The sequence below is a fragment of the Pseudomonas sp. CFBP2511 genome, from assembly GCF_030209255.1.
Lineage (GTDB): Bacteria > Pseudomonadota > Gammaproteobacteria > Pseudomonadales > Pseudomonadaceae > Aquipseudomonas > Aquipseudomonas avellanae.
Genome location: NZ_JARVSI010000002.1, coordinates 1 through 57,671, shown reverse-complemented (window position 1 = coordinate 57,671; position 57,671 = coordinate 1). Strand labels below are relative to the sequence as shown.

42 protein-coding genes and 2 pseudogenes are annotated in these 57,671 nt (G+C 59.2%); 25 read left to right on the top strand and 19 right to left on the bottom strand.

Features of this window, described 5'->3' with window-relative positions; translation table 11 throughout:
• Positions 1-82: 82 nt before the first annotated feature.
• Complete coding sequence (locus QRN38_RS01650) at positions 83-541, top strand: GNAT family N-acetyltransferase (protein ID WP_005620970.1); 459 nt, start codon at positions 83-85, stop codon at positions 539-541.
• Between the two features lie 57 nt (positions 542-598).
• On the opposite strand, the gene QRN38_RS01645 is transcribed toward QRN38_RS01650, so the two are convergent.
• Genes QRN38_RS01645 through QRN38_RS01635 form a run of 3 tightly spaced genes read right to left on the bottom strand, consistent with a single transcriptional unit; the run spans position 599 to position 3,647 of the window.
• Complete coding sequence (locus tag QRN38_RS01645; protein WP_005762949.1) at positions 599-895, bottom strand: winged helix-turn-helix domain-containing protein; 297 nt, start codon at positions 893-895, stop codon at positions 599-601.
• A gap of 56 nt (positions 896-951) precedes the next feature.
• On the bottom strand, positions 952-1,476 hold the full coding sequence (locus tag QRN38_RS01640) for a M48 metallopeptidase family protein (protein ID WP_057415594.1): 525 nt from the start codon (positions 1,474-1,476) through the stop codon (positions 952-954).
• A 32-nt stretch (positions 1,477-1,508) separates the two neighbouring features.
• On the bottom strand, positions 1,509-3,647 hold the full coding sequence (locus QRN38_RS01635) for a two-component system response regulator (RefSeq protein ID WP_057419036.1): 2,139 nt from the start codon (positions 3,645-3,647) through the stop codon (positions 1,509-1,511).
• 314 nt (positions 3,648-3,961) lie between these two features.
• Here QRN38_RS01635 and QRN38_RS01630 point away from each other — a divergent pair, with 314 nt between their 5' ends.
• Positions 3,962-4,633, top strand: a complete 672-nt coding sequence (locus tag QRN38_RS01630; protein ID WP_024667264.1) for a polysaccharide lyase family 7 protein — start codon at positions 3,962-3,964, stop codon at positions 4,631-4,633.
• 96 nt (positions 4,634-4,729) lie between these two features.
• Here the strand turns inward: QRN38_RS01630 and putP are convergent, their stop codons facing one another.
• Positions 4,730-6,217 (bottom strand): sodium/proline symporter PutP, encoded by a 1,488-nt coding sequence (gene putP, locus QRN38_RS01625; protein WP_007244567.1) that lies wholly within the window; start codon positions 6,215-6,217, stop codon positions 4,730-4,732.
• A gap of 450 nt (positions 6,218-6,667) precedes the next feature.
• Here putP and putA point away from each other — a divergent pair, with 450 nt between their 5' ends.
• Both putA and QRN38_RS01615 read left to right on the top strand, forming a co-directional pair.
• Positions 6,668-10,621, top strand: a complete 3,954-nt coding sequence (gene putA, locus QRN38_RS01620) for a trifunctional transcriptional regulator/proline dehydrogenase/L-glutamate gamma-semialdehyde dehydrogenase (protein WP_057419035.1) — start codon at positions 6,668-6,670, stop codon at positions 10,619-10,621.
• A gap of 257 nt (positions 10,622-10,878) precedes the next feature.
• Complete coding sequence (locus tag QRN38_RS01615) at positions 10,879-12,681, top strand: acyl-CoA dehydrogenase (RefSeq protein ID WP_057419034.1); 1,803 nt, start codon at positions 10,879-10,881, stop codon at positions 12,679-12,681.
• Positions 12,682-12,703: 22 nt separating this feature from the next.
• On the opposite strand, the gene QRN38_RS01610 is transcribed toward QRN38_RS01615, so the two are convergent.
• Together QRN38_RS01610 and QRN38_RS01605 are read right to left on the bottom strand one after the other, a co-directional pair.
• The gene (locus QRN38_RS01610) at positions 12,704-15,325 is read right to left on the bottom strand and encodes a dermonecrotic toxin domain-containing protein (protein WP_057419044.1); all 2,622 of its coding nucleotides are present in this window, start codon (positions 15,323-15,325) and stop codon (positions 12,704-12,706) included.
• A gap of 136 nt (positions 15,326-15,461) precedes the next feature.
• Entirely contained in the window at positions 15,462-18,590 is a 3,129-nt protein-coding gene (locus QRN38_RS01605) for a dermonecrotic toxin domain-containing protein (protein ID WP_057419033.1), read from the bottom strand.
• A gap of 250 nt (positions 18,591-18,840) precedes the next feature.
• Between QRN38_RS01605 and QRN38_RS01600 the strand changes: the two genes are divergently transcribed.
• Positions 18,841-20,583 carry a potassium/proton antiporter gene (locus QRN38_RS01600; protein WP_005771787.1) on the top strand — a complete coding sequence of 581 codons (1,743 nt, stop codon included), beginning with the start codon at positions 18,841-18,843 and terminating at the stop codon, positions 20,581-20,583.
• A gap of 38 nt (positions 20,584-20,621) precedes the next feature.
• Positions 20,622-24,011: a mechanosensitive channel MscK gene (gene mscK / locus QRN38_RS01595; protein WP_057419032.1), complete on the top strand. Its 3,390-nt coding sequence runs from the start codon at positions 20,622-20,624 to the stop codon at positions 24,009-24,011.
• 66 nt (positions 24,012-24,077) lie between these two features.
• Here the strand turns inward: mscK and QRN38_RS01590 are convergent, their stop codons facing one another.
• Both QRN38_RS01590 and QRN38_RS01585 read right to left on the bottom strand, forming a co-directional pair.
• Positions 24,078-24,365: a hypothetical protein gene (locus QRN38_RS01590; protein WP_005771784.1), complete on the bottom strand. Its 288-nt coding sequence runs from the start codon at positions 24,363-24,365 to the stop codon at positions 24,078-24,080.
• A 203-nt stretch (positions 24,366-24,568) separates the two neighbouring features.
• The gene (locus QRN38_RS01585; RefSeq protein WP_057419031.1) at positions 24,569-24,874 is read right to left on the bottom strand and encodes a hypothetical protein; all 306 of its coding nucleotides are present in this window, start codon (positions 24,872-24,874) and stop codon (positions 24,569-24,571) included.
• Between the two features lie 162 nt (positions 24,875-25,036).
• Here QRN38_RS01585 and QRN38_RS01580 point away from each other — a divergent pair.
• The 3 genes and pseudogenes from QRN38_RS01580 to selO form a co-directional block, all read left to right on the top strand.
• Positions 25,037-25,162, top strand: a pseudogene (locus tag QRN38_RS01580) (Imm5 family immunity protein); the annotation flags it as partial.
• A gap of 159 nt (positions 25,163-25,321) precedes the next feature.
• Positions 25,322-25,996: pseudogene (locus tag QRN38_RS01575) on the top strand (GntR family transcriptional regulator).
• A 129-nt stretch (positions 25,997-26,125) separates the two neighbouring features.
• Positions 26,126-27,589, top strand: a complete 1,464-nt coding sequence (selO, locus tag QRN38_RS01570) for a protein adenylyltransferase SelO (RefSeq protein WP_011105279.1) — start codon at positions 26,126-26,128, stop codon at positions 27,587-27,589.
• Positions 27,590-27,860: 271 nt separating this feature from the next.
• Here the strand turns inward: selO and QRN38_RS01565 are convergent, their stop codons facing one another.
• Genes QRN38_RS01565 through pilG form a run of 6 tightly spaced genes read right to left on the bottom strand, consistent with a single transcriptional unit; the run spans position 27,861 to position 37,786 of the window.
• Positions 27,861-28,331, bottom strand: a complete 471-nt coding sequence (locus QRN38_RS01565) for a chemotaxis protein CheW (protein WP_057419030.1) — start codon at positions 28,329-28,331, stop codon at positions 27,861-27,863.
• Positions 28,324-34,287: an Hpt domain-containing protein gene (locus QRN38_RS01560; RefSeq protein ID WP_122222793.1), complete on the bottom strand. Its 5,964-nt coding sequence runs from the start codon at positions 34,285-34,287 to the stop codon at positions 28,324-28,326. Before QRN38_RS01560 ends, QRN38_RS01565 begins: the two co-directional genes overlap by 8 nt.
• Before the next feature lie 47 nt (positions 34,288-34,334).
• Positions 34,335-36,377 (bottom strand): methyl-accepting chemotaxis protein, encoded by a 2,043-nt coding sequence (locus QRN38_RS01555; RefSeq protein WP_005621029.1) that lies wholly within the window; start codon positions 36,375-36,377, stop codon positions 34,335-34,337.
• Positions 36,378-36,409: 32 nt separating this feature from the next.
• On the bottom strand, positions 36,410-36,949 hold the full coding sequence (locus tag QRN38_RS01550; protein ID WP_005769411.1) for a chemotaxis protein CheW: 540 nt from the start codon (positions 36,947-36,949) through the stop codon (positions 36,410-36,412).
• Positions 36,950-36,963: 14 nt separating this feature from the next.
• On the bottom strand, positions 36,964-37,329 hold the full coding sequence (pilH, locus tag QRN38_RS01545) for a twitching motility response regulator PilH (RefSeq protein WP_003377196.1): 366 nt from the start codon (positions 37,327-37,329) through the stop codon (positions 36,964-36,966).
• Positions 37,330-37,375: 46 nt separating this feature from the next.
• Positions 37,376-37,786, bottom strand: coding sequence for a twitching motility response regulator PilG (pilG, locus tag QRN38_RS01540; RefSeq protein WP_002551738.1), 411 nt, complete (start codon positions 37,784-37,786; stop codon positions 37,376-37,378).
• A 244-nt stretch (positions 37,787-38,030) separates the two neighbouring features.
• Between pilG and gshB the strand changes: the two genes are divergently transcribed.
• From gshB to QRN38_RS01505, 7 genes are all read left to right on the top strand, one after another.
• Positions 38,031-38,990: a glutathione synthase gene (gshB, locus tag QRN38_RS01535; RefSeq protein WP_017700133.1), complete on the top strand. Its 960-nt coding sequence runs from the start codon at positions 38,031-38,033 to the stop codon at positions 38,988-38,990.
• 249 nt (positions 38,991-39,239) lie between these two features.
• Positions 39,240-40,142, top strand: a complete 903-nt coding sequence (locus tag QRN38_RS01530) for an energy transducer TonB (protein WP_005736950.1) — start codon at positions 39,240-39,242, stop codon at positions 40,140-40,142.
• Positions 40,143-40,217: 75 nt separating this feature from the next.
• Positions 40,218-40,790 (top strand): YqgE/AlgH family protein, encoded by a 573-nt coding sequence (locus tag QRN38_RS01525; protein WP_005769417.1) that lies wholly within the window; start codon positions 40,218-40,220, stop codon positions 40,788-40,790.
• Positions 40,790-41,230 (top strand): Holliday junction resolvase RuvX, encoded by a 441-nt coding sequence (ruvX, locus tag QRN38_RS01520; RefSeq protein WP_003377205.1) that lies wholly within the window; start codon positions 40,790-40,792, stop codon positions 41,228-41,230. The genes QRN38_RS01525 and ruvX overlap by 1 nt, the downstream gene beginning before the upstream one ends.
• 242 nt (positions 41,231-41,472) lie before the next feature.
• Positions 41,473-41,985, top strand: coding sequence for a bifunctional pyr operon transcriptional regulator/uracil phosphoribosyltransferase PyrR (pyrR, locus tag QRN38_RS01515; protein ID WP_005769419.1), 513 nt, complete (start codon positions 41,473-41,475; stop codon positions 41,983-41,985).
• Between the two features lie 12 nt (positions 41,986-41,997).
• Complete coding sequence (locus QRN38_RS01510) at positions 41,998-43,002, top strand: aspartate carbamoyltransferase catalytic subunit (protein ID WP_007247058.1); 1,005 nt, start codon at positions 41,998-42,000, stop codon at positions 43,000-43,002.
• Complete coding sequence (locus QRN38_RS01505) at positions 42,999-44,270, top strand: dihydroorotase (RefSeq protein ID WP_007247057.1); 1,272 nt, start codon at positions 42,999-43,001, stop codon at positions 44,268-44,270. The genes QRN38_RS01510 and QRN38_RS01505 overlap by 4 nt, the downstream gene beginning before the upstream one ends.
• A 216-nt stretch (positions 44,271-44,486) precedes the next feature.
• Here the strand turns inward: QRN38_RS01505 and QRN38_RS01500 are convergent, their stop codons facing one another.
• Entirely contained in the window at positions 44,487-44,891 is a 405-nt protein-coding gene (locus QRN38_RS01500) for an NINE protein (protein ID WP_005769424.1), read from the bottom strand.
• Between the two features lie 292 nt (positions 44,892-45,183).
• Here QRN38_RS01500 and QRN38_RS01495 point away from each other — a divergent pair, with 292 nt between their 5' ends.
• Positions 45,184-45,822 (top strand): C40 family peptidase, encoded by a 639-nt coding sequence (locus tag QRN38_RS01495; protein WP_005769426.1) that lies wholly within the window; start codon positions 45,184-45,186, stop codon positions 45,820-45,822.
• A gap of 104 nt (positions 45,823-45,926) precedes the next feature.
• Here the strand turns inward: QRN38_RS01495 and QRN38_RS01490 are convergent, their stop codons facing one another.
• Positions 45,927-46,961: a type IV pilus twitching motility protein PilT gene (locus QRN38_RS01490; RefSeq protein WP_003377212.1), complete on the bottom strand. Its 1,035-nt coding sequence runs from the start codon at positions 46,959-46,961 to the stop codon at positions 45,927-45,929.
• A 55-nt stretch (positions 46,962-47,016) separates the two neighbouring features.
• On the opposite strand from QRN38_RS01490, the gene QRN38_RS01485 reads away from it, so the two are divergent.
• The 8 genes from QRN38_RS01485 (at position 47,017) to QRN38_RS01450 (ending at position 53,421) form a co-directional block, all read left to right on the top strand.
• Positions 47,017-47,703: a YggS family pyridoxal phosphate-dependent enzyme gene (locus QRN38_RS01485; RefSeq protein WP_057417976.1), complete on the top strand. Its 687-nt coding sequence runs from the start codon at positions 47,017-47,019 to the stop codon at positions 47,701-47,703.
• Positions 47,704-47,755: 52 nt separating this feature from the next.
• A complete protein-coding gene (proC, locus tag QRN38_RS01480; RefSeq protein ID WP_005769432.1) occupies positions 47,756-48,574 on the top strand; it encodes a pyrroline-5-carboxylate reductase in 819 nt (272 codons plus the stop codon).
• A gap of 25 nt (positions 48,575-48,599) precedes the next feature.
• A complete protein-coding gene (locus QRN38_RS01475) occupies positions 48,600-49,190 on the top strand; it encodes a YggT family protein (RefSeq protein WP_003377215.1) in 591 nt (196 codons plus the stop codon).
• 292 nt (positions 49,191-49,482) lie between these two features.
• Positions 49,483-50,622: a homoserine O-succinyltransferase MetX gene (metX, locus tag QRN38_RS01470; RefSeq protein ID WP_057416666.1), complete on the top strand. Its 1,140-nt coding sequence runs from the start codon at positions 49,483-49,485 to the stop codon at positions 50,620-50,622.
• 7 nt (positions 50,623-50,629) lie between these two features.
• The gene (gene metW, locus QRN38_RS01465; protein WP_003377217.1) at positions 50,630-51,250 is read left to right on the top strand and encodes a methionine biosynthesis protein MetW; all 621 of its coding nucleotides are present in this window, start codon (positions 50,630-50,632) and stop codon (positions 51,248-51,250) included.
• Between the two features lie 30 nt (positions 51,251-51,280).
• On the top strand, positions 51,281-51,877 hold the full coding sequence (gene rdgB, locus QRN38_RS01460) for an RdgB/HAM1 family non-canonical purine NTP pyrophosphatase (protein ID WP_010212532.1): 597 nt from the start codon (positions 51,281-51,283) through the stop codon (positions 51,875-51,877).
• Positions 51,874-53,088 (top strand): radical SAM family heme chaperone HemW, encoded by a 1,215-nt coding sequence (gene hemW, locus QRN38_RS01455; protein WP_122222817.1) that lies wholly within the window; start codon positions 51,874-51,876, stop codon positions 53,086-53,088. The genes rdgB and hemW overlap by 4 nt, the downstream gene beginning before the upstream one ends.
• A 9-nt stretch (positions 53,089-53,097) precedes the next feature.
• The gene (locus QRN38_RS01450) at positions 53,098-53,421 is read left to right on the top strand and encodes a DUF3392 domain-containing protein (protein WP_002551720.1); all 324 of its coding nucleotides are present in this window, start codon (positions 53,098-53,100) and stop codon (positions 53,419-53,421) included.
• Positions 53,422-53,608: 187 nt separating this feature from the next.
• Here the strand turns inward: QRN38_RS01450 and QRN38_RS01445 are convergent, their stop codons facing one another.
• The 3 genes from QRN38_RS01445 to QRN38_RS01435 all read right to left on the bottom strand — a co-directional run bounded on the left by QRN38_RS01445 (position 53,609) and on the right by QRN38_RS01435 (position 57,669).
• Positions 53,609-53,944, bottom strand: a complete 336-nt coding sequence (locus tag QRN38_RS01445; RefSeq protein ID WP_003345152.1) for a hypothetical protein — start codon at positions 53,942-53,944, stop codon at positions 53,609-53,611.
• 84 nt (positions 53,945-54,028) lie between these two features.
• Positions 54,029-55,693, bottom strand: a complete 1,665-nt coding sequence (locus QRN38_RS01440) for a type VI lipase adapter Tla3 domain-containing protein (protein WP_007247050.1) — start codon at positions 55,691-55,693, stop codon at positions 54,029-54,031.
• A complete protein-coding gene (locus tag QRN38_RS01435) occupies positions 55,690-57,669 on the bottom strand; it encodes a DUF3274 domain-containing protein (protein WP_050427574.1) in 1,980 nt (659 codons plus the stop codon). Before QRN38_RS01435 ends, QRN38_RS01440 begins: the two co-directional genes overlap by 4 nt.
• Positions 57,670-57,671: the final 2 nt, after the last annotated feature.

Genomic DNA, 57,671 nt, shown 5'->3' with positions numbered 1-57,671 from the left:
ACACACTTCGTTGACAGGGTTTATTGGGAATGTCGCTGGATACGTTTAGACTTCGCTTCTGGTTTCCCTGCGAGTCTGCGACATGTCTATCAATTGGATCTGCAAACATCACACCGAGCTGAGCATCCAGCAGCTCTACGCCGTACTGCAATTGCGTGCCGAGGTGTTTGTGGTTGAGCAGCAATGCGTATATCTGGACGTGGACGGACAGGACCTGACAGGCGATACCTGCCACCTGATGGCCTGGCAGGAAGACAAACTGGTTGCTTACCTGCGCTTGCTGGACCCGATTCAGCAGGGTGGTGATGTGACCATTGGCAGGGTTGTGACCGCGCCTTCGATACGCAGCAGAGGCATTGGCCACGAGCTGATGGTTCAGGCACTGGAAAACGCCGAGCGCAAATGGCCCGACCAACCGATCTATCTGTCGGCTCAGGCGCACTTGCAGGGCTACTACAGCCGTTATGGCTTCAACCCGGTGGGCGAAGTCTATCTGGAAGACGACATCCCGCACATCGGCATGCGCCGCGATCTGGAGTAGGGGCCGTTGCAAGCTTTCAGCTGCAAGCCTTGCTTTACGCCCTTTCACAGCGGCTCCTCAGGGATACCCGAGCACGTCTTTGATGCCGGTCAGGTTGCGGGCGATCCAGGTCTTGTCAATGGCGCCCCAGTCGCGAATGCGATAAGCGCCTGCGTGATTGCGGGCACCTTCCTGCTGTTCGAATTCACACTCAATGTTCAGGTCGGCGAGCGCACTGATGGTGTCCTGCGCGGTGCGGCGGGGCATGCCGGTTACTGCGGTCAGTTCCGGTACGCTGCAGGCGAGCTTTGAATCAATCAGGTACGCCACATACAGGCGACGATAGAAGCTGCTTTTGGTCTTGCTGATCTCCATCAATGAATCCTTTTTAAATGCATTCAACGCCCGGCGCCAAGCCCGTAGCTTGCAGCTCAAAACTTGCCGCTTGAAGCTCGCAGCTCGTTATAGGTCAGATAAACGCGCAGGTCGAATTCCACTTGGTGATAGCCGGGCAGCATGTGCTCGCACAGTTGGTAGAACGCCTTGTTGTGGTCCGACTCGCGAAAGTGCGCCAGTTCGTGAACCACGATCATCTTCAGAAATTCTGCCGGGGCTTCCTTGAACAAGGCCGCCACGCGGATCTCGTTACTGGCCTTGAGCTTGCCGCCCTGCACTCGGGATATCTTGGTGTGCAGCCCGAGCGCGCGGTGGGTGAGGTCCAGGCGGTTATCGAACAGGACCTTTTTGATGGCTGGCGCGTTGCGCAGATGGTCCTGCTTGAGGGCCAGTGCGTAAGCGTAAAGAGCCTTGTCACTCTGAATCTGATGGCCCGCAGGGTAACGCTGTTGCAGGTAATCGGCCAGGCGATCCTGTGCGATCAGTTGATGCACCTGATCCTGCAGCGCCTGCGGGTAGGCCTGCAGGTATTTGAGTGGAGCCTGGCTGGATGCAGTCATGGGGCCTTGGCATTAAATCGAAAGACACCATTCTACAGCAAACCACCCTTCTTCAAGCCTGCCGGCTCAAAGTGCCCTGGAAAGTGCAAGGCGTCTTCCGCCACCATCGGATGAGCGATCAGAAAGCCCTGCATGACCTGACAACCATTATCGGCCAGCCACTGATATTGCTCGATGGTTTCGACGCCCTCGGCGATGACCAGCATATCGAGGTTGCGACTCAAATCGATGATGCTTCTGGCCATTGCCGCCTCTCGCCTGGACTCCACGATGTTGGCCACAAAGCGCCTGTCGAGCTTCAACGTATCAAGCTGAAGATTGCGCAGGTGCGACAGCGAACACTCACCCGTTCCGAAGTCGTCCAGTGCAATGCGCACACCGACTTCATGCAGCAACTTCAGTTGCTTGTGGCTGTGCGTGAGGTTGTGCACCAGCGAGCCTTCGGTGATTTCCACCTCAATCTGCCCTGGTTTCAACCCGAAGCGATCCATAGCACGCTTGAGTTCGGACGCCAGATTGGGCATGCAGAACTGTGTGGGGCTGACGCACACGCTCAGCACCACATCAGGGGCAAACACGCCGCTCCATGCCTGACACTGCTCGGCGCCCTGATCGAAGATCCAGCCACCCAGCCGGTTGATCAGTCGGGTTTCTTCGAGCAAGGGAATGAACAACGCCGGAGGCACTTCGCCTACCGCCGGGTGCTGCCAGCGCAAAAGCGCCTCGAAACCGCGCAGCCGACCGTCGCCGACGTGGATCTGCGGCTGATACACCACCGAAAAGTCCTTGCCGTCGATGGCCGTGCGCACACTCTCTTCAAGCATCAACCTGGAGCGGGCGCGGCCGTTCATGTTCTGGTCGTAGAACCGGTATTGCTGACGCCCGGCACGCTTGGCTTCGTACATGGCGATATCTGCCGCACGTAACAAACCGTCCAGATTCGAGCCGCAATCGGGGAAGGTGGCAATCCCGACACTGGCGCCAAGGGTGATATCAACACCGTTGACCTGCCGGCGCCCGGACACACGCTCAATCAGCTTTTCGGCGATTTTTGCCGCCTGCTCGGGGTAATCAAGCCCGTCGATCACCACCGTGAATTCGTCGCCACCGATACGCGCCAGTACGTCATAGGGCCGCATGCTGTCCTTGAACTGCTCGGCGACCCAGAGCAACACCTGATCGCCGGCATCATGGCCCAGGGCATCATTGATCTGCTTGAAGCCGTCCAGGTCCATGAACAGCACGACCAGGTATTTGTCTGCACGCTCGTTGCGCAACAGCATGCTTTCAACCGCCTGATACAGCCCGCGCCGGTTGAGCAAACCGGTCAGGGCATCGGTAACCGCCTGCTTTTCCAGTTGCTGATAAAGATCACGCACCACCGACATGTCGAGCACCGTCAACACCATCGCCTTCTGTTCGGCAGGCAGCGCCGCGCATGACAGCGCCACCGGTAATTGCGAACCCTGTGCGGTACGCAGGATGGCGTCGTGTACGCGATAAGTGTCGGCCTTGCGATAGTGCTGGTAGAAACCCGACTCCAGCCAACTGCTGACTTGCGGCTCGATGACATAGTCGAGCACCTGCGTTCCGCGCAATTGATCGACCGAGGCGTTCAACAACTGGCAGATGGCCGGGTTGGCGAAGCTGATATTGCCCGCTTCATCGACCACCAGAATGCCTTCGGCCACATTGGCCAGCACTGACGCGTTGAATGCACGAGCCGATTCCAGCTCCATCGATAATTGTTGCAGCGCACGACGGTTGCGCTGCTGCTCAAGCAGGGTCTGCACCTTGGGCTTGAGCACATTGGGGTCGAAGGGCTTGAACAGGTAATCCGTCGCACCATTGGCATAGCCCTTCTGCACGGCATCCTGAGTCTGCTCATTGGCCGTGAGAAAAATGATCGGCGTAAGACGGGTACGCTGGCTGCCACGCATCAGGCGTGCAACCTCGAAACCGTCCATACCCGGCATCTGCACATCCAGCAGAACCAGGTCGACTTCCTGTTCCAGAAGCACCGTCAGTGCTTCGATTCCTGAGCTTGCAGTCACGATGTGCCAGTCCGTTCTTTGCAGAACGGCGCACATCGTCACCAGATTTTCCGGGTAATCGTCTACTACCAGTAAAACCGAAGAGCCATCATGAGGTTGGGTTGGCACGCGTTCCATGCTGCTTCTCTGTGTGGGCATGACGCCTGGGTTTCAGGATGACCGTCATACTTTGGAATAACTCTAGCCCCGTCTCGCCAAAAGCAGAAGCAAGGCACCTCTTCCCTACCCTCAAAGTTCGATCTAACCGACTAACGGTCATTCTCTGCACGCCTTACAGGGCCTGCCCTGCAGGAAAAGTGACAGCACTTTGACGTCATTGGTTCGACAACTTTCCATTAACAAATTGCCCTACAATCCGTATAAAACGCCCTCAAACCCTCTCGCTAGAGGCCCCCCTTGGTAGCAAAAAAACATGCGCGGAAGGATAAGCAATGATCGATCTAGGATCGTACCAACTCAGCATTCCAGTGGGCTCACCCCCCAAGACCATTACAACCGCTCAGCTTGTGAAAGGTTATGACGGCAAATACTTCAAATCCAAATCGGACTCCATTGTGTTCTGGTCACCGGTAACCGGGACCAAGACCGAAAACGCCAAGTATTCACGCAGCGAGTTACGGGAAACATGGTCCGACGGCACGCTGCGTAACTGGGTGTACCCGGATGCGGACAATTACCTGAACGCCAAACTGGAAGTCGATCAGGTACCCTCGTCGGGCAAGATCGTGATCGGCCAGATCCACGCCTACGAAAGCACCGAACCGCTTCTGAAAGTCGAGTACCAGTACAAGGAAGACACCAAGACTGGCGACATCGTTGCGAAAGTTCGCAATCGTTATGATGACGACGACAGCAAGGTCTATACGATAGTCGAAGGTGTGAAGCTGAATCAGACCTTCAATTACGTCATTCACCTGAGCAAGGGCGGCAAATTGACGGTCAGCATCAACGACACCGACTGGAGCAAGCGCATCAGCAAGACCTGGCGCGACAAGCCGCTGTACTTCAAGGCAGGTGTTTATACCCAGGACAATACCGGGTACACCTCGGAGGGCGGCAAGGCCACGTTCTATAACCTTGATATCGATCACAACAAAAGCTGAATGGCGCGCAGGCACCGCTTAAGCAAAAAAAACGGCCCGCACTTCACAGGAAGTGCGGGCCGCTTTTATTTCAGCCGCTATTCAAACAGCGCGTGATCAACGGTTGGCTTTGAACTCTTGCTCGGCTGCCAGAAAGCGCGCTTTCATCGAAGCCGATGCCGGTGTGCCAATCAGACTGAACACCACGATGGCAATGCTGGCAAGAATGAAACCGGGGATAATTTCATACAGGCCCATGGTGCTGAATTGCTTCCAGAGCACCACGGTGGCTGCACCGACAATCACACCGGCCAACGCGCCGTTACGGGTCATGCCCTTCCACAGCACGGAAATCAGTACCACAGGACCAAATGCTGCGCCGAAGCCCGCCCAGGCGTAGCTCACCAGACCCAGCACGCGGTTCTCGGGGTTGGCAGCCAGCAAAATGGCGATGATCGCGATCAGCAGCACCATCGCGCGGCCGACCCATACCAGCTCAAGCTGTGAAGCACCCTTGCGCAGATAAGCCTTGTAGAAGTCTTCGGTCAGCGCACTGGAACACACCAGCAACTGGCAGCTCAGCGTACTCATCACCGCAGCCAGAATGGCCGACAACAGCACACCGGCAACCCATGGATTGAACAGCAGCTTGGCCAGCTCGATGAACACCCGCTCCGGGTTCTCGGTAACCGGCCCGGCGACCTCCGGGTGCGCGGAGAAATAAGCGATGCCGAAGAAGCCGACCGCCACGGTGCCGCCCAGGCACAGGATCATCCAGGCCATGGAAATGCGTCGGGCGCTGGCAATCGACTTGACCGAATCCGCCGCCATGAAGCGCGCCAGGATATGCGGCTGACCGAAATAACCCAGGCCCCAGCCGAGCAGGGAAATGATGCCGATGAATGTGGTGTTCTTGAACATGTCGAAGCTGGTCGGGTCTTTCGCTTCAATCGCCAGGAAGGTCGTGTCGACCCCGCCGGTCGCCAGCAGAACGATGATCGGCGTCAGGATGAGGGCGAAGATCATCAGCGTGGCCTGCACGGTGTCTGTCCAGCTCACAGCCAGAAAACCACCGACGAAGGTGTAGGCGATGGTCGCCGCAGCGCCGGCCCACAGGGCGGTTTCGTAGGACATGCCGAAGGTGCTTTCAAACAGACGCGCGCCGGCAACGATGCCAGAGGCGCAATAAATGGTGAAGAACACCAGAATCACGATGGCCGAAATGATGCGCAGCAGGCCGCTGTTGTCTTCAAAGCGGCTGCTGAAGTAATCCGGCAGGGTCAGCGCATCACCGTTGTGCTCGGTCTGCACGCGCAGACGGCCGGCGACGAACAGCCAGTTCAGGTACGCACCGATGATCAGACCGATGGCGATCCAGCTTTCCGACAGGCCGGACATGTAGATAGCCCCCGGCAAACCCATCAGCAGCCAGCCGCTCATGTCCGAGGCGCCCGCCGAAAGAGCAGTGACCACACTGCCCAGGCTACGTCCGCCAAGGATGTAATCCGACAGGTTGTTGGTGGAGCGATACGCCATCAGGCCGATCAATACCATTGCCGCGATGTAGATCACGAACGTGATCAAGGTAGGGTTGCTGACACTCATGAGTTCTGCCTTGGCATTGTTTTTATGTTGGCACCCGATGCCAAAAGGGGGTAGCGACCGACTTATCAGTGCATACGCGCCTTTGCACCCGACACCGCGCTGACTGACCGCTCCGTGAGGTACGGCAATCAATGACTGGCGGTTGCTCCGCAGGGGCGAATCCTATTAAACAAAGCGCACAAGGTGCAACCCATTTCACCTCATGAGTTGCACCTGTTACAAAAAATACACAGTTGTGCGTTTTCGCGCCCCTTTAGTGCGTTTTCGATATAAGTTACAAAAAATTGCGCACCATCACCGGGCACAGCAGGTGCTCATCTGACTGCCTGACAGAAATGTCACAAAATATTCTCGAAAACGGGTTGCACTCGGTTGCACCCACCCCCGCCTCGACGCTAATCTGCGTGAAAGCCGACGCCACACTTGCAGTGGCTACAATGAGGACAATACATGGCCACCACCACTTTGGGCGTCAAGCTCGACGACCCTACCCGCGAGCGATTGAAAGCCGCCGCCCATTCGATCGACCGCACGCCGCACTGGTTGATCAAGCAGGCGATTTTCAATTACCTGGAAAAGCTGGAAAGTGGTGCAACCTTACTTGAGCTGAACGGCGCGACAGGCAAAGACAGCGAAGACCGTGGTGAGCTGGCAGAAGATGCAGGTCTGCAATGCTTTCTGGATTTTGCCGAAAGCATTCAGCCGCAGTCAGTGCTGCGTGCGGCGATCACTTCCGCCTACCGTCGCCCGGAGCAGGAAGTGGTGCCTATGCTGCTGGAACAGGCACGCCTGACAGCGCCTGTCGCCGAAGCGACCAACAAGCTCGCCGCGTCGATTGCCGAAAAACTGCGCAATCAAAAAAGCGCAGGCGGGCGCGCAGGCATCGTTCAAGGCCTGCTGCAGGAGTTTTCGCTGTCCTCCCAGGAAGGCGTTGCCCTGATGTGTCTGGCTGAAGCACTGCTGCGTATTCCCGACAAAGGCACTCGCGATGCCTTGATTCGCGACAAGATCAGCAACGGCAACTGGCAGCCGCACCTGGGCAACAGCCCGTCGCTGTTCGTCAACGCAGCCACCTGGGGCCTGCTGCTGACCGGCAAGCTGGTCGCCACGCACAACGAAGCAGGCCTGACCTCCTCGCTGAGCCGGATCATCGGCAAGCGCGGCGAACCGATGATCCGCAAGGGCGTCGACATGGCCATGCGCCTGATGGGTGAGCAGTTCGTCACCGGCGAAACCATTGGCGAGGCTCTGGCCAATGCCAGTCGTTTCGAAGCCAAGGGCTTCCGCTACTCCTACGACATGCTAGGTGAAGCGGCGTTGACCGAACACGACGCGCAGAAATATCTGGCGTCCTACGAGCAGGCCATTCATTCCATCGGCAAAGCCTCCCACGGTCGCGGCATCTACGAAGGCCCGGGTATTTCCATCAAGCTGTCAGCACTGCATCCGCGCTACAGCCGCGCCCAGTACGAGCGCGTCATGGACGAGCTCTACCCGCGCCTGCTGTCGCTGACCCTGCTGGCCAAACAGTACGACATCGGCCTGAACATCGACGCCGAGGAAGCCGACCGCCTGGAGCTGTCGCTTGATCTGCTTGAGCGCCTGTGCTTCGAGCCGCAACTGACCGGCTGGAACGGCATCGGTTTCGTGATTCAGGCTTACCAGAAGCGCTGCCCTTATGTGATCGACTACGTGATCGATCTGGCTCGGCGCAGTCGTCATCGCCTGATGATCCGCCTGGTAAAAGGCGCGTACTGGGACAGCGAAATCAAGCGCGCGCAGGTTGAAGGTCTGGAAGGCTATCCGGTCTACACCCGCAAGGTGTACACCGACGTTTCCTATATCGCCTGCGCCCGCAAACTGCTGGCCGCACCGGAAGTCATCTATCCGCAGTTCGCCACCCACAACGCCCACACCCTGGCGGCCATCTACCAGATTGCAGGTCAGAATTATTACCCCGGCCAGTACGAGTTCCAGTGCCTGCACGGCATGGGCGAGCCACTCTACGAGCAGGTTGTTGGCAAAGTCGCCGACGGCAAGCTGAACCGTCCGTGCCGTGTGTACGCGCCGGTTGGCACTCACGAAACGCTGCTGGCCTATCTGGTCCGGCGCCTGCTGGAGAACGGCGCCAACACCTCGTTCGTCAACCGGATTGCCGACCATTCGATCTCGATTCAGGAACTCGTCGCCGATCCGGTCAACCAGATCGAACGCATGGCAACGCAGGAAGGCGGGTTCGGCTTGCCACACCCGCGTATTCCGCTGCCGCGCGACCTGTATGGCACCGAGCGCGCCAACTCCAGCGGCATCGATATGGCCAACGAACATCGTCTGGCGTCGCTGTCCTCAGCCCTGCTGTCGACCGCGCACAACGACTGGAAAGCTGCGCCAATGCTCGGCTGCCCGGCCAGCGAAGGCACACTTGCTGCGGCGTTGAACCCGTCGGATCTGCGTGACGTGGTCGGCCATGTGCAGGAAGCCTCCTTGCAGGATGTCGATAATGCCATCCAGTGCGCCTTGAGCGCCGGCCCGATCTGGCAGGCCACGCCGCCCGCCGAACGCGCCGCGATTCTGGAGCGCGCCGCCGACCTGATGGAAGGCGAGATTCAGCCGCTGATGGGCCTGCTGGTCCGTGAAGCAGGCAAGACGTTCGCCAACGCCATCGCCGAAGTACGTGAAGCGGTGGACTTCCTGCGCTACTACGCAGTGCAGGCGCGCAACGACTTCACCAATGATGCGCACCGTCCTTTGGGCCCGGTGGTCTGCATCAGCCCATGGAACTTCCCGCTGGCAATCTTCAGTGGTCAGGTGGCGGCTGCATTGGCTGCAGGTAACCCGGTACTGGCCAAACCCGCCGAGCAGACGCCGCTGATTGCCGCTCAGGCGGTACGCCTGCTGCTTGAAGCCGGGATCCCGGAAGGCGTGGTGCAATTGCTGCCCGGTCGCGGTGAAACCGTCGGGGCCGGGCTGGTGGGCGATGAGCGCGTCAAGGGCGTGATGTTCACCGGCTCCACCGAAGTCGCCCGCCTGCTGCAACGCAATGTCGCCGGTCGCCTCGACTCTCAGGGTCGCCCTATCCCACTAATCGCCGAAACCGGCGGCCAGAACGCAATGATCGTGGACTCCTCGGCGCTGACCGAACAAGTGGTCATCGACGTAGTGTCCTCGGCGTTCGACAGCGCCGGGCAACGTTGCTCGGCACTGCGCGTGCTGTGCCTGCAGGAAGATTCGGCCGATCGCGTCATTGAAATGCTCAAGGGCGCGATGGCCGAAAGCCGTCTGGGCAACCCGGAACGCCTGTCCGTGGACATCGGGCCGGTGATCGATGCCGAGGCCAAGGCCGGAATCGAGAAACACATCCAGGCGATGCGCGACAAGGGCCGCACGGTTTATCAGGTTGCCATCGCCGAAAGCGCCGAACTCAAGCGCGGCACCTACGTGATGCCAACCTTGATCGAGCTGGAAAGCTTCGATGAACTGCAACGCGAAATCTTCGGCCCGGTGCTGCACGTGGTGCGCTACAAGCGCAAGGAGCTCGGCCTGTTGATCGACCAGATCAATGCATCCGGCTACGGCCTGACGCTCGGCGTGCACACGCGCATCGACGAAACCATCGCCAAGGTCATCGATAACGTCAACGCCGGTAACGTCTACGTCAACCGCAACATCGTCGGTGCCGTGGTCGGGGTTCAGCCGTTTGGCGGCGAAGGCCTGTCTGGCACCGGCCCTAAAGCCGGTGGCCCGCTGTACCTGTATCGCCTGTTGTCGACACGACCGCTGGATGCCATCGAAAAATCGTTTGTGCGTGGCGATGCACTGGTTGCACCGGATACACGTCTGCGCGAAGTGATGAGCAAACCGCTGCAAGCCTTGAAGGCCTGGGCAGCGAGCAGCCAGCACGCCGAACTGGATGTGCTGTGCGGCCAGTACGCCGAGCAATCGCAAAGCGGCATCACCCGTCAACTGGCCGGCCCGACCGGCGAGCGCAACAGCTACGCCATCCTGCCACGCGAGCACGTGCTGTGCCTTGCCGATGACGAAACCGACCTGCTGACTCAACTGGCAGCGGTGCTGGCGGTCGGCAGCTCAGCCGTATGGCCGGAAACCGACATCAGCAAACCGCTCTTCGCTCGCCTGCCAAAAGAAGTTCAGGCCCGCATCAAGCTGGTGCCTGACTGGGCCAAGGACGAAGTCACCTTCGACGCCGTCCTGCACCACGGCGACTCCGATCAGCTACGCGCCATCTGCCAACAGATCGCCCAGCGCAGCGGCGCAATCGTCGGCGTCAACGGCCTGTCCCACGGCGAAACCAACGTCCCTCTGGAACGCCTGGTAATCGAACGCGCACTGAGCGTCAACACGGCGGCTGCGGGGGGCAATGCGAGCTTGATGACGATAGGATGATGCGATAGGAGCTGGGGACTGATATTGAGTCCCCAGCGTGGCACAGATTTGTGACGCGGAGCGTCACGCAAGGCATTCCCACGCTGGAGCGTGAGGAACGATAATCTCAACTATCGTGCGACGCTCCGTGTCGGCGTGCCGTTTTTATTAACAGCAATACCTCTCTCCGACGCTCGCCTATCACCCTCATCAATCTTGCTACCCTCTTCCCGCGACGCAACCTAGACTGAGCCTATTCCAAGAACAGGTACGCCATCATGTCCGAGTCGCTGCTCAGTTCCCGAAACCTGGCTTTCGAGCTGTATGAAGTGCTGGACGCCGAAGGTCTGACGGGTCGCGAGCGCTTTGCCGAGCACTCGCGGGAAACCTTTGACGCAGCCCTGGGGACAGCGCGCGTCATCGCGGAAAAGTACTTTGCACCGCACAACCGCAAGGCCGACGAAAACGAACCGCGCTATGAACATGGCGAGGCGATTCTGATCCCGGAGGTCAAGCCTGCGGTGGATGCGTTTATTGCGGCGGGCTTTCTCAACGCATCGCGTGATTTCCACGCAGGTGGCATGCAATTGCCTACCCTGCTGTCGCAAGCCTGCTTTGCCCACTTTCAGGCCGCCAACGTCGGGACCACGTCCTATCCGTTTCTGACCATGGGCGCCGCCAACCTGATCGAAAGTTTTGGCAGTGACGAGCACAAACAACGCTTTCTGCAACCGATGATCGAGGGACGCTTTTTCGGCACGATGGCGCTGACCGAGCCCCATGCGGGTTCATCATTGTCAGACATCCGCACACGCGCCGAACCGGCAGATGACGGTACGTATCGGCTGCGCGGCAACAAGATATTCATTTCCGGGGGCGATCATTCGCTGTCGGAAAATATCGTGCACCTGGTGCTGGCGAAACTGCCGGATGCGCCAGGTGGCGTCAAAGGCATCTCACTGTTCATCGTGCCTAAGTTTCTGGTCAACGACGACGGCAGTCTCGGCAAGCGTAACGATGTGCTGCTTGCCGGGCTGTTTCACAAGATGGGCTGGAAAGGCACTACCTCTACAGCGCTGAATTTCGGCGATAACGGCGAATGCGTCGGCTATCTGGTCGGCAAGCCTCATCACGGTTTGAGTTACATGTTCCAGATGATGAACGAAGCGCGTATCGGCGTTGGCCTGGGTGCTGTCATGTTGGGCTACTCGGGTTATCTGTATTCGCTGGATTACGCCCGGGATCGACCTCAGGGTCGCCTGCCCGACAGCAAAAGCCCCGAGAGCGCGCCCGTGCCGATCATTCAGCACGCTGACGTGCGGCGCATGTTGCTGACCCAGAAGGCTTACGTAGAGGGCGCATTCGACCTGTGCCTGTATGCCTCACGGCTGTTCGACGACACCCAGACCGGGGAAACCGAAGACGTGCGCAAGCACGCCCATGAGCTGCTGGACTTGCTGACCCCCGTCGTCAAATCCTGGCCTTCGGAATTCTGCCTGAAGGCCAATGAACTGGCGATTCAGGTGCTCGGCGGTCATGGTTACACCCGCGAGTACCCCGTTGAGCAGTACTACCGCGACAACCGGCTCAATCCGATTCATGAAGGCACTCACGGCATCCAGTCACTGGACCTGCTCGGGCGCAAGCTGGCGCAGAACGGTGGCACCGCCCTCAAGCAACTGCTGCGCCTGATCGCCAACACCTGCGAGCGCGCGCAGGCTCACGAGTCACTCGTTAAACTGCGCCAGCCTCTGGAACAATTGGTTGCTCGCTTGCAGGCTGTCACTCTGGGGCTGCTGGGCGATCTGGCGCAAGGCAGGATCACCAGCACACTGGCCAACTCGGCGCTGTACCTCAAGGCATTCGGTCACACGATAATCGGCTGGCGCTGGCTGGAACAGGCAATCCGCGCCGAGGAAGGCCTGGGCAAAGGTACTTCGGCGGACAGTGATTTTTACCAGGGCAAGTTGCAAGCAGCCCGGTATTTCCTGACGTGGGAAATACCGGGCTGCCATCATGAACTGGCGATTCTGGAAAACCGTGATGACACCTGTCTGGCAATGCGCGATGACTGGTTCTGATGAAAACCTGGCTAGCGCTTGATCAGTGAGGGCTGAACAGGTCAGTCAGCGGTTTTTGCGGAAAAAAACGGTCGACCAGTCCCTTGGCGTCTGCGCCTAGCTTGAGCGCGTACTGCTCCCGAGTGAAGGTTTCGCCCGTGCGCATGTCGTAAAGCGCCCGTCCCTGAACTGGCCGATCGACCTCCTGCAGCTGGATTTTCATGATGCGATAGAACTCGCCGCTTACTTCCTCGATGCTGTCGATCTGAAAGTAGCAGCCGGGCAAAAAGATCGATTCGGCCTCCTCTGGCGAGGCTGAAAACGGCGCAATCGGTGTGGCCCTCAAGTATCGGCCCTTGGGCAAAACGAAGACCACTGAGGTGTCATCGAACGTTACCGGCCCAATCATTGCGTTAATGGGCGCCCCGGCCCGACTGCTGGCGAAGGCGCTGACCACATAAGGGTTTTCGCTGAACGAAGTGACATCGGTATTGACCAGCACATCACCGACCTTGATCTGCCCGCTGCGGAACACGGCACCCGAGGTCCCTCGATCACCACTGCCGCCGCGGTACAACTCGACATCATTGTTGTACCCCACCACCTGAATGTCATCGGCCAGTCGTTCGATGAGTTGCACCTGATTGGCCCTTTTGCCCTCGCCCGTACGCAGGAACTGATTGAATTCAGCGTCATCCTGGGTATAGAGCATGATATTTCTGCCGTAATAGTCGTCCTCACCGAGTTTAAAAACCCGATGTTTGCCATGCCAAGGGTCTTTGTACACCTCGTCGCCGTCGGGTGATGAGTCAGACACAGGGGCCTCTTCAGGGCCTGGCTCCCAAATCATCATCACGTCCTTCTGCCGGGCCAATGCCACTTCGGCATAGTGCTGCTCATTGAACAGGTCCGTTTGCAGATACCTGTCCCAAAAGGCCGAGTGCACGGTCATATAAGGCTTGCCCGTCGCGGCGGATGCACTGCTTGACGGCACCGGCACATCCATCGGGGCACCGCCCTGCAGACCGGGCGAGTCAAGTAACGCCCACTCCCCGTCGGTACTCAGACGCACCGGCTTGCTGCCTGCGAATGCAAACGGGTTGTCCGGGTTGACGATAAACCAGCATTGCTGCTGTTCATTGAACATCACGCGATAGGGCAGGTGCTCAAGCTTGATCCAGGTTTCGCCATTAACCAGCGTGTAAATGCCGCGAAACCTGCCCTCTGCGGCGGAAGGCGTCAGGCTGTCGAGCAGCAGGTTACCCTCCATATTGTCCAGTGGATGGGCCGGCGCGCTGCTGCCTTCCAGTACCTCGCTGGAGATCGGCAGCCCTCCGGCTGCGGCTACCGGCACAGGCTGGGGGACGGCGCGTATGGACATCAACAACGGCAGATTGAACAGCAGATAAATGATGTTGATGATCGCGCCCAGCACGCCCGCCTTGCGCTGCGCAGCGGTCTTGCCATTGACCGCCTGATCGATGTTCAAACCGGTATTGGCGAGACTTGCGCCAACCAGCGTCAAGGCGAACGGCCAGCCCAACGGCGCAAGCCCGCCAAACGCCTGCATGAATGCGCCCAGGTAGCCGATCCACATCTGTTTGCGCAGGTCCGCATTGGAGGTCAGCAGCTCACGCGCATCAGCGGTCATCCCCTGTCGGGCGACGTCTCGCAGGTACGCGAAGGGATCACCCGCAAAAGGTGCCTGCGCCAGGTTGACGAGTCGGACGTCCGCACGCCAGTCATGCGCGAGTAACTGGCTCACCGCGCGAAAAAACTGCGCACCGTCCTTTGTCCGGGACGCCTCACCACGCAGAAACTGACGTGTTATCGCTTTGTCGGTGTGCTCGTCCATGAACCGGGCCTTGAGCCAGCGGTACACCGCACGTTCGCTATCGAACGCCATGAACGGCTGCTCGGCATCGGGCCAGTAGATGATCTCGCGGCCAGCGGCGGTGACGATACGCAGCATGTCATGGGCCTTGATGCCATCGATATCCAGCGTATGTACCGTGACGCCGGGAGTTTCAGGAAGCGGGCCCTGCAACGCCTTCAGCGTAGGCGTCTGCAAAGGGTCGGCGATGACAACGCACGTGACGCGCTTGAAATCATCGGCTGAAAGCTGGCCCTTGCGCAGGCAGTGACTGGCTGCAACCAGATAGCGTGCCTTGGCCAAGGTGCAAAAATTCTCGCTGTGCAGGCTCCAGAACCGCTCCATACGCCGGGTGTACAGCCCGCTGAAATCGAGCGTCCACATGTCCTTGAGCACATCCTGAGGCAGCATGGGCACCTCATTGCGCTCGTCGAAAAACTCGTGATCCGGGCCATCGGTATAGAAACCGCCGTACAGGGAAAGCTCGTCGCTGGCTTCCTGGTCATGGGCACTGAAGTGCTTCATAAGCAGCTCGATCAACGTCATCGACTGCACTGGCTTCCCGGCATGCTGCCAGCCGGTAAAGGTGCGCGGGCTGCTGCTGGCGCTACTGAAACGATGCCAGTACACCTTGTCAGGGTTGAACACCCTTTGCGTGTGCTGACGCATGATCCTGGTGGCTGCGTTATAAGCCAGATCGTGCAGGTCGGGATAATCGAGAACAAACTGCCGCGCGCGTTCACGCAGCAGTTGCTGATCAGTTTTAGGTGTTGCCGGGGGTTGGGATGACATGACTTCTTCCTGAATGAGAGAAGTCATGCACGTAATCATTCATCAGTGCGTTGGTGGCGCTAACTATCTATATCCTTCAGCTGAAGTTGAATGCATGCAGCGGCCCAGCCGATGAGCCGCTGCAAACACTGAAGCCTTACCAACCATTCTCGGAGCCCGGGGAAATTTTCGCCCTGCCCTTGAATGGAAAATAGAAGTCCACGGCCTCGTTCAGGTGTTCGATGTACAACACGGACAAGACCTCATCGACCGGCAAATAGGAACGCTCCAGCAGATCAAAATAGTCAGGTCGCAGCTTTCTCAAGACGTCTGACATGAGTTTAGGACCGGTCAGGTCGGAAATGCGCGTCATGTACGGTGTCATTCGGTCTCTCGAGGCGCTACGCAAGGCTTCACTGCTGTGGTCGATGAAGGGTCTGCGCGTACTGAAAAACGCCTTGTTGGTCTGTTTTTCATTCTGGAAGCGTGTATTTATTTCTTTCAGGATCCTCCTCAGGACAGGGTTGTCCGGGTGGCTGGCGAAATGGCTGTTACCCGGCCCGGTGTAGCTCAGTTGCTGCGCATCCAGACGCCTGCCCAGCAATACATCATTGGGCCCGGCCTTCAACGGAATGCCTGCAAAAGGGACATCAAGGGTGTCATCGCAATCAAGATAAATGCCGCCGTATTCGTTGATCAGTCGATAACGCAGAATGTCCGAAGCGGCCGCATAATTACGATTATCCGAGTGCATGAAATAGTTGAAGGCTTCGCCATTTTCGCCACTCAGGAACTTGGGAAAGAACGCTTCTTCCTTGAGCATGGAAATCTGCATCTGAGGATGTGCGCTGAAGTAATCCAGCAACTGCTGATGCGCCGTCGGGTGGTTGATATCGATATGCAGTTCGAAGCGCAAGTCCGGGCTGGTGCGCATGTTGTCGAGCATCTTTTCCAACAGGTTATCGCCCGGCATTCGTTCGCCCAGCCATATATGATGAATCACACGGCTGATGGGCTCGGCATCTGCAGGCAACCTGGGCACGCGAGGGAAAGAATAGATCTCAAAGCGGCGGCTCTGTGGCAGTTTTGCCTCTTCCTTCCTGAATGCATTCTCCGACCCGCTGTTCCAGACCCCGTTTCGGTCCAGCCAGACCAGTCCGTTTGAAGACGGATCAGTGCGCCAGCACGGAATATCGGCATCGTAATAGACGTTCTTCCTGATCCCTACGATCTGAATGAAGTACTTCTCTACAACCGTCCCTTTTGCCTGGCTCTGTACCTCCTCGATCATGATCTGATCCAGAGGCAACTCGACCTGCACCTTGGGGCCCCAGCGCTGAATCTCAACGGCTGGCTCGTCAGGCACGACAGGCAGCATGGCGCTTTCTGCCTCACTGGCCGGCGGCAGCAGCGAACCATCGAAGCTTTCCCCGCCGCGCAACCCCAGTTTGAGGTCCAGGTCCCAGTAGCCGGTGTCGATAGTCTTCACATAGGGTCCCCACACACGAGGGTCCGAGGCAGAGCGAATTCGGTACTGTCTTTCCTGCGGCACCCACTCCACCCGAAAAGCACGATCATGCAACTCTATGTAGCTTTTGCCTTCCAGCGGATAGACACCCGCCACTTCACCCGACGCCAGCCCTGGCAAGTCTTGAGTCACTTCGAGCGCGCGCAACAGACGGCGCATTTTGGCATCGAGCGAACGCAAGGCCGGTGGCTCTTCCCTGAACACCGGAATCGGCTCGACCTCGACAGCAGGGTCGATCGGAGCGGTTGTGCCTGAAACCTCGTAACCGTCTCCCGCCTCGTCAATCAGCCCGGTTTCGGCGCCCGCCTCGACCGCAGCGCCCTCCTCGGCAAGGATCGGCAATGCGTTCAATACCCCGAAGGCAATCCGCCCAAGCCCCGCCTGGCGCTCGTCCAGCGTGCGGCCATTGACCGCCGCGTCGACGCCCAGCCCGACCAGCGCAAGAGACAGCCCCGCGATGACCGGAATCAGTTCAGGAAAGACGATGGCGACGCCGCCCAGGACAGACACGCACTCGCTCAAGCCACTGCTGACTTCCTCTTTCCAGTAGTCGTCGTGGTTGCGGATTTTTTGCAGCGCATCGGTTTCGGACTTTGCCTTGATCCGATCCTTGAAGTGCGAGAACGGCCAAGGCTGCAACGGTTCGCCGAACTGCACCAGCTTGCGGGGGTTCCATGCGCCGGTCGCGGCGTCCAGCAGTTTCGGGTAGACCGCAAAGCCTTTCAGGGCAGTGGCAACGCCGCTGTAGAAAAAACCATCAACATCATCCGTAGCGCTGAAATGCGCCTCGAACGAACGGCGCTTGCCTGGATCCTTGCACATCAGCGCGACCCAGTCCTTGAGCGCATCAGCGTTGGCGAAGGTGTGAATCGGTGACGAGTTGCCGGGGATGTAGAGCAGCACGGTCGGCGAATCGGCACTGCGTATGACCATGATGTCGACCGCGCTGTAGCCATGCACCTGCAATTCGGAAATCGTCACCCGAGTAGAAATCGGCGCGGCGACAAAAGCGTCGAAACTCAGCTGTTTCCAACCCTGATCAGCGGGCAGCCCGAGCGCCTCCAGCACCATGTCCTTGTGCTCGGCCTTGAGCGTGTTTTCCTCGGCTTGCAGCCAGGCCGCCCTGAACAGACCGGCCTTGAGCATCAGGTTGTAGTCGTCTGCGTGCGCCTGCCAGAACTGTTTCAGGTAGGCTAGATAGCCGGCTTGCAGGTTGTGATCCCAGATGTACTGCTTGAACGCCTCGGCCGTCAGGCGCAGTTGCGTCGTCGAATCGTAGTGCTGCGGATCGGACTTCCGGTACACCGCTTCATAAGCGACGCAGTCATAGGGCGGCAGTTTTTCATCCACGACCTGACAGTCGAGACCGCCCTCATGGTGGGGCTGCAAATGCCCGAGGTGATCAAACCAGTCACCATTGCCCTTTTGCTGCCAGTTGCGCAGCAGCGCCTCGGTCAGCGTCATCGAGTGAGCGACATTGGCGCGGTGAGGTGCGGGGTAGAGCTTCGGGTCTTCGATATACAGCGTGGTGATCAAAGTGTCGTCCGGGTCGATCTCGATACCCCACTTTGACTGGCATTCCTGTGCCACATCCCGCGCAGCGAGGGCGGCAGGTGACTGCAGGTTGATCGGGTTGAGGCGGAAGTAATCGCTGACCGAAAAGTCTTCGGCTACTCGTTCCCAGAACGCTGCGTCCGAATCCTGGTCATCACCGAACGGATTTCCGGCATTCTGATTTGCTACAAATTCATCGTCCATGATGAAAACCTTCTTGATGGCTGGAGCGCCGACAATAGGCCGCTACAAGGCTTGGCTTGCGGTATATAGATCTGTGTTGGTCGCCGAATTGCAACGAGTCGTGTGCCCTGCAGCGCAGGATCCGCGTCAACTGCTCGAAATTGCACTTTGACAGCCAAGCAATTCAACAGGTTAAATCCCTTGGCACGCGGACTGCATGGTCAGCTTTCGCGCTTTTCGCTTCACTTTCGTTTTCTATGGAGTACCGCCCTTGGACGCCACCACCATCAACAGCCTGTTCCTGATCGGCGCGTTGCTGGTAGCCGCAAGCATCCTGGTCAGTTCTCTCTCATCGCGCCTCGGCATCCCTATCCTGGTCATCATTCTGGCCGTGGGCATGGTGGCGGGCGTGGATGGCGGCGGGATCATCTTCGATAACTACGCTACCGCCTACCTGGTCGGCAATCTCGCGCTGGCCGTCATCCTGCTCGACGGCGGCCTGCGAACGCGGGTGGCCAGTTTTCGGGTAGCGCTGTGGCCGGCCTTGTCGCTGGCAACGGTGGGCGTGTTGATTACCACCGTATTGACCGGCATGGTCGCCGCATGGCTGTTCAACCTGAGCGTTATTCAGGGCTTGCTGATCGGCGCCATTGTCGGTTCCACAGACGCCGCAGCGGTGTTCTCGCTGCTAGGCGGCAAAGGCCTGAACGAGCGTGTCACCGCAAGCCTTGAGATCGAGTCGGGGAGCAACGATCCCATGGCGGTGTTCTTGACCGTGACCCTGATCGGCATGCTCGCCAGCGGCCAGACCGGTCTGCACTGGGGGCTGCTGGGCCACCTGATTCAGGAGTTTGGCATCGGCAGCTTCATCGGCCTGGGTGGCGGCTGGATCCTGCTGCAACTGGTCAACCGTATCAATCTGGCCGCCGGGCTGTACCCGATTCTGGTCATCGCGGGGGGGCTGGCGATCTTTGCCCTGACCAACGCCATTCATGGCAGCGGTTTTCTTGCGGTGTACCTGTGCGGCCTGGTGCTCGGCAACCGGCCGATCCGCAGCCGCCACGGCATTCTGCACATGCTCGACGGCATGGCCTGGCTGGCGCAGATCGGCATGTTTCTGGTGTTGGGCCTGCTGGTCACACCGCACGACCTGCTGCCGATTGCGATACCGGCGCTGGGCCTGGCGCTGTGGATGATTCTGGTCGCACGCCCGTTGTCGGTGATGGTCGGTCTGCTGCCGTTCAAGGCGTTTCATGGTCGCGAAAAGGCGTTCATTGCCTGGGTCGGCCTGCGTGGGGCGGTCCCGATCATTCTGGCAGTGTTCCCGCTGATGGCCGGGCTGCCCAACGCGCAACTGTATTTCAACCTCGCCTTCTTCATCGTGCTGGTTTCGCTGCTGCTGCAAGGCACCAGCCTGCCGTGGATGGCCAAGCTGCTGAAAGTGACGGTTCCGCCAGACCCCGCGCCTATTTCCCGGGCTGCGCTGGAGGTGCACGTCACCAGCGAATGGGAGCTGTTCGTCTACCGGCTGGGCGCTGAAAAATGGTGTATCGGTGCGGCGCTGCGCGAATTGAAGATGCCGGAAGGCACACGGATTGCCGCACTGTTCCGCGGCCAGCAGTTGCTTCACCCGTCCGGCAGTACGACCCTGGAAGTGGGTGACCTGCTGTGTGTGATCGGCCATGAACACGATCTTCCTGCGCTGGGCAAACTGTTCAGCCAGGCACCGCAACGCGGTCTGGACCTGCGCTTTTTCGGCGATTTCGTGCTCGAAGGCGATGCGCGACTGGGCGAAGTGGCGGCGCTGTACGGCCTGAAACTCGACGGCATCGACCCCGGCATGCCGCTCAGCCAGTTCATTGTGCAAAAGAATCGCGGCGAGCCTGTGGTGGGTGACCAGATTGAATGGAACGGCACTATTTGGACCGTTGCCGTGATGGACGGGAACAAGATCCAGAAAGTCGGCGTCAAATTCCCCGAAGGAACCCGCCCGGGCCCCGGACTGTTCCTTTAAACTGCCAATCCACACGTATCATCATGCGACCGGTGTCTATGTTTTCCCTGCGTTCCATTTGTGCTGCCGCACTGTTTGCGCTTTGCCTGTCTACCTTCCCGGCGCTGGCCGCCGAGCCGCCCACCCGCGATGCCGTGCAGCAAAGCCTCGACAAGATTGCCGACCGCAAGCTGCCGGATGCCGATCAGAAGGCCTTGCAGCAGGTGCTTGAGCAGACGCTGGCGTTTCTCAACAGCAAAGACGACAGCGAGCAAAAGCTGACCGCGCTCAAGCAGCAGCTGGCTCAAGCGCCAAAACAGACCTCGGACAACCAGCGCGAGCTGGCCCGGTTGAAAGAAAGCAAAGTCGTTGCCGTTGCACAGCGCTACGGTGGCCTCGATGTGCCGCAACTGGAGCAACTGCTCAGCCAGCGCAGCACCCAGCAAAGTGATCTGCAAAGCGAGCTTAACGACGCCAACAGCCTGGCCATCACCGCGCAAACCCGACCGGAGCGGGCGCAGACTGAAATCAGCGCCAATCAGACACGCATCCAGCAGATCAATGCCATCCTCAAGAATGGCAAAGACAACGGCAAGACCCTGAGTGCCGATCAGCGCAATCTGCTCAATGCGGAACTGGCCTCGATCAACGCGCTGAACCTGCTGCGCCGTCAGGAACTGGCCGGCAACAGCCAGTTACAGGACCTGGGCAACAGCCAGCACGACTTGCTGACCGAAAAAGTCGCCCGCCAGGAGCAGGAAATTCAGGACCTGCAAACCCTGATCAACGACAAGCGCCGAGCCCAGTCGCAGAAAACCGTGGCGGACCTGTCTCTGGAAGCGCAGAAATCCGGTGGCAGCAGCCTGCTGGCGACCGAGAGCGCCGCCAACCTCAAGCTGTCCGATTACCTGCTGCGCGGCACCGACCGTCTCAACGAGCTGACCCAGCAAAACCTCAAGACCAAGCAGCAACTGGACAACCTGACGCAGACCGATCAAGCCCTCAGCGAGCAGATCAACGTGCTGAGCGGCAGCCTGCTGCTGTCCAAGATTCTCTACAAGCAAAAACAGTCGTTGCCGCACCTGGAACTGGACAAAGGCCTGGCTGACGAAATCGCCAACATCCGCCTTTATCAGTTCGACATCAATCAGCAACGCGAGCAGATGAGCACACCGACCGCTTACGTCGAACGACTGCTCGCCACCCAGCCCCCGGAAAATATCACCCCGCAACTGCGCAGGACACTGCTTGATCTGGCCATCACCCGCAGCGACCTGCTCGAACGCCTGAACCGCGAGCTGAGCGCGTTGCTCAACGAGTCCATCACGCTGCAATTGAACCAGAAGCAGTTGACCAGTACCGCCGTCGGCCTGCGCTCAACTCTGGACGAGCAGATGTTCTGGATCCCCAGCAACAAGCCGCTGGATCTGGAGTGGTTCCAGAACATCTGGCCGCGCCTGCAAAAACAGGTCGCGACCCTGCCCTGGACGTCCAGCCTCAGCGAGCTGTCGGACGGCCTGACACAACGCCCGCTGCTGTTTCTGCCATTGTTACTGCTGATCGGTGTACTGACCTGGAGGCGCAAGGCGCTGTACCAGAAGCTCAACCGGCTGCACGCCGACATCGGCCACTTCAAACGCGACAGTCAGTGGAAAACCCCGTTGGCGCTGCTGATCAACGTGCTGCTGGCCATGCCGGTCGCATTGGGGCTGGCGCTGTGCGGCTACGCCTTGCAAATCGATGCGCGCGGGCAAAACGCCAACCTTGGCGAGGCCTTGCTGCAGATCGCGCTGGCCTGGCTAGTGTTCTACACCGCCTACCGCGTGCTGGCCCCGTCCGGCGTTGCGCAACTGCACTTTCGCTGGGAACCGGCGCAGGTCGCGTTCTTGCGCGGCTGGGTTCGTCGCCTGGGGTTGGTGGTGCTGGCGCTGGTCGCCGTGGTGGCGGTCGCCGAGCATCAACCGGCCGCGCTGGCCGACGACGTGCTGGGTATCGGCGTGGTGCTGACCTGTTACGCGCTGATGACCTGGCTGCTGGGCCGATTGCTGCTCTCCAGCCCTACGCACCACAACGCGTCGCTGTTCCGCAAGACGCTGGGTGTGGCGTTCACGGCATTGCCGGTCGCGCTGTTTCTGGCGGTGTGCTTCGGCTACTACTACACCGCACTCAAACTCAGCGACCGTCTGATCGACACGCTGTACCTGATGATGATCTGGCTGATGGTCGAAGCCACCTTCGTTCGTGGTCTGGGCGTTGCCGCGCGGCGACTGGCCTACCAGCGTGCGCTGGCCAAACGTCAGGCTGCGCGAGAAAACGGTGACAGCGACATCCCCGTCGAAGAACCGAAACTGGACATCGAACAGGTCAACCAGCAGTCGCTGCGCCTGATTCGTCTGGCCCTGCTGGCCGGCTTCGTCGGCGCGTTGTATCTGGTCTGGGCCGAACTGATCACGGTGTTCGCCTACCTGGACAACATCATCCTCTACGAATACACAAGCGGCACCGGCGCCAACATGAGCATGGTGCCGATCAGCCTGAGCGACTTCCTCGGTGCCGGGGTCATCATCGTCATTACCTTTGTGCTGGCGGGCAACCTGCCCGGCTTGCTCGAGGTGCTGGTGCTGTCACGCATGAACCTGGCGCAAGGCAGCGCCTATGCGACCACCACGCTGCTCTCCTACACCATCGCCGGCATCGGCTTTGTGACCACGCTGTCCACATTAGGCGTGAGCTGGGACAAGCTGCAGTGGCTGGTCGCAGCGCTGTCGGTGGGCCTGGGGTTCGGCATGCAGGAGATCTTCGCCAACTTCATTTCCGGCATCATGATCCTCTTCGAGCGCCCGGTACGGATCGGCGACACCATCACCATCGGCGCCCTGTCGGGTACGGTCAGCAAGATCCGCATCCGCGCCACGACCATCACCGACTTCGACCGCAAGGACATTATCGTCCCGAACAAGACCTTCATCACCGGCCAGCTCATCAACTGGTCGCTGACTGACACCGTCACCCGCGTAACGCTCAAGCTGGGTGTGGATTACGGCTCGGACCTGGACCTGGTGCGCTCCCTGCTGCTGCAAGCCGCACGGGAAAACCCTCGGGTACTCAAGGAACCAGAGCCCATTGTCTACTTCCTGAACTTCGGCGAAAGCACCCTCGACCACGAACTGCGCATGCACGTCCGCGACCTGGGCGACCGCAACCCGGTACTCGACGAGATCAACCGCTTCATCAACCGCGAGTTCAAGAAACAGCACATCAACATCTCGTTCCGCCAGATGGAGATCTACCTCAAAAACACCCAGGGCCTGGAATACAAACTGGTGCCCGCCGAGCCAAGCGACAAAAACGGCGCACCCGCTGGGCAAACCACGCTGCAACCGGTAAACACCAAAGTGGCCCCGGCAACCAAAGATGCGCCAGAGCCGCCCGAGTTGAGGCTGGACTGAGGCTGAATGGGGAGTGACCGGCGGTTTGGGTGGCTGTCGGTTGTTCTCGGTCTACAAGCTGAACGGCTATAGCCCCTTGAAGGCTTGTTCAGCTTCAACAATGATCACGCCGAGCTTCGAGTCATAGGGCCATTGGTCGACGATGACTCTTGAGATACCCAGATCGCGATTCTGTTTTTCTGGGAGATCATTTTGCGCAATCAAGTCTAGAACGACTTGAAGTTTCTGTTTGAAATGCTCGAGCTGGCTTACTGTGGTGAATGCCAGCACGTTTGGATCGGCCAGGTTGATAGCTTCGTTGATGCACTTGATGGCATGTGTGATTTTTTCTGTGCATTTTCTTTGGGACTTCATGGCTGTACAGGCCCCATTGGGTAGGAGTTGGAGCAACCGAGAAAATAGGCATTACAGCCTTCATTGGTAGAGATTTCTAGAGCGATTGGCGTAAAACTTTCAAAGTTTGGATATTCATATTTACGCCCGTTCAATATCGCGTCCGTTAGCTTGGTCGAAAATCATTAGCACAGAGCAAAACGTTGCGGACAATGACAGCCAATTCATTCCTCACCCATTTCACTTTTCAATTTACGCAACAAAGGAGTCTCTCCACCGGTCAATTCAATTCTGAACTCTGCGAAAGCGTGCTCAAGAAGGGGATATTGTTGCAAGCTCTCTTCTGTAAACAGGTAAGGCCCTGGAATATCTCCCCACTGCAGCTTAACCGGTATCATGCCAGATTCGGCTAGCTTCATCAGAGGTTCTATCTCAATTCGAAGTTTTTCAACAACGTGATCTGATTTTTCTAAATCTTCAATGGCCTCACGTAGCTTTTGCGTTTTCTGTTTAAGTTTTTCGATATCCATATACACCTCTGGTGGCGCCAGCAATGATGCGTGATTTATATATTCTAGCGCAGAATTAAATTTCATAACTCGCCTCAGCCTACTAGTTTGAATAACTCTCGTTGATACGAGGTCAACTACCTCCCCCCCTATGGCATCATAAGGTTTATAGAGTATAGAAAACTTGTCGCATCAGCGTTTGCGGGCGGTTTGGCGTTCGCGAGCAAGTTATCTGATGATGGCGACCCGCAATTGCGGCGTGCTTTTTGGAGGTGGTATCTGTGTGTTGCCGTGCCGCTCAACGCCTGATCTACCAGAGCGCTAGCGTATATCTGAGTATTAATCGGGCTTCATCCAGGTCATTACCAAAGCCTGACCGAACGAGTGAGGCTCCATGTGAGCCTTGCTCCTTGCCAGCCATCAAGCTCTCGTGGAATATCGGCAGGGCAATTTCTCAATGGATCCTTTATGAACGACGCTGCTCCCGCCCTGCCCCGCACACTTGGAGAATCCATCACCAAGGAGCTGCGCAGAATGCTGGTGGAAGGCGAGCTGGTCCCCGGTCAGCGCCTCTCGGAAGCGGCGCTGGCGGACAGCCTGCAGATCTCCCGAAACACCTTGAGAGAAGCGTTCAGAGTGCTGACCCGCGAAGGCTTGCTCACCCATGAGCCTAATCGTGGCGTGACCGTGGCCGAGCCGGACATGGCGTCGATCATCGACATCTATCGCGTGCGCCGTTTTATCGAATGCACGGCGATTGCCCAGGCTTATCCGCAGCATCCGGGCGTGCGGCACATGCGCGAAGCGGTCGAGGCGGGAGTCCAGGCGCGTGAAGCAAGCGACTGGGTGGCGGTCGGCACGGCCAACATGATGTTCCACAAGGCGATCGTCGAGCTGGCTGACAGCCCGCGTCTGACGGCGTTTTAGGGGCAGATCTCGGCAGAATTGCGCCTGGCCTTCGGTTTGCTGAACAATCCTGAATTGCTTCACTCGCCTTATCTGGACATGAACGCCGCAGTGCTCGGCTGTCTCGACGCTGGCAAGACCGATGAGGCAACGCGCATGCTCGAAGACTACCTGGTGCAATCGGAGCGTACGATTCTGGCCGCTTTCCAGCGCAACCGGACCGGTAGTCAGGCCTGACTGCCGATTGCCAGAACTACCGTTGATGGCTTGGGGTCTACGGGTTCTGATCGCTGAAACCCGCCCGACGAGCCACACAGGCCGCCGCTCTGTTGCACGCCTGAAATTCTCCTCTGGAGGCGACACGCTTTGAAAGCACTCGACGAACTCGTTTTCGACAACCGCTTTGCCCGCCTGGGTGATGCGTTTTCCACCCACGTATTGCCCGAGCCTATCGACGCGCCGCGCTTGGTGGTCGCCAGCGAATCGGCCCTGGCGCTGCTGGATCTGGCCCCTGAGCAGTCTGAACTGCCGCTGTTCGCAGAAATTTTCAGCGGTCACAAGCTGTGGGCCGAAGCAGAGCCACGGGCGATGGTTTATTCTGGCCATCAGTTCGGCTCCTACAACCCGCGCCTGGGCGACGGGCGTGGGCTGTTGCTGGGCGAGGTTTACAACGACGCCGGCGAGCATTGGGACTTGCACCTCAAAGGTGCTGGCCGCACGCCCTATTCGCGGATGGGCGATGGGCGTGCGGTGCTGAGGTCTTCGATTCGCGAGTTTCTGGCTTCCGAGGCGCTGCATGCGCTGGGCATCCCCAGCAGTCGCGCCGCGTGTGTGGTCAGTTCCAACACGCCAGTATGGCGGGAGAAACAGGAATATGCGGCGATGGTGCTGCGTCTGGCACAGAGCCACGTGCGTTTCGGCAGCCTTGAATACCTGTTCTACACCAAGCAGCCAGAGCACTTGAAGACGCTGGCCGAGCATGTACTGACAATGCACTACCCACACTGTCAGGAGCAGCCCGAGCCCTATCTGGCGATGTTCCGGGAAATCGTCGAGCGCAATGCCGAGCTGATCGCCAAGTGGCAGGCCTATGGTTTCTGCCACGGCGTGATGAACACCGACAACATGTCGATTCTGGGCATTACCTTCGACTTCGGGCCGTTTGCGTTTCTGGATGATTTCGACGAGCACTTCATCTGCAATCACTCCGATCATGAAGGCCGTTACTCCTTCAGCAATCAGGTGCCCATCGCGCAGTGGAACCTTAGCGCGCTGGGGCAGGCATTGACGCCGTTTGTCAGTGTGGAAGCGTTGCGCGAGACGATTGGCCTGTTTCTGCCGCTGTACCAGGCGCACTATCTGGACCTGATGCGTCGTCGGTTGGGCCTGACGGTTGCGCAGGATCAGGACGACAAGCTGGTCAGCCAACTGCTGCAACTGATGCAGAACAGCGGCGTGGATTACACCCTGTTCTTCCGCCGTCTGGGCGATCAACCTGCCGCACAAGCGCTGCGCGCGTTACGTGATGACTTCGTGGACATCAAAGTCTTCGATGACTGGGCACAGGCCTATCAGGCACGCATCGCGGCTGAGGAAAACGGCACCGAGCAGGCGCGCAAAGAGCGGATGCACGCGGTCAATCCGCTGTACATCCTGCGCAACTACCTCGCGCAAAATGCCATCGAAGCGGCCGAAAAAGGCGATTACGAAGAAGTCCGCCGCCTCCACCAAGTGCTCTGCACCCCCTTCACCGAACAACCCGGCATGGAAGGCTACGCGCAACGTCCACCGGACTGGGGCAAGCACCTTGAGATCAGTTGCTCGTCGTGAGGCCTGGAGGGCGGCGCAGATCTGTGACGCGGAGCGTCACTCACGGCATTCCCACGCTGGAGCGTGAGGAACGATAATCTCAACTACCGTGCCGCTGATTACTTATCGTGCGACGCTCTGCGTCGCATGCAGGTCTGGACGCGGAGCGTCACTCACGGCATTACCGCGCTTCAGCGTGAGTAACGATAATCTCAACTACCGTGCCGCTGATTACCTATCGTGCGACGCTCTGCGTCGTCATGCCGTTCTGGACGCTCTGCGTCCGCTTTATCTACGAAAGCCCAGCATTCACCAGCCACTGCTCCAGCCCTTCCAGGTCGGGGATGCGTGCGACGGTTTCGCCGATCTGCACGGCGGCCAGTTCCAGTTCGGCCAGCGGGACGTCAACGTAGCTGAGTTGGCTGTCGACCTTGCACGAGCGCGGGATGCCTTGGGTCAGCAAAGCGATGAACCTGACGCCGTTGCGCCCGCCCAGCGCGTTGAGCACCACGATTCGCGCGCGCCCTCCTACGCGTGTTCGGCCGCCGCAAGCGGCTTCGAAGCTGAGCAGCGGCAGGCTCAGTTCGCGCCAGCTGATCACACCCAGATACCACTCGGGCGCATCCGGCCCGGCGCTGCTGTCCTGATAATCGATCAGCTCGGCGACCGCGACGTTGGGCAGCAACAGGTGCCGGTCGCTGAGCGGCAACAGCAGGCCGGTCAGGCTGGTCAGCCGGCTGGTCTGGAACGTACCTTCAGACATCGACCTGACTCCAGTAAGTGATGCTTTCCAGCAGCACGTTCTCCTGATAAGGCTTGCTCAGGTACTCGTTGACGCCCAGCGCCATGGCCCGGTCGCGGTGTTTCTGGCCGGAGCGTGAGGTGATCATGATGATCGGCAGTTCCTTGAGCTGTTCGTCCTGGCGGATCTGGCTGGCCACTTCAAAACCGTCCATGCGCGGCATTTCGATATCCAGCAACATGATGTCCGGCGTGTGCTCCTGCAACAGGCTCATGGCGTCGATCCCGTCCTTGGCGGTCAGCACATGCATGCCGTGGCGTTCAAGCAACCGACTGGTCACTTTGCGCACCGTCACCGAATCGTCCACAACCATCACCAGCAATGGCCTGGCGTGCTCGATCTCGTTATACGCTGCTGGCGTGAAGCCTCTGAAAGGCAGGCCCTGCAAGGTGCGAAGCTGCGCCATCAGATCAAGAATCAGAACCACACGGCCATCACCCAGAATGGTCGCGCCGGAAATGCCCTGCACTCTGGAAAACTGCGCGCCAAGGCTCTTGACCACAATTTCCCGCGAGCCGGCCAGCGCATCGACCTGCACCGCCACCCACTGATCCTGCAAATGCACCAGCAGTACCGGCAGCGGCTGTAATTGCCCGACCAGCCGTGGCGGGCTGTTGCCCAGCAACTCACCCAGATAACGCAACTCGTAACTGCGCCCGCCGTACTGATAACGCGGCGGGCTGGTCTGGTAGTAACCGTCCAGCTCGTTGGCCATCACGCGCACGATGCCATCGACGGTGTTGAGCGGCACCGCGTATTGCTCTTCGCCACAGGTCACCATCAGCGCCCGGTTGACCGACACCGAAATCGGCAGACGAATACGAAAGCGCGTGCCCTTGCCAGGCACCGAGTCGATGACCATCGAGCCGCCCAACTGCTTGACCTCGGCATGCACCACGTCCATGCCCACGCCTCGCCCGGAAATCTGGGTGATGATCTCGCTGGTGGAAAACCCCGCCTGCAGAATGAACGGCAACACTTCATGATCGGCCAGGTCGGCGTCCGGGTGGATCATGCCGCGCTTGATGGCCTTGCGGCGCACGGCCGCCAGATCGACGCCCGAGCCGTCATCGCTCAGCTCGATCAGCATGTCGCCGCCTTCGTACATCAGCTCCAGGTTGATGCGACCCTGTTCCGGTTTGCCTGCAGCGATACGTTTTTCGGTGCTTTCAAGGCCGTGATCGACGGCGTTGCGCAGCATGTGCTCCAGTGGCGCGACCATCCGCTCCAGCACGTTGCGGTCCATCTCGCCATCGGCATTGCCGACCTCGAAATGCACTTTCTTGTTCAGTTCCGAGGCCACCTGTCGCACCACGCGACGCAAACGCGGCACCAGTCGCTCGAACGGCACCATGCGCGTGCGCATCAGGCCTTCCTGCAACTGGGTGTTGACCCGGGCCTGCTGCGAAAGCAGTGTTTCGGCATCGCGGGCCCGCGCGCCGAGGGTCTCCTTGAGGTCCATCAGGTCGGACGCAGACTCGAACAAGGCGCGCGACAACTGCTGCAACTGAGAGTGGCGGTCCATTTCCAGCGGGTCGAACTCTTCGTAACCCAGCCGCTCGGCCTGAACCTGCTCGCGGCTGAGAATACGCCCCTGGGTTTCCATATCCAGACGACGCAACTGGTCGCGCATCCGCTCGATGGTGGTTTCCATTTCCACCAGCGTGACCTGCGAATCAATAATCTGCTGCTCGATGCGCCCCCGGAAGATGGATGTTTCGCCCGCCAGATTGACCAGGCCTTCCAGTTGCTCGGCAGGCACCTTGACCATTTCCGGGCCACTGCGCTCGACCTCGCCGTCAACAGCAAGCGAGACCGCCACAACCGGTTCCGGGCCGGACTCGATGGCCTGCGCAACAAACTGCCCACCCGTCGCGCCATCGCTGGCCAGCCTGCGGATGTTTTCGATCAGCAGGGTTGCGTCAGGCAGCGGCTTTTCAGAGCGCACCGCATCGAGCATGTCGGCCAGCACATCGTGGCCGCTCTGCAGCAGGCTGATCATCAGAGGATCAGCCTGCATGCTGCCCGCGCAAAGCCCTTCGTAAAGCGTTTCCAGCTCGTGAGCAAGGTCGCCTATCGGAGCAATTTCGACCATCCGTGCGCCACCCTTGAGGGTGTGCAGGTCGCGCAGCAGGTTCTCGACCTCCAGCAGGTTTTGCGGGTCAGCCTGCCAGCGGGCCAGTGCCGCGCCGGAGCTTTCGATGATGTCGAAACCTTCCTCAAGGAAGACTTCACGCAACTCGGTGTCATGCTCAGGCAGGTCTGCGCTGGCCTGGGACGATAATGGCGCTTCGGGCACTGCGCTCTCGACCGTGCGGCAGCCGCGCAACGCCTCGATCAGCGCCGAGGGATCGCTGAGCGCTGCGTGCTGATACAACTGCTCCAGCAGAATCGCCAGGTGGTCGTGACTCTTGTGCAGCAACTCGGCCAGCGTCGGTGAATGGTTGAAGCGTCGGTCGATCAAGCCTTCGTAAAGGTTTTCCAGCTCGTGGGCAAGGTCGCCCACTTCAACCACTTCGGCCATCCGCGCACCGCCCTTGAGGGTGTGCAGGTCGCGTTGCAGCGAACTCAACGGTGCCGGGTTTTCCGGATCAGCCAGCCAGCGTTGCAGGGCTTGCCCTGCGCTGTCGAGGATATCGACGGCTTCCTCCAGAAATATCTCGACAATCTCGTCGTCCGGACTGAAAACCTCCGGCGGCACGGCCTCACGGGCCAGTTGCTCGGTGGCCGCATTGAGTTCTGTAACACTCAGGGTACGGTGGCCATCGCTCTTGACCAGCCCGGTCGCCGACGGGTCCAGCGCCTGATCCAGCAGATCGTTCAAGGCGCGCACGCACTCGGGGCGTGGCTCGACATTCTGGCCGGCCGCCACCTGATCAAGCATATTGATCAAGGCTTCATGGGCCTGTTCGGCTACGTCGAAAAAGCGCTCGCTGACCGCCAGGCTGCTTTCTTCGACAGCGCCATACAAGTCGAGCAAGGCCTCGCACAGCTCATCGACCTGCGGCAAATCGGCCAGGTGCGCGCCATGCCCCAGCGTGGTCAGCTCATCGAGCAGCGCGCTAAGCTCCTGTCGCTCACCGGGATGCTGACGCCAGCGCCGCAACAGGTTTTCGGCATCGAGCACGATGTCCATGCCTTCGGCCAGAAAGCCCGCCAGCAGCGTGGGGTTACGCTTGATCCGCAAGCCGCTGTCCGAGTCACGCAGCACCGCCGTGAGGCGCTCATTGAGCAGCGAAAAGGCAGCATCGATCAACTGCGCCGCACCCGCAATCTCGCCCAGCGGAGTCGTGTCCAGCTGCTCCAGCCCCATACGCAGCAGCGGTTCGGCGCGGCGCAGCACGTCGAGTTCGGGCGCGCCGATGTCGATCAGGTTGGCTTTGTATTCGCGCACCAACTGGTCGAGCGGGCTGGCCAGTTCGGCAATCGGCAGCACACCAGCCATGTGCGCGCTGCCTTTGAGCGTGTGCAGTGCGCGCAGCACCGCGTCACTGATCGAAGGCGATGCGGACTGTTCGGCGTTGTCGAGAAAGCGGCTGAGGGTATTCAAATGCCCCAGCGCTTCCTGGCGGAAAATTTCCAGCAACTGCGGATCCAGCACTTCGCCTGGCGCATGCGAGTCGGCAACAGACAAAGAAGGTGCTTCAAGACCATTGGCCAGCGCGTGGGCGCGGGCCGCCAGCAGGTCGACGTCGTTGCGCTGGCACTGCGCGTCATCAGCGAAGTCGCGTATCACCGAGGGCAGCAGCGCCAACACTTCACCCATCAGTTGCTGCACTTCCAGACCCGGCAGTACGTCGCCTTCCAGCACCCGGTTGAGCAGGTTTTCCACCGACCAGGCCAGTTCACTGAGGATCAGCGCGCGCACCATACGGCCGCTGCCCTTGAGGGTATGAAACGCCCGGCGCACCTCGGTCAGTGCCGTGCTGTCCCAGTGACCGCCGCTGCCGAGCGAGGCAAACCAGCGCGGCAGATACTCACGCAGCGCGTCGAGGACTTCGTCGGCCTCTTCCAGAAAAACTTCGCGCAGCTCCTCATCCACCGCCTCTTCGTCAGGCGAAGGCGGCAGCAGGCTGGTGGGCACGTTGCGCGCCGGAGGGTTGACCGCCGACATCGGGCTGGCGAGCACTTGTGCAATGGTTTGCGTCGGGCTGACCAAGGCCTTGCGGTCGTCCAGTTCCAGCAGTTCGTCCTGAGTGATGATCTCGTCGAGCAGCGGCACTTCAAGCGTATCCGCTGCGGGGGTATAACCCAGACGCGCGAGGCTTTGCTGGGCCATGTCGAGAACTTGATCGCCAAGCGCTTCGTGGTCTTCGAGCATGCGTTCCAGGTAGTACTCGATCCCGGTAATGGTGTCAGCCAGGCAGTCGAGCTGCACGCCGGTGGGACGGGTTTCATCCACCAGCAGGTGTTCCTGAATGTATTCGTTGCAGGCAGCCAGCAGGCTCGCCGCACGCGCCAGCGGGATCATCGCCAGGGCACCGCGAACCTGTACGATCAGCGCGCACAGCGGGTCAAGCCGCTGGCGGTCCCATTCGCCATCGATGTAATCGAGGATCACGTCCTTGGCTTGCTGCAAGACGTTACGGGCCTCGCGAATCACCAGTTGATGAATCTGCGTCAGGTCGGTGGTCGGCAGGCGGCTTTCTTCGCGGCTCGACTGTTCGTTATTACCGGCCATCCCTGCGAGGGTCGATTCGACGTACAACAACGCGCCCGCCACATCCATCAGCGCGCCGTCGCTGGGCTCGCGCTGCCCCTGCGCCAGCCCCAGAACAACCGAAAGCTGGTCGATGATCACCTTGCGCGGCTGGCCAAAGCCCAACACAGCCAAGGTGTCGGCGATCTGTCGCAGCGGCGGCAGCAAGGCGTTGAGCTCGCTGACATGCTGGCGGTCACCGCGCACAAACACATCGAGCCGTTCCTTGACCCGCACCAGCCCTTCGCACAACGCCACGATCACCGAGCGCATGGCATCGCGGTCCGGCCCGGCCATGCGCGCCCGCTCTTCATTGACCACGTCGTTGCCGGGCAAGGCGTCGGCCAGTGCGTACTGATCCTTGAGATCGAGCATTTTCGGCGCCAGGCTATCGGACTTGGCGATGTAGAACAGCAGGCTTTTCAGCAATTCTTCCGGCGCAGGCTGATTGATGCCCGCCACGCCCTGCTCGGCCAGCCGCTTGAGTTCCTTGTCAGCGTCTTTCAACAGGCTGCGCAGGGCCGGGCTATTGGTGAAGTTGCCGTTGAGCATGGTCTCGACCAGTGCCGAGGAAATTCGCCAGAGCGGACCGAGCGGCGCGTCTTCGCACAATTGCTCGAGCCGGGCGAAGACCTTGGCCATGTAACCGAGCTGGGTCTGTACGCCCTGCTCGCGCATCAGGCCCGCCAGCGCTGCCTGCAAGGTCTGGCGCAGCTTGCGCAGCAGGCCTGGCAGTTCCGGGGTATTGCGTCGCGCCAGTTCTTCCTCATCAAGGGCTGGGACGACGACCAGTTGCGGGGCGAACAGGCTGGTTTCCGAGAGCAGGCTTTCACCCCGCGCACTGCGCAGGTCATTGAGCAACGGCAAAACCACCAGCGGCAGATCACGGCGCGCGGAGTGAATACGCTCCAGGTACAGCGGCAACTGGCTCATGGCCTGAATCAAAAGCTGCTCGGACTCGACCGGATGGCTGACGCGATTTTGCTGAACTGCCAGCGCCAGTTGCTCGATTTCCTCGGCCAGTAACGCCGCGCCATAGAATTCGATCATTTGCAGGCTGCCGTGAACCTGATGCACCAGGTTCAGGCACTCGGCCATCGCCGCGCCGTTGGCCGGATCTTCGATGAATTCGTCCAGCGCATGGCGGGCCTGCCGCAGCGTTTCGGCGATCTCGCCCTTGAGCCATTCAAGGGCCACGTAATCGTGACGATCAGCCATGACGAGGCCCGCCTGTTACCCAACCAAGATTGTTCATTTCTTGAACATCATCCGATCTTCTTCGAGGGCGGCAGGGTGAAACCCGATACCGAGCGACGCATTTCGCTGGCCATCTTCGCCAGATTGCCAATGCTTTCGGCGGTGGCCGACGTGCCGGACGTGGTCTGCGAAGTGGTCTGCTGAATCACGGTCATGGTCTGCGAGATCTGACCGGCAGATTCGGCCTGCTGATGGGCTGCATCGGTGATACTTTCGATCAGTTCGGCCAGCACCCTGGAAACGCCTTCGATTTCCCCGAGTGCCACGCCAGCATCCTGCGCCAGCCGCGCGCCGCGCACCACTTCGCTGGTGGTCTGCTCCATGGAGATCACTGCTTCATTGGTGTCGTTCTGGATGGCACGCACCAGCGTCTCGATCTGTTTGGTCGCCGACGAGGAACGCTCCGCCAGCCGCTGCACTTCGTCAGCCACCACCGCAAAGCCTCGCCCGGCATCACCGGCCATCGACGCCTGAATGGCCGCGTTGAGCGCAAGAATGTTGGTTTGATCGGCAATGTCGTCGATCAGGCTGACAATGTCGCCAATTTCCTGCGAAGACTCACCCAAGCGCTTGATGCGCTTGGACGTGTCCTGAATCTGTTCGCGAATGTTGTCCATGCCGTGGATGGTGTTCTGCACCACCTCGTTGCCTTTGTTGGCAATTGCCACCGAACGCTCGGCAACCGCCGAGGACTCCGACGCATTGGCCGACACCTGATCAATCGATGCCGCCATGTCGTTGACCGCCGTGGAGGCCGCGCTGATCTGCAAGGCCTGATGCTCGGACGCGGCAGACAACTGCATGGCCGTGGCCTGGGTCTCGGTGACGGCCGAGGCCACCTGTTCGGCCGTCAGGTTGATGGTCACCACCAGTTCGCGCAGTTGATCGATGGAGTAGTTGATGGAGTCGGCAATCGCACCGGTGAAGTCCTCGGTAACAGAAGCCGTCACGGTCAGATCGCCGTCGGCGAGGTTTTCGATCTCGTCCAGCAGACGCATGATCGCCGTCTGATTGCGCTCGCTCTTCTGAGCGGTTTCGCGCAACTGGCGGTTGGTTTCGCGAACCATGACCAGCCCGATGAGGATGATCGACATCAGCGCCAGCAAGCCCAGCACATAACCGCCGACGGTGTTCATGGTGCGGCGTTTGGCGAGGTTTTCCAGGCTGTTGGCGAGCACCGAGGTTTCGTCCAGCAGGGTCTGCGAGGTGTTAAAGATGTTGCCCGAGGCCTCGCGCACCTGATAAAGCTCGGGCGAGGTTTCGAGGATTTCGTCCACCGAGCCGGACACGAACTCGAACAGCTCGGCGATTTCCGCCAGCCGCGCCCGGGCATCGCGATCTTCGACCTGGGTGATGCGCAGCGTCGCATTGCCTTCCAGCATGCCGTTAAGCACCCGGCCAAACTGGCTGGCGTCACGGCCAAAGGCATCGGCGGCCTGCACCGCTGTTTCGTCGCCAGCCAGTACGGTGTTGACCGAACCGAGAATCCGCTCGGCGAGCAGCGCCTGACGTTGCGCGACCACGACCTGCGCAGCAGGCGCACGACTTTGCAGAAGGTTTTCGACGACCTTGTCGTATTCGGCCTGCAACTGCGGAATGGTTTCGGCCAGAGTCGCCGCCACCTGGTGCAGTGAAAGGACGGTCTGCTCGCTGGCCAGAATCACGTCGGTACTCTTGCGCAGCCCTTCCCAGTCCCGTTGCACGGTGCGCAATTCGTCGCGTATCAGCTCGGGAGCCGCAGGCAGCCCGGTGGCCGGGTCGCCTTTTCTCAGGTAGCCCCAGCGCACGTCGAAATCGTTGCGCGCATCGGCCAGCAATTTGAACGCCTGGGTTTTGCCGGCAGCCGCTTCCGTGGCGTTCTTGGCGATGCGCTGGGACAGCACGCGCAGCTCACCGGCATGCCCGATGTACTGCTTGTCGTAGTTCGACTGAGTATTGAGGTACGCGAAGTTGGCGAACAGCAACATGATGAAAACAATCAACGCGACGAACAGCAGAATAATCTGCGTCCGGCTTCGTGCACCTTCCCTTGACCTGTCTGTACTGCTCATTAATCAGGCCCCCGCCTGGACCAATTGTGAACCTAGGACGCCAGGTCCATGAAATCTGCAGACTGCACCAACGCCCACGGGCTGAATATCTGCCAGGCCTGCTCGCGAATGAACTGACCCCGCAGGAACGGCACGAGGCGCTGATCGACGTCCTGCGGGGTGTGGGGTATCAGGCTCAACTGACTGAAACGCTGCATGCCGAACACCTCATCGACCATCAGGCCGGCAAATATGTCGTTGTACTCGACCACCATCACCCGGCGCTGCTTGCGTGCCGACGTCAGTTCGTGACCGAAGAACCCGCACAAGTCCATGAGCGGCAACAGCCGACCGCGCAGATTGGCGACACCCGCCACCCAGAATTTCACGCCGGGCATGACAGCGTGTCGGGGCTCATGGAGAATTTCGGCGATTTCACCGATCGGTGCCACAAAACGCTGATCGCCCATGCGAAAGCCAATCCCGACCCAGTCCTGCTGGTGGGTTTCCTGCAACGGCAGGCCCGCCGCCAGCGAACGGCAGCGTCGGTCCATATCCAGCAGCAGTTCAAAGGCGGTACGAGGCTCGGCCATGGCGATTCCGGCAATCAGCCGGCCAGCACCGCGTTCAGGGTTTTCATCAGGGTTTCTTCATCTACCGGCTTGGTCAGGTAATCCCGCGCGCCTTGGCGTTTGCCCCAGACCTTGTCGGTTTCCTGATCCTTGGTGGTGATCATGATCACCGGAATGTTGCTGGTGTCGGCGTCCTTGGTCAGCTGGCGCGTGGCCTGAAAACCGTTGAGCCCCGGCATGACGATGTCCATCAATACGGCGTCGGGCTTTTCCTGACGGGCCAGAGCCACGCCATCAGCGCCGTTTTCGGCCTTGAGCACTTCATGGCCGTGCTTTTCGAGCATGCCTGTGAGTTTGTACATTTCAGTCGGCGAGTCATCGACGATCAGTATTCGAGCCATGGGTGTTCCCCGTCAGATTACGAGCGCGCGACATCAGGCGCGGGCGTCACGATATGTGTTGTTCTGCTGCAACGAAGCCCGGCACATGAGCCTTGATCGCGCTGAGCAGTTCTTCCTTGCTGAAAGGCTTTGTCAAAAACTGATCAGAACCGACGATTCGCCCCTTGGCCTTGTCGAACAGACCGTCCTTGGAGGACAGCATAATGACCGGCGTGGACTTGAATGCACGGTTGTTCTTGATCAGCGCGCACGTCTGGTAGCCGTCCAGACGCGGCATCATGATATCGACGAATATGATTCGTGGGTGGTTATCGGCAATCTTGGCCAGCGCGTCAAAACCGTCTATCGCAGTGATGACTTCGCAACCTGCGTTTTTAAGCAGCGTTTCGGCGGTGCGGCGGATGGTCTTCGAGTCATCGATGACCATGACTTTCAATGCAGAGGCGTGTTGTTCCATAGCTGCTCTTCCATCGCCGCAGCGAATTTTTGCGCATTCTGCGAGGCATTGAGAGCCTGACGGTATCGCTTCATTGATCCACAGGGATCGAAGCCTGGATGCCGAGCCTTTTTAGCATACTCTCCGGACTCAATCCATAAAGCGCACCGTGGCAGACCTGCCCCTTGACCGGGAGCACTCGGAGCGCCACCCTGATGCCAATTTTATGGCCGTTGCGGCCCTTACCGATCAGAGGATATTGCCCATGAGCGTTCGCCTAGGGATTGTCATGGACCCCATTGAGCGCATCTCCTATAAAAAGGACAGCTCGCTGGCCATGCTCCTTGCCGCACAGGATCGCGGCTGGACGCTGTTCTATATGGAACAGAAAGACCTGTACCAGAACGCAGGCCAGGCCCGCGCGCGCATGAAGCCGCTGAAGGTGTTCGCCGATCCGGCCAAATGGTTCGAGTTCGAAGCCGAAATCGACGCAGGTCTGGACGATCTGGACGTGATCCTGATGCGCAAGGATCCACCGTTCGACATGGAATTCATCTACACCACTTACCTGCTGGAACAGGCCGAGAGCGCTGGCGTGCTGGTGGTCAACAAGCCGCAGAGCCTGCGCGACTGCAACGAAAAGCTGTTCGCCACGCTGTTCCCGCAGTGCACCCCGCCGACACTGGTCAGCCGCCGCGCCGACATCCTGCGCGAGTTCGCCGAGCAACAGGGCGACGTGATCCTCAAGCCGCTGGACGGCATGGGCGGCGCGTCGATCTTCCGTCATCGTGCGGGCGACCCGAACCTCTCGGTGATCCTCGAAACCCTGACGGCCCACGGCACCCAGCAAATCATGGCGCAGGGCTACCTGCCCGCCATCAAGGACGGCGACAAGCGCATTCTGATGGTTGACGGCGAGCCGGTGCCATACTGCCTGGCGCGCATCCCTGCCGCTGGCGAAACCCGTGGCAACCTGGCCGCTGGCGGGCGTGGCGAAGCGCGTCCGCTGAGTGACAAGGACCGCTGGATCGCCGAACAGATCGGCCCGACCCTGCGCGAAAAAGGCCTGCTGTTCGTCGGCCTCGACGTGATCGGTGAGCACCTGACCGAAATCAACGTCACCAGCCCGACCTGCATCCGCGAAATCGACAACGCTTTCGGCACCAATATCGGTGGCCTGTTGATGGATGCGATCGAGAAGAAGCTGGAAGCGCGCAAGGGCTAAGGTCCCCCGGAGATGGGGCTTTTTGTGAGAGCGGACCGGGCGACGCTTCGCTCCCACAAAGGCTCGCGTTTTCGTGTATTTCAAGCGTTATGTACAACGACGAGCGCCGCCGGCTATGGGGCAAACCCTATGCCACGGCGCCCCTTCGTCTGATCCGCAGCCAGGTTGCACCGTACATTGCGTTATCATGCGCCACCTGTAACACGACACGGATTTTGACATGCAGGCTGACGAGACACTGAACCGCTGATGACATCCATGGCCAGAAACGACCTGCCCCTCGAACTCGCCAATGTGGGTGTGCGTCCTGCCGATCGGCTGGGCTTTACCATGATGATCGCTGCGCTGATCCACCTCGCGGTGATCCTCGGCGTGGGCTTCACCTATGTGAAGCCGGAACAGATCTCGCAGACCCTGGAAATCACCCTCGCCACGTTCAAGAGCGAAGAAAAGCCCAAACAGGCCGACTTTCTGGCCCAGGACGATCAACAAGGCAGCGGCACGCTGGACAAGGCCGAAACGCTGAAGACCACCGAGCTTGCGCCGTATCAGGACACCAAGGTCAATAAAGTCACGCCGCCACCGTCCAGCAAGCCGGTGGTCAAGCAGGAAGCGCCCAAGACAGCCGTCGCGACCACTGCGGCCAGCCCGCAGAAAACCGTCGCCAAGCGCGACGAAGTCAAGCCCGAGCCCACTACCAAGGCCGCGCCGACCTTTGACAGTTCGGACCTGAGCAACGAAATCGCCAGCCTGGAAGCCGAACTCTCGACCGAACAGCAGCTGTACGCCAAGCGCCCCAAGATCCACCGCCTCAACGCCGCCTCGACCATGCGCGACAAAGGTGCCTGGTACAAGGACGACTGGCGCAAGAAGGTCGAGCGAGTCGGTAACCTGAACTATCCTGAGGAAGCTCGCCGCAAGCAGATTTACGGCAATTTGCGACTTCTTGTGTCGATCAATCGGGATGGGTCGTTGTACGAAGTGCTGGTGCTGGAATCATCAGGGCAACCGTTGCTGGACCAGGCCGCACAGCGAATCGTGCGTCTTGCTGCGCCCTTTGCGCCGTTCACCGGCGATCTGGCAGACATCGACCGGCTAGAGATCATCCGCACCTGGAAATTCGCACGCGGCGACAAGCTGTCCAGCAACTGACATTTTTGCCAACGGACACTCGACATGTATAAGTGCCAGTTGTCAGGTCTGTAACACGACGCCAAACTAGGACTCATGAAAAAAGTCTCTCCGAGTTATCTCAAGCATCAGTTCCTGATCGCCATGCCCCACATGCACGACGAGAACTTTGCGCAGACCTTGACCTACGTCGTTGAGCACAACGCCAATGGCGCGATGGGGCTGGTGATCAACCGCCCGCAAAGCCTGACCCTGGCGGATGTGCTCGAGCAACTGCGACCGGAACTGCCTGCACCAAAACGCTGCCAGGAAATCGCCATCCATGCTGGCGGCCCGGTGCAGACCGACCGTGGGTTTGTCCTGCACCCCAGCGGCCAGACCTTTCAGGCCACCGTCGATCTACCCGGCGGGATTTCGCTGTCGACGTCACAGGACGTGCTGTTTTCCATCGCCGACGGCTACGGGCCTGATCAAAATGTGATCACCCTCGGTTACGCGGGATGGGACGCTGGCCAGCTGGATGCGGAAATGGCTGACAATGCCTGGCTGACCTGCTCGTTCGACCCGGCCATTCTGTTCGATGTCGACAGCGATCAGCGCCTCGATGCCGCAGCCAGACGCCTAGGCATCAATCTCGCCCTTATCTCGACTCAGGCGGGGCACGCTTGATGGCTGCTTTACGCTTGCTGCTGGGGATCGACTACGGCACCAAACAGATCGGCGTCGCGGTCGGCCAGGCGATTACCGGCCAGGCCCGCGAACTCTGTACGCTCAAGGCGCAGAACGGCGTCCCGGACTGGGACAAGGTCCAGGCGCTGATCAACGAATGGAAACCTGACGCCATCGTGGTCGGCCTGCCGCTGAACATGGACGGCACGCCCAGCGAGATGAGTGCCCGCGCCGAGAAGTTTTCGCGCAAACTCAACGGCCGCTTCGGCGTCACGGTCTACACCCACGACGAACGCCTGACGACCTTCGAGGCCAAGGGCGAGCGCATGGCTCGCGGCGGCCAGAAAGGCAGCTATCGCGACAACCCGGTGGACGCCATTGCCGCTGCACTGCTGCTGCAAGGCTGGCTCGACGAGCACCCCGAATTGTTGAATGTGTGACTTTCGCAGCCCATACCGCTTCGAGATACCCGGATTCCACGTTATTGCTTGAGTAACGCGCCACGGACCAGACTGTGTAAAAACGTCACGAGCGAAGGCAAGACAAGGCAAAAACAGGCGAAAAAGCGGAGTCTAGGTGTTCTAAATGAGCATTTTTCGCCTGTTTTTAACGCAGTATTGCCAAGCGCAGTAGTTTTTACACAGTCTGGGAAGGACGCTGCCCGAGCCTCAAAGGAGCAAATATGAGCCTGCCCAATCCCGCCGAACTGATTCGTCAGATGGCCACTGACCTGAACGCTCATCTGAGCAAGCGCGGCATCAGCGACCCTCGTTTCATCGGCATCCGCACGGGCGGTGTGTGGGTCGCTCAGGCGCTGCTCGAGGCGTTGAACAACCCCTCGCCGCTGGGCACCCTCGACGTTTCGTTCTACCGCGATGATTTCAGCCAGAACGGCCTGCATCCGCAAGTGCGCCCTTCGGAGCTGCCGTTCGAGATCGAAGGCCAGCATCTGGTGCTGATCGACGACGTACTGATGAGTGGCCGCACCATTCGCGCCGCCCTCAACGAACTGTTCGATTACGGCCGCCCGGCCAGCGTCACGCTGGTCTGCCTGCTGGACCTGGACGCTGGCGAACTGCCGATCCGCCCCAACGTGGTTGGCGCGACCCTGTCGTTGGCACCCAACGAGCGCATCAAGCTGTCCGGCCCCGAGCCGTTGGCACTTGAACTTCAAGACCTCTCCACCGCCCTTTAAGAGTCCATTGCGATGACGCCTCTCGACGCCAAGCGCCCGCTGCAGCTCAACCATCAGGGCCAGCTGCGCCATTTTCTGTCTCTGGACGGCTTGCCCCGCGAGCTGCTAACCGAAATTCTTGACACCGCCGACTCGTTCCTTGAAGTCGGCGCACGGGCGGTGAAGAAGGTCCCGTTGTTGCGCGGCAAGACGGTGTGCAACGTGTTCTTCGAAAACTCCACACGCACCCGGACCACTTTCGAACTGGCGGCCCAGCGGCTCTCGGCCGACGTGATCACCCTGAACGTCTCGACTTCCTCTACCAGCAAGGGCGAAACACTGTTCGACACCCTGCGCAACCTTGAAGCAATGGCCGCCGACATGTTCGTCGTGCGCCACGCAGACTCGGGCGCTGCGCACTTCATTGCCGAGCACGTATGCCCGGACGTGGCGATCATCAACGGCGGCGACGGCCGCCACGCGCACCCGACCCAGGGCATGCTCGACATGCTGACGATTCGTCGTCACAAGGGTGGCTTTGAAAACCTGTCGGTGGCCATCGTCGGCGACATCCTGCACTCGCGGGTGGCGCGCTCCAACATGATTGCACTCAAGGCGCTGGGCTGCCCGGACATCCGCGTGATCGGCCCGAAAACCCTGCTGCCGGTGGGCGTCGAGCAATACGGGGTGAAGGTCTACACCGACCTCAACGAAGGTTTGAAGAACGTCGATGTGGTGATCATGTTGCGCCTGCAACGTGAGCGCATGACGGGTGGCCTGCTGCCCAGCGAAGGCGAGTTCTACCGCTTGTTCGGCCTGACCACCGCGCGCCTGGCTGGCGCTAAACCGGATGCGATTGTAATGCACCCCGGCCCGATCAACCGTGGCGTGGAAATCGAATCGGCCGTGGCCGACGGTGCGCACTCGGTGATTCTCAACCAGGTGACTTACGGCATCGCGATCCGCATGGCAGTGCTGTCGATGGCCATGAGCGGACAAAACGCACAACGCCAATTCGAACAGGAGAACGCCCAGTGAAGCTCAGCATCCTCGGCGCTCGCGTCATCGACCCGGTCAGCGGGCTGGATCAGACCACCGACCTGCACATCGAGGCAGGCAAACTCGTCGCAATCGGCGCCGCACCGGCCGGTTTTGAACCCACTCAGGTCATCGACGCTACCGGGCTGGTTGCCGCGCCCGGCCTGGTCGACCTCAACGTGTCCCTGCGCGAGCCGGGCTATAGCCGTAAAGGCAGCATCGCCAGTGAAACCCGCGCTGCGGTCGCAGGCGGCGTGACCAGCCTGTGCTGCCCGCCACAGACCAAACCGGTGCTCGACACCTCGGCGGTGGCCGAACTGATTCTGGACCGTGCCCGTGAAGCCGGTTTCAGCAAAGTGTTTCCTGTTGGTGCACTGAGCAAGGGCCTGGAAGGCGAGCAACTGGCCGAACTGATCGCCCTGCGCGACGCAGGCTGCGTGGCGTTCGGCAACGGCCTGAGCAGCTTCAGCAATACCCGTACGCTGTGCCGGGCGCTGGAATACGCCGCCACCTTCGACCTGACTGTGATTTTCAACTCCCAGGATCGTGATCTGGCCGAAGGCGGTCTGGCCCATGATGGCCCGACGGCGGCGTTTCTGGGTCTGGCGGGCATTCCTGAAACAGCCGAGACCGTAGCGCTGGCTCGCGACCTGCTGCTGGTCGAGCAAAGCGGCGTGCGCGCGCACTTCAGCCAACTGACCAGCGCACGCGGCGCGGCCCTGATTGCTCAAGCACAGGCGCGTGGGCTGCCGGTAACGGCGGATGTGGCGTTGTACCAGTTGATTCTGACTGATGAGGCGCTGATCGATTTCTCCAGCCTGTATCACGTCCAGCCGCCGCTGCGCACCCGCGCCGACCGCGACGGCCTGCGTGAAGCCGTGAGGTCCGGGGTGATTCAAGCCATCTCGAGCCATCACCAGCCGCATGAGCGTGACGCCAAGCTGGCACCGTTCGGCGCCACCGAGCCGGGCATCAGCAGTGTTGAGTTGTTGTTGCCGCTGGCCATGACGCTGGTGGACGACGGCCTCCTTGACCTGCCAACCCTGCTCGCCCGCCTGAGCAGCGGCCCGGCAGACGCCTTGCGTTTGCCTGCCGGCAAGCTCAGCGCCGGCGCGCCTGCGGACATCGTGCTGTTCGACCCGACAGCATCGACCGTCGCCGGTGAGACCTGGCTGTCAAAGGGCGATAACTGCCCCTTCATCGGCCACTGCCTGCCGGGCTCGGTACGCTACACACTGGTGGATGGACGGATCAGCTACAGCCGTTGAGGCAAGGTCGTTCCCGCGCTGGAGCGTGAGGAACGACAAGTGTCGGGGCTGGAGCGTGCGCAACGACAGCAACTATCGTGCGACGCTCCGCGTCGGCATGCCGTTCTGGACGCTCTGCGTCCGCTCTTGAGTGCGGCAGCGCGGCGCAGGTTTGTGACGCAGAGCGTCACCCAAGGCATGCCTGCGCTGGAGCGTGAGGAACGATAACCTCAACCATCACCCGCGCTGGGCGTTTTTCATCGAGATCTGGTCATTCATTGTCCAGAAGTCATACAAAATGCCCACCAGAAACAATCCGCCCGTGCACAGGTAGATGATGCCGGTAATCCACTTGCCCTGGTACATGCGGTGTACGCCAAACAGGCCGAGGAAGGTCAGCAGGATCCACGCCAGGCTGTAATCGGTTGAGCCGGGGGTAAAGCGCAGGTCGGCTTCGCGGTCCATCGACGGGATCAGGAACAGGTCGATCAGCCAGCCAATGCCGAACAGGCCGAAGGTGAAGAACCAGATAGTCCCGGTGACCGGCTTGCCATAGTAGAAGCGGTGCGCACCGAGAAACCCGAAAATCCACATCAGGTAGCCCATGACTTTGCTGTGTGTGTCAGAACGATAGCCGTTCATTTTTACCCTCTTTGCGCTGATAGAAAAAAATACATAACAAATTTGTGACTTCGTTTCCCTATTCCGACGTATGGCAAACGAGTCGGTTTCACGCCGCCAAGCCCTTGTCGTTAAAGGGATTGACGCGAAAAAAGAAAGAGTTTGTCGCATAAAACGTAATGATGCCAGTGTGACGCGATCGACAAATGGGGTCAGAATTTTTGAAAAAGCTGTTATAAAGTTGCGCGCTGACCACTATGAGCCTTGCCGAATGCGTCCTCTTTTCAAGACATGGCTAACCATTTGCCTATTTATGCCACTGGCCGCCCACGCCACCAATCGTGAGCAACAACTTCCTGCGAGCTTCACGGGCTACACCGCCAAAAGTCACTCTTCACCGGCACTCGCGACTCGCAATGCACCCCAGGAAGCCACACCAGTCTCTCTGCAACCTAAAACCTCTCACGCCACTCAGAAGCCACTTTCCCGCAAAAACGCCAAGGCCGCCGCCTTGCAGGCGTCCATCGCGGCGCCTGCCAAACAGGGCAATGCCGTTGTAAAACGCGCCTTACAGGCCGTCGGTACACCGTATCGCTGGGGCGGCACCACGCCCGGCAAAGGTCTGGACTGCAGCGGGCTGGTCAAATATGCCTACACCGATGTTCGTGAAGTCGACCTGCCGCGCACGTCCAACGCAATGGCTCAGGGTCATGGCCAGACCGTGGACCGCAAGGACCTGAAGCCAGGTGACCTGCTGTTCTTCAACATCAAGAGCCGCAACATCAATCATGTGGCTATCTACCTGGGCGACAACAAGTTCGTCCACGCGCCACGACGTGGCAAGGCGGTCACTGTCGACACGCTGAACAAGCCGTACTGGAACAGTCACTACAAGATCGCCAAGCGCGTGCTGCCCAAGCAGGCACAGCAGTTGCGCGTCGTTCAGCGCTGATCTGATCTTTGCCTGACAAAAAAGGGGCCCTGAATTCGTTCAGGGCCCCTTTTTTATTTCCAGACGCCAAATGCCAAATGCCAAAATGTCGCACTCGGCCAACATCAGAAGTTGTCCGGCACCTTGGCCCGCTCGCGAGCGCTTTCGCGGGTAATCAGGCCGCGTTTCACCAGATCGGCCAGGCACATGTCCAGCGTCTGCATGCCCAATGAGCCGCCTGTCTGGATGGACGAATACATCTGCGCCACCTTGTCCTCGCGAATCAGGTTACGAATCGCCGGGGTGCCCATCATGATTTCATGCGCCGCCACGCGCCCGCCGCCAACCTTCTTGAGCAGCGCCTGCGAGACAACCGCGTGCAGCGACTCGGACAGCATCGAGCGAATCATCGACTTTTCCTGCGCCGGGAACACATCGACGATCCGGTCGATGGTCTTGGCCGCCGACGTGGTGTGCAACGTGCCGAATACCAGGTGGCCGGTTTCAGCAGCGGTCAGAGCCAGACGAATGGTCTCCAGGTCACGCATCTCGCCCACCAGAATCACATCCGGGTCCTCACGCAGGGCCGAGCGCAACGCTTCGGAAAACCCCAGCGTGTCGCGGTGCACTTCGCGCTGGTTAACCAGGCACTTTTTGGACTCGTGAACGAATTCGATAGGGTCTTCGATGGTCAGGATGTGGTGATGCTTGTTGCAGTTGAGGTAGTCGATCATCGCCGCCAGGGTCGTCGACTTGCCTGAACCGGTCGGCCCGGTAACCAGAATCAGGCCACGCGCCACATCGGTAATCTTGCGAAACACACTGCCCATCCCCAAGTCTTCCATGCTGAGGATTTTCGAAGGAATAGTTCGGAATACCGCGCCCGCACCGCGATTCTGGTTGAATGCGTTGACCCGAAACCGCGCGACACCCGGCACTTCAAACGAAAAGTCGGTTTCCAGGCGCTCTTCAAAATCCTGACGCTGCCGGTCGGTCATGATGTCGTAGATCAGCGCCTTGACCTCCTTGGCGTCCAGTGGGGGCAGGTTGATACGCCGCACATCGCCGTCCACGCGGATCATCGGTGGCAGACCTGCAGAGAGGTGCAAGTCCGACGCGCCCTGTTTGGCACTGAAGGCCAGCAGCTCGGTAATATCCATACAGCTCCTCAATCACATAGAATGCCGCAGACCTTAGCCTTGCTGGCGTAAATCAATGTCCACGATAGCAGCGAACATTTCAACGCTCGAGCAGCGAATTCGCGACGCAGCCCTCGCGGCCAAACGTGATCCGGCGTCCGTAGGCGTGCTGGCGGTGAGTAAAACCAAGCCTGCCAGCGACCTGCGTGAAGCTTACACCGCAGGCCTGCGCGACTTTGGCGAAAATTATTTACAGGAAGCACTGGGCAAACAGCTCGAACTGGCCGACCTGCCCTTGTGCTGGCACTTCATCGGCCCCATTCAGTCGAACAAGACGCGCGCTATCGCCGAGAACTTCGCCTGGGTACATTCCGTGGATCGCCTGAAAATTGCTCAACGCCTGTCCGAGCAGCGCCCCGAAGGCCTTGAGCCGCTAAACATCTGCATTCAAGTGAACGTCAGCGGTGAAACCAGCAAGTCCGGCTGTGCGCCTCAAGACCTGCCAGCACTGGCCGCCGCCATCAACGCCCTGCCACGATTGAAGCTGCGTGGCCTGATGGCCATTCCCGAGCCGACGGACGACCCAGCGGCTCAGGCGGCCTCTTTCGCCGCCGTGCGTACCTTGCAGGGGCAGTTGAACCTGTCACTCGACACACTTTCCATGGGCATGAGCCACGACCTGGAAGCCGCCATTGCACAAGGCGCAACCTGGGTGCGGATCGGCACGGCTCTTTTTGGCGCCCGCGACTATGGGCAGCCATGACTTTGCACACACTGAATTTGCCTACTCTGAATCTGCCCACAAGGACCCCCTCATGAGCAAGACTCGTATCGCCTTCGTCGGCGCCGGAAACATGGCTGCCAGCCTGATCGGCGGCCTGCGCGCGCAAGGCGTGGAAGCATCGCTGATCTGCGCCAGTGCGCCGGGTGCCGAAACCCGTGAGCGCATTTCCACTGAACACGGCATCGAGGTGTTCGCCGACAACGCCGAGGCCGTCAAGGGTGCCGACGTCGTGGTACTGGCCGTCAAACCGCAGATGATGAAAAGCGTCTGCCAGGCACTCAAGGCCAGCCTTGAAGCTCATCAACTGATTGTCTCGGTCGCGGCGGGTATCACCTGTGCCAGCCTGACTCAATGGCTGGGCGACCAGCCTGTGGTGCGCTGCATGCCCAACACCCCCTCGCTGTTGCGTCAGGGTGCCAGCGGTCTGTATGCGACCGACAAGGTCTCGCCAACACAACGCGAGCAGGCCGAGCAATTGCTGTCGGCTGTTGGCGTGGCAGTGTGGGTCGAGCAGGAAAAACACATGGATGCCGTGACAGCAGTGTCCGGCAGCGGCCCTGCCTACTTCTTTCTGATGATGGAAGCGATGACCGCGGCAGGCGTGAAGCTGGGCCTGCCGGAAGACATCGCCAAAAAACTCACGCTGCAAACGGCGCTGGGCTCGGCGCTGATCGCCACTGGCAGCAATGTGGACGCAGGCGAATTGCGTCGTCGTGTCGCCTCACCGGGCGGGACCACCGAAGCTGCGATCAAGGCCTTTCAGGCAGGCGGCTTTGAAGCGCTGGTAGAAACAGCGCTGACCGCCGCAGACCACCGCGCAGCCGAGCTGGCTGAGCAACTGGGCAAATAATTTTCAGGCTTTCTGGAGCAGATTGATGATCGGATTGAACACCGCTGCAATTTACGTCCTGCAAACGCTCGGCAGTCTGTACCTGCTGATCATCCTGTTGCGCTTCGTGCTGCAACTGGTGCGGGCCAACTTCTATAACCCGCTGTGCCAGTTCATCGTGCGCGCCACCCAGCCGCTGCTCAAGCCTTTGCGACGCATCATTCCGAGCCTGTTCGGCCTGGACATGTCGTCACTGGTGCTGGCGATCATCGTGCAGATGATCCTGATGGCGCTGACCCTGCTGCTGATGTTCGGCACCACCGGCGACCCGCTGCATTTGCTGCTCTGGTCGATTATTGGCGTGACGGCGCTGTTCCTGAAGATATTCTTCTTTGCCCTGATCATCAGCGTGATCCTGTCGTGGGTCGCACCGGGCAGCCACAACCCTGGCGCAGAGCTGGTCAACCAGATCTGCGAGCCCGCCCTGGCACCGTTCCGCAAGATCGTCCCGAACCTGGGCGGCCTGGATATCTCGCCGATCCTGGCATTCCTGGTGCTCAAACTGCTCGACATGCTGGTCATCAACAACCTCGCCGCCATGAGCAACATGCCGGACGTGTTGCGGTTGCTGATGTAAGCGACGCTCTGTAACTATCGCGCCGACGCGGGAGCATGCGGAACGATAATCTCAATTATCGTGCGACGCTCCGCGTCGCATGCCGTTCTGGACGCTCTGCGTCCTATCCTGAATGCGCGGCGCGGCGCAGATCTGTGACGCGGAGCGTCACCCACGGCATTCCGACGCTGGAGCGTGCGGAACGATAGTTCTGTAACTATCGTGCCGTCAATCTGCGCCTCACAACATCCCTTATTGCCGCTGCCCCCCGCGATCTTTAGACTTACGCCTCATTCAAGCGAGAGCAGGGTCGATGCCCACGGTATTCCCCCACGATTCTGTCGGACTGGTTACACCGCAAACGGCGCATTTCAGCGAGCCTCTGGCGCTGGCCTGCGGTCGTTCGTTGCCAGCCTATGACCTGATTTACGAAACCTACGGTCAGCTCAACGCTGCACGCAGCAATGCCGTGCTGATCTGCCACGCGCTGTCCGGGCATCATCATGCCGCAGGCTTTCACAGCGCCGATGACCGCAAACCCGGCTGGTGGGACAGTTGCATAGGTCCCGGCAAGCCTATCGACACAGACAAATTCTTCGTCGTCAGCCTCAACAACCTGGGCGGCTGCAATGGCTCAACCGGCCCAAGCAGCATCGACCCGGACTCCGGCAAGCCGTTCGGGGCCAATTTCCCGGTTGTGACCGTGGAAGACTGGGTCAACAGTCAGGCCCGGCTGGCTGATGTGCTGAACATCGACACATGGGCGGCGGTGATTGGCGGCAGTCTGGGCGGCATGCAGGCGCTGCAATGGACCATCAGTTACCCGGATCGCGTGCGCCATTGCCTGGCAATCGCCTCGGCCCCCAAGCTGTCGGCGCAGAACATCGCCTTCAACGAAGTGGCGCGCCAGGCGATTCTCACCGACCCGGAGTTTCACGGCGGTTCTTTTCAGGAGCGCGGCGTAATCCCCAAGCGCGGCCTGATGCTGGCTCGGATGGTCGGGCACATCACCTACCTGTCGGACGACTCGATGGGCGAAAAATTCGGCCGTGGCCTGAAGAGCGAGAAGCTCAACTACGATTTCCACAGCGTCGAGTTTCAGGTCGAAAGCTACCTGCGTTATCAAGGTGAAGAGTTTTCCGGGCGTTTCGACGCCAATACCTACCTGTTGATGACCAAAGCGCTGGATTACTTCGACCCTGCCGCTAATTTCAACGACGACCTGGCCAAGACGTTCGCCAACGCCACCGCCAGATTCTGCGTGATGTCGTTCACCACCGACTGGCGTTTCTCGCCAGCCCGCTCGCGGGAGCTGGTGGACGCGCTGATGGCCGCACGCAAGGACGTCTGCTACCTGGAAATCGATGCGCCCCAAGGGCACGACGCCTTCCTGATCCCGATTCCGCGCTACTTGCAGGCTTTCGGTAATTACATGAACCGAATTTCGTTGTGAGGACGTCATGAGAGCCGATCTGGAAATCATCCAGGAATGGATCCCCGCAGGCAGCCGTGTGCTCGACCTCGGTTGCGGCGACGGCGAATTGCTGACCTGGCTGCGTGATCACAAGCAGGTCACCGGTTACGGGCTGGAAAACGACGCAGCCAACATCGCCGAATGCGTGGCCAAGGGCATTAACGTCATCGAGCAGGACCTCGACAAGGGGCTGGGCAACTTTGCCAGCAACAGCTTTGACGTGGTGGTCATGACCCAGGCCCTGCAAGCGGTGCATTACCCGGACAGAATTCTCGACGAGATGCTGCGCGTCGGACGCCAGTGCATCATCACCTTCCCGAACTTCGGCCATTGGCGCTGCCGCTGGTATCTGGCGAGCAAAGGCCGCATGCCGGTGTCGGATTTTCTGCCGTACACCTGGTACAACACACCGAACATCCACTTCTGCACCTTCGGCGACTTCGAAGAACTGTGCCGCGAGCGCGACGCACAGGTGCTCGACAGGCTGGCCGTCGATCAGCAGCACCGTCACGGCTGGGCCAGCAAACTGTGGCCCAATCTGCTCGGCGAAATCGGTATCTACCGGGTCACCAGCCCAGGCCTGACGGACCACCAGATTGCCATTTAACCGATCGTTTTCACGCACCACGACAGGCCAATGATGAACCTCACCCAACTCGTACTGGCCAGCCACAACGGCGGCAAACTCAAAGAACTTCAGGCCATGCTCGGCGGCAGCGTGACGCTGCGCTCGGTCAGCGAGTTCAGCCTGGTGGAGCCGGAAGAGACCGGCCTGTCGTTCGTCGAGAACGCGATCCTCAAGGCGCGCAATGCCTCACGCCTGTCCGGCCTGCCCGCGCTGGCCGATGACTCGGGGCTGGCGGTGGACTTTCTCGGCGGCGCGCCTGGCATCTATTCGGCACGCTACGCCGACGGCAAAGGTGACGCGGCCAACAACGCCAAGCTGCTGGAGGCGCTCAAAAACGTGCCGGACGAGCAGCGTGGCGCGCAGTTCGTTTGTGTATTGGCGCTGGTGCGTCACGCCGACGACCCGTTGCCGATCCTCTGCGAAGGCCTGTGGCATGGGCGCATCCTGCACGCTGCCAGCGGCGAGCACGGTTTTGGCTACGACCCGCTGTTCTGGGTGCCGGAGCGCAACTGCTCCAGCGCCGAACTCGGCCCGAGCGAGAAAAACCAGCTCAGCCATCGCGCCCGCGCCATGGTCCTGTTGCGCCAACGCCTGGGTCTGCAATGACCCACGATTCGCCTGCGCAGCCGCTGTTTCTCGGCGAGAGCGGTTTCTCGTCAGAGACGCCACGCCCTGCACTGCCGCACCTGCCCCCGCTGTCGCTGTACATCCACATTCCGTGGTGCGTGCGCAAATGCCCGTACTGCGACTTCAATTCGCACACCGCAAGCCCCGTGCTGCCGGAACAGGAATACGTCGACGCGCTGCTCGCCGATCTGGACCTCGACCTGCCGCACGTCTACGGCCGTGAACTGCAATCGATCTTCTTCGGTGGAGGCACGCCGAGCCTGTTCAGCGCCAACGCGCTGGGCCGTTTGCTGCGAGGCGTCGAACAACGTATCCGCTTTGCCAGCGACATCGAGATCACCCTGGAAGCCAACCCCGGCACCTTTGAACAGGCGAAATTCAGCGCCTATCGCGGTCTGGGGATCAATCGGCTGTCCATCGGCATTCAGAGCTTTCAGGCATCCAAACTCAAGGCGCTGGGCCGTATCCACAACGGCGACGAAGCGATTCGCGCCGCCGACATGGCGCGTCAGGCCGGTTTCGACAACTTCAACCTGGACCTGATGCACGGCCTGCCGGACCAGTCCCAGGACGAGGCGCTGGACGATCTGCGCCAGGCCATCGCCCTCGCGCCGACGCACTTGTCCTGGTATCAACTGACCCTGGAACCCAACACCGTCTTCTGGAACCAGCCGCCGGTTTTGCCGGAAGACGACATTCTTTGGGACATTCAGGAAACCGGACAGCAGTTGCTGGCCACTCAGGGTTACGCGCAGTACGAAGTGTCGGCTTATGCGCAACCCGGGAAACCGGCGCGGCATAACCTCAACTACTGGGCGTTTGGTGATTTCATCGGCATCGGCGCAGGCGCGCACGGCAAGCTGAGCCATCCGGACGGGCGCATTATCCGCACCTGGAAGACCCGGCTGCCCAAGGATTACCTGAACCCGGACAAACCGTTTCAGGCCGGTTCAAAGCTGTTGCCGCTGGACGAATTGCCGTTTGAATTCTTGATGAATGCATTGCGACTGACAAATGGTGTGGACGCTGCGTTATTTCGGGAAAGAACGGGTCTAAGCCTCGATTCGCTCGCCGGGGCACGCAGGCAAGCCGAACAAAAAGGCCTGCTGCATGAAGATCCGGCACGCCTGATCGCGACCCCGCAAGGCCAGCTGTTCCTCAATGACTTGCTGCAATATTTTCTGATCTAAGGACCCTGCATGGATTTCGTACTCGACCTGCTCGCCACCGTTTCGCGCTGGAGTCGCAGCAATCTTTCGGAAATCGCCCTCGCACTGGTCGGCTGCCTGCTGGTGCTGTTCGGCTCGGACATCAAAGGCTGGCTGGAGCAACGCATCAGCGGCATTACAGGCGCCCTGCGCATCCCGCTCATCGCCCTGCTCTGCGCCGTCGGCAGTGGCGCAGCGCTGATCTACGCCACCCCGTGGGTGGTGCGCGGCCTCAGCCAGTTCAACAACTACAGCCTGGCACCGGTGCTGTTGGTAGTGTTGGTGTTGATCGGGGTGATTGCTGACCGCAAGTGAACACACCCGGCGTAAAACCAGTGGTAAATAAAAAGCCTTGGCTCGTGAGAGTTGGGGCTTTCTTATATGCGTTCGTTACAGGTTGGTCTTTTGTGATAAGACCGCGCCTATGACCGACTCATCATAGTCTTCTTTAATTTTGCGCCTACATAGGTTAACTATTTTTTCAGGGTGTGACTTTTGAACCTCATTGCAGCTTGATAATTAAAAATAATATAAAAGCTGAGAGTGCGGTCAAGCCTGCTGCCAAGGCGTGCATGAAAAAAACTGTTCGGATTTTTCTGGAAAGCCTCCACGGCATTTTCAAATATGCGTATATAAGCAACATTCCAGTTGCGACGAATTCTATGCACAGAAGTGAGAATATCGTTCCGACGACAGTCAGTCCCCCCATGCCTAGATTGCTGGCCGTTCGAAGCACGTATATACAAAAGGCTATACCGCTAATGGGCAGCCAGATGCCCAAGCCAATGAGCGTGAGGATAAAATAGTGGCCGATATGATTTTTAGCTTCTGTAGTCATTGTTCGATCCCTGTTTTTCTACACAGTTGGCGTGCAGGTTTTTTCTTCGATAGTAAAACGTCACACCTCTCGCGCGGCTCGTACTTAGGGTGAGCCGTAGGTGAACGGGTCGGCACCACGGTTCTGGCTGTTCTTCGCTTTGCGGGCTTCATCGGGTGGGCGGACCATTTGTACGGTCAGGCTGCCATCGGTGCCTGCGTAGACCACCGCACTGACGCCGCCGTCCTTGTAGCTGGCGATGGTCGCCAGATTGATCTCGACCAGCGCACCGCTGACCCCGGTATTACCCAGACGGCGACCGATGTCGTAGCCTTCTTCGACGTTGCCCAGTTCAAGGCCGTGGCCGTCCTTGTTCAGGTCGTGCAGTGCATTGTTCAGAGCAATTTCGGCTTCCGGGTTGTTGGTGCTGTCGTAGAACACCCGCACAGGTTTCTGACCTTCGGGCAGAGTGTCCAGCGCCTGCATCCACGCGGCTTGCAGGGCTTTGGCTTGCAAGGCAGGTTTCAGGCGCTTGCCGTTTTCATCCTGCATGGGCGCCTTGATCGGGCGATGCAGGTAGCCGAGCACCGGCGCGGCGTCGAACTCCTTGACCTGATGCTGCCCCCAGCGGATGGGCAGCCAAGGGGAAGGCTCGAAATTGCCGGGGCCACGGTTGCTGATGGTTTTCCAGAGGGTGGGGAGTTGGGCTTGCCAGTAGGCGGTGGACATGGTGCCTGGGGATTTGGGAATTAAAACGCCTTTGGCGCTTTGTTCGTTTTCATACTGTTCCGTGAATGCGTCGTCACGATTCCAGTAAAAAGCCCAAAGTTTTCCCAGATCTGTGTTTTTGTTCTGATTGTTTTCGGTTTCATCAATGGCATAGGGACGAATGTAGCGATCCACCCGATCTGACCGAGTGACCAACAATCCAGTCATACTTTCGTAGATTGTGGGTACAACCTGTCCGTGTTGCAATCCAGGAGTACCTGCCACGCGCAGGCCATTTCGCGTGACATCGCCATCTTCACTTACAATCAATGCTTGAGGCACTTGCTGATTTTCATCAAAAAATTTGTAAAGACGCTCAATCATGCTTTGGGCTTGTGTGGTGTTATCGGCGTCTTGCCACAAAAAGAGAGTTACCCCTAGGGTGGCTGCATTCCTACCATTGACAATATTATCGGCAGCACCAACATCTGACGGTTGCTTGGGTGGGGCAATTGCAAACACAGGTATAGGCCAGTAAGCTACTGAAGCATCCGCAGAATGCTGGAACGCTACTTGGATTTTAATGTCTCTACTTATTTCGCGCGAGTCAACAGAAGCATCATAGTCTTTCGGGTCTCGGGAGTATATTGAGACAAAATTATTACTCTTCTTTTTTATGAGCTTCCAGATCTCAGACTGGTGATCGTGATAGATACCAATCCCGACCCCACGTATTTCCAGCGCATAGGTCCGTTTTTGCGTAGCCTGTTGTTCAGAATTTTGGGCCATTATCTTGGTTTTATACGCTACAAGTTCGGCTCTCTCATGGGCTATGGCTTTGCCCCACCAATGCCCGCTGTACGCTAGTAGTGCGGTTCCTAAAACTACTGCAATGCTCCAGCGTAGCACGGTGCCCATGTCGATGAGTTTCATGTTGCTTTCCTGTGTTTTGTAATAGACAAACAGGACGAATCCAGTCCAGAGAATGAGTAATACGCTAGCTATCCCGAGATAAGGCTTCAAGCTTGGTCGGATTAGACTTTTCGATTGGCGGCCTTTCATGCGACAGTTCCTGCATTTAAAGCAGGGCCGACCAAAGGTGGGGGTGTAAGAGGTACTAAACTTGAGGGAGGGAATTTACCTTTTACATAATAATCATTGCTAGCCTTTACCAGAGCCTGTGCTTTATGGCTCAATCGCACCCAACCAGGTAACTTTTCAATGTACTCGAATACTTTTTTGTCAATTTTCCAATCCGCAATCGCAATCAGAACATCACGCATCGCCGGATCATCCAAGCATTTAGCCTGGCCAATAGCGATGTCCATTGCAGTCACCCAGCGATGATTTTCCGGGCTGCGCAGTATGCCTGAGTGATAGGAGTTTTCGCTCCAGGCATCACGGTTTTTCTCCATACGTTCGCGTGCTTCTCTGGGTGTTTCCTCTCTTTCATGATGAGAGCTACTATTTGTCGTGGATTTTATTTTTCGTAATGCGCGAGTATGGTTTTCCGGGTCGTCGGACAATGCGTTAAAAGCGTTTTGTGCCTCTTGTTGTGACATGTTCGGAGAATCGTACTCGGACGGCATTCTTACCCACATGAACGTGGCTTCATCCTTTCCCAGCGCAACGCCCTTCGCAACATCGTCGGGCCTGTCCAAACCTGAAGTCGTCGGGGTGCCCCTGCTCGCTTCGCCGCCGAACATTTCTGGTTCATGAGGCGGACTCAGCGCTTCTGCATTGATAAGGCGCTCTTGCCCCTCCAGGATAGGCGCGCGAGCAATCATACCGGCTCCAAATGAGCTACCTGGGTATCGAGCTTCGCCTGTGGCACGCATGAGTTCAGGTTGTGGCGTGTTGCCGATCAGGATCGCCTCGCCATAGCGATGGCGCTTAGTCCACATGCGTTGATAGAAGCGTAGTTGCTGGAGCACCATCATTGCCATTCGTCCATCAGGTAGCGCATCAGGCATTCCATAGGTCCCGATGCCTTGGACGTCATCCAGTGAGACAGTGGTGTCATCCGGGCAGAAATACAGATATACCTTTCCTCGGTTATCACGCTCGGGAAAGACGGTCATGCTGCCCACTTTATTTTTGCGGATACCTTGAGTAGGTGACCATCGCGAACCGCTTCTGCCGCAGTAGGTTTTAGCATCCCTGAGTTCTGACATGGCTGGTTGTGTGTGTGGCGTATTGGTTATCGCAGTTACGATCCCGACCAGCGTTGAAAATGTGTCTTGGTCTTTGGGAGTGTTACCAGGCAACACACAATAAGGCGTATCCACCATGATAAAAGTATCTGCGCAACGGTCTCCTCCGTCTACCAGCAACGCTTGCGCCAGCAAGGTGACTATCGTGCCTTGGCTGTGACCCATGATTGTAATGGTCTCGTCAGGCGACACGCGACGGATCTCGCGTATCAGCGTAGCCAAACGGTGAGCCGCTAATACGCAATAGTGCCGCGCTGGCGAGTGACCAAAATATAAAGCGTTGTCTGGCTTAAACGTTTCCAGAGCGATGCTTTTCAGATTGGGCCTAAAACCTTCACCATAGACATCCGGTATGTTATTGGTCGCGTTGGCAATAAAACCTCCCGCTTTGGCAAAGTGGCGATCCAGCCGGTTGCCGTTGATGTCCTGAAACTGATTACGCATTCTGAACGGATCGCCCGCGTCATCACGCTTGATTTGATCGGGTGCTGCCCGATGCCCCCAATAAAAGGGAATTAGCAGGCTATGGGTTTTCGGATCAGATGCGTCGCGCCGGTAGAGATAAGTATCAGGATCATCGAGGATGACTTTCTGGTCACTGTCCCTTTTCTCGTAGGGGACGTTTCCTGCTTCTTTGTATTTTTCCCCATACCGCCCCGGCACCAGATCCGGCCGATCCAGCCGCTCATTCACCCCCTGACACAACCCCGTCTCCACCGACTCATAAGAAGCCCCCGGATCATTCACACCATGCAGAAAGATCACCACGCCCGGCAGGTCGGCGGGCACTTCCATTTTGCAGGTGGTGTTGAGGTTGGGGATCAGCC

Excerpts from the sequence above, each read along its gene's own strand:
- QRN38_RS01650 (WP_005620970.1), top strand. The coding sequence starts at position 83 with ATGTCTATCAATTGGATCTGCAAACATCACACCGAGCTGAGCATCCAG.
- QRN38_RS01645 (WP_005762949.1), bottom strand. The coding sequence starts at position 895 with ATGGAGATCAGCAAGACCAAAAGCAGCTTCTATCGTCGCCTGTATGTG.
- QRN38_RS01640 (WP_057415594.1), bottom strand. The coding sequence starts at position 1,476 with ATGACTGCATCCAGCCAGGCTCCACTCAAATACCTGCAGGCCTACCCG.
- QRN38_RS01635 (WP_057419036.1), bottom strand. The coding sequence starts at position 3,647 with ATGGAACGCGTGCCAACCCAACCTCATGATGGCTCTTCGGTTTTACTG.
- QRN38_RS01630 (WP_024667264.1), top strand. The coding sequence starts at position 3,962 with ATGATCGATCTAGGATCGTACCAACTCAGCATTCCAGTGGGCTCACCC.
- putP (WP_007244567.1), bottom strand. The coding sequence starts at position 6,217 with ATGAGTGTCAGCAACCCTACCTTGATCACGTTCGTGATCTACATCGCG.
- putA (WP_057419035.1), top strand. The coding sequence starts at position 6,668 with ATGGCCACCACCACTTTGGGCGTCAAGCTCGACGACCCTACCCGCGAG.
- QRN38_RS01615 (WP_057419034.1), top strand. The coding sequence starts at position 10,879 with ATGTCCGAGTCGCTGCTCAGTTCCCGAAACCTGGCTTTCGAGCTGTAT.
- QRN38_RS01610 (WP_057419044.1), bottom strand. The coding sequence starts at position 15,325 with ATGTCATCCCAACCCCCGGCAACACCTAAAACTGATCAGCAACTGCTG.
- QRN38_RS01605 (WP_057419033.1), bottom strand. The coding sequence starts at position 18,590 with ATGGACGATGAATTTGTAGCAAATCAGAATGCCGGAAATCCGTTCGGT.
- mscK (WP_057419032.1), top strand. The coding sequence starts at position 20,622 with ATGTTTTCCCTGCGTTCCATTTGTGCTGCCGCACTGTTTGCGCTTTGC.
- QRN38_RS01590 (WP_005771784.1), bottom strand. The coding sequence starts at position 24,365 with ATGAAGTCCCAAAGAAAATGCACAGAAAAAATCACACATGCCATCAAG.
- QRN38_RS01585 (WP_057419031.1), bottom strand. The coding sequence starts at position 24,874 with ATGGATATCGAAAAACTTAAACAGAAAACGCAAAAGCTACGTGAGGCC.
- QRN38_RS01565 (WP_057419030.1), bottom strand. The coding sequence starts at position 28,331 with ATGTCTGAAGGTACGTTCCAGACCAGCCGGCTGACCAGCCTGACCGGC.
- QRN38_RS01560 (WP_122222793.1), bottom strand. The coding sequence starts at position 34,287 with ATGGCTGATCGTCACGATTACGTGGCCCTTGAATGGCTCAAGGGCGAG.
- QRN38_RS01555 (WP_005621029.1), bottom strand. The coding sequence starts at position 36,377 with ATGAGCAGTACAGACAGGTCAAGGGAAGGTGCACGAAGCCGGACGCAG.
- QRN38_RS01550 (WP_005769411.1), bottom strand. The coding sequence starts at position 36,949 with ATGGCCGAGCCTCGTACCGCCTTTGAACTGCTGCTGGATATGGACCGA.
- pilH (WP_003377196.1), bottom strand. The coding sequence starts at position 37,329 with ATGGCTCGAATACTGATCGTCGATGACTCGCCGACTGAAATGTACAAA.
- pilG (WP_002551738.1), bottom strand. The coding sequence starts at position 37,786 with ATGGAACAACACGCCTCTGCATTGAAAGTCATGGTCATCGATGACTCG.
- gshB (WP_017700133.1), top strand. The coding sequence starts at position 38,031 with ATGAGCGTTCGCCTAGGGATTGTCATGGACCCCATTGAGCGCATCTCC.
- QRN38_RS01530 (WP_005736950.1), top strand. The coding sequence starts at position 39,240 with ATGACATCCATGGCCAGAAACGACCTGCCCCTCGAACTCGCCAATGTG.
- QRN38_RS01525 (WP_005769417.1), top strand. The coding sequence starts at position 40,218 with ATGAAAAAAGTCTCTCCGAGTTATCTCAAGCATCAGTTCCTGATCGCC.
- ruvX (WP_003377205.1), top strand. The coding sequence starts at position 40,790 with ATGGCTGCTTTACGCTTGCTGCTGGGGATCGACTACGGCACCAAACAG.
- pyrR (WP_005769419.1), top strand. The coding sequence starts at position 41,473 with ATGAGCCTGCCCAATCCCGCCGAACTGATTCGTCAGATGGCCACTGAC.
- QRN38_RS01510 (WP_007247058.1), top strand. The coding sequence starts at position 41,998 with ATGACGCCTCTCGACGCCAAGCGCCCGCTGCAGCTCAACCATCAGGGC.
- QRN38_RS01500 (WP_005769424.1), bottom strand. The coding sequence starts at position 44,891 with ATGAACGGCTATCGTTCTGACACACACAGCAAAGTCATGGGCTACCTG.
- QRN38_RS01495 (WP_005769426.1), top strand. The coding sequence starts at position 45,184 with ATGCCACTGGCCGCCCACGCCACCAATCGTGAGCAACAACTTCCTGCG.
- QRN38_RS01490 (WP_003377212.1), bottom strand. The coding sequence starts at position 46,961 with ATGGATATTACCGAGCTGCTGGCCTTCAGTGCCAAACAGGGCGCGTCG.
- QRN38_RS01485 (WP_057417976.1), top strand. The coding sequence starts at position 47,017 with ATGTCCACGATAGCAGCGAACATTTCAACGCTCGAGCAGCGAATTCGC.
- proC (WP_005769432.1), top strand. The coding sequence starts at position 47,756 with ATGAGCAAGACTCGTATCGCCTTCGTCGGCGCCGGAAACATGGCTGCC.
- QRN38_RS01475 (WP_003377215.1), top strand. The coding sequence starts at position 48,600 with ATGATCGGATTGAACACCGCTGCAATTTACGTCCTGCAAACGCTCGGC.
- metX (WP_057416666.1), top strand. The coding sequence starts at position 49,483 with ATGCCCACGGTATTCCCCCACGATTCTGTCGGACTGGTTACACCGCAA.
- metW (WP_003377217.1), top strand. The coding sequence starts at position 50,630 with ATGAGAGCCGATCTGGAAATCATCCAGGAATGGATCCCCGCAGGCAGC.
- rdgB (WP_010212532.1), top strand. The coding sequence starts at position 51,281 with ATGATGAACCTCACCCAACTCGTACTGGCCAGCCACAACGGCGGCAAA.
- hemW (WP_122222817.1), top strand. The coding sequence starts at position 51,874 with ATGACCCACGATTCGCCTGCGCAGCCGCTGTTTCTCGGCGAGAGCGGT.
- QRN38_RS01450 (WP_002551720.1), top strand. The coding sequence starts at position 53,098 with ATGGATTTCGTACTCGACCTGCTCGCCACCGTTTCGCGCTGGAGTCGC.
- QRN38_RS01445 (WP_003345152.1), bottom strand. The coding sequence starts at position 53,944 with ATGACTACAGAAGCTAAAAATCATATCGGCCACTATTTTATCCTCACG.
- QRN38_RS01440 (WP_007247050.1), bottom strand. The coding sequence starts at position 55,693 with ATGAAAGGCCGCCAATCGAAAAGTCTAATCCGACCAAGCTTGAAGCCT.